Source organism: Actinopolymorpha sp. B9G3 (genome assembly GCF_040120725.1).
Taxonomy (GTDB): Bacteria; Actinomycetota; Actinomycetes; order Propionibacteriales; family Actinopolymorphaceae; genus Thermasporomyces.
Genome location: NZ_JBEEAB010000031.1, coordinates 1 through 57671 on the forward strand (window position 1 = coordinate 1; position 57671 = coordinate 57671).

Consider the following 57671-nt stretch of genomic DNA (forward strand, 5'->3'; position numbering starts at 1 on the left):
TCAGAAGGGTGTCCAGGTCGGCGATCACGAAGACCTCCAAGTCGGCGTGTGTAGACACGCCGATCCTGGACACCCTTCGCCCCATCACCCCAGGTCAGACCCAGCGTGTCGCACACATGTCCCGACCTGGTCAAAATTTCCGATCAACGATCTAGGGGGTGTCTGATCGATCGTGATCCATCAGACACCCCCTAGGGCGGAGACACGCCCTGGGCGCAGGAGACCGGGACCTGCGTCGGCGGCTGCTGGTGAGGGCTCCGGCAGCGAGGTACACGATGGTGTCAGGGATGTTCCTGTTCCACGACCGGGAAGGATCAACACAACCCATGCTGTCCGTTCAGCCGCTCGGAGTCCTGGCCGCTGCGCCACGTGATCCGAGCCAGTGGGTCGGGCCGGGCCTGCTCGGCTTCGTCGTGATCGTGTCGATTGGTGTGGCGACCTTCCTGCTCTGGCGCAACATGAACAAGCAGCTTCGCAGGGTCAAGTTCGAGGAACGCCCAGGTCGGAGCGGTCGAGGTGCGCCGACGTCTTCGGCGCTCCCGGACGGGTCTCCCGCGTCCGGCGCCGACACGTCCGACCAGGGAGGCGGCGGCCACGGCGCAGAGCCCACGGCCGCAGAGGGCACGGCCGAGGATTCGCAGGAGTCCACGGGTACCGCCGATCGCTGACGCCGTCCGAGGGACCTCGCGACGCCACATGACCTTGACGTGACCCCGCTATGACGTCACTATGACGTCATGACGACGCAACGGCGACAGCAATGGTGGGCAGCATCGTTTCGGCCCCTACGGAGGAAGAGCTTCCTGCTGGTCTGGTGCGCCGGACTCATCTCGATGTCTGGTGACTGGGCACTCAAGATCGCGTTGCCGATGCTGGTGCTCGAGAGCACCGGATCGGTGGCCGCGACCAGTGGCGTCGCCATCGCGGGCGTCCTTCCGACACTCTTCTTCGGCGGGGTGGCAGGGGTCTTCGTCGACCGATGGGACCGCCGCAGGGTGATGCTCGTGGCATCGCTCGGGCAGGCCCTCGCGGTACTTCCGCTGGCGGTGATCGACGGGCCAGACACGGTCTGGGTCTGCTACGCCGTCACGTTCGCCGTCGGAACTTTGGCCCAGTTCGTCCAGCCCGCGGAGTCGGCACTTCTCCCGTTGCTCGTCGACGCCAAGGACCTGATCGCGGCCAACTCGCTCAACGCCGTGAACAACAACCTCGCCCGGCTGGTGGGGCCCGCCCTCGGTGGGCTGGTCGCCGCATGGGCTGGACTCACCGCCGTGGCGTACGTCGATGCCGCCACATTCGTGGTGGCGGCCCTCCTGCTGGCCTGCGTCCGCGGCACGTACGCGGCCGCCGGGATGGACCGGCTCGCGGGGGACGTCGCGACGGAGACGCCGAGCGATCGGCGGTTCCTTCGGTCGTACGCCAGGATCGGAACGGAGCTGGTCGATGGCGTGGCGTTCATCGCGCGTTCGCGGGTGCTGGTCGTGCTCATCGCGACGTTCACGGTGACGTCGGTCGGCGAAGGTCTCATGGGTGCCCTCTTCGCTGTGTACGTCAAGGAAGGGTTGCACGGCGGCGTCACCGAGGTGGGCTGGCTGATGTCGGCACAGGCGGTCGGCGGCATCGTCGGGGGAGTGGTGGCCGGCTGGTTCACGCGCTTCTCGCCGATCCGGTTGCTCACCGTCGGCGCGGCCGTGTTCGGTGTCATCGACGTGGTGCTCTTCGCCTATCCACTCGCCTGGTCGGCGTTCTGGCCGGCGATGGTGCTGCTGATCATGGTCGGCGTTCCAGCGGTCCTGGTCAGCTCGACCGTCACCGCGCAGATCCAGGGAGCGGCACCGGACGAGTTCCGCGGACGCGTGTTCGCGGTCATGGGTACCTCGATGGGTCTCGCGATGATGCTCGGTGCCGCGCTCGGTGGCGCGTTCGGTGACGACCTCGGGGCCATGGCGATGCTGATCTGGCAGGGCGCGGGATACCTCGTCGCCGGTCCGGTGGTCGGCCTGTTGCTCGGCGGTCGCGCGTTGGCGAAGGCACGCCGCACAGCTGCGGCGGTGCCTGCCGCGGTAGGCGCTAGCATGGCGGGCCCGATCACCGAGCGTTCGATCACTGAGACCTCGATCGGCGAGCCATCGAACGCCGGGCCATCGATCAACGGGGACTCGATCCGGAGGTAGGCGTGACCAACCGGGCACCATCAGCGACGGCGACGACGTCCACGGACACCGCCTCGGCAACGCCGGCAGCTTCCGCGACGTCGGCGGGCACTGGGTCACCGGCGGGCACTGGGTCACCGGCCGGCACTGGGTCACCGGCGGGCGTGGCGCGTCCCTCGTTGGAGGAGGTGGTCGAAGCCGGCTGGGCCGCTGCCCTCCAGCCGGTCGCGAAGCGGATCAGCGCGATGGGTGACTTCCTACGTGACGAGATCGCTGCCGGTCGGGCGTACCTTCCCGCGGGCGCCAATGTTCTGCGCGCCTTCCAGCAGCCGTTCGCCGACGTTCGCGTCCTCATCGTCGGCCAGGACCCCTATCCGACGCCCGGCCATCCTGTCGGGCTGAGCTTCTCGGTGGCGCCCGACGTCCGGCCGATCCCGCGCAGCCTGCAGAACATCTACCGGGAGTACGCCGCTGACCTCGGCCACGCGTTGCCCGCCAACGGCGACCTCACGCCCTGGTCCGAACGCGGCATCCTGCTGCTCAACCGCTCCCTGACCGTGGAGCCCGGCCGGCCGGCGTCCCATCGTGGCAAGGGCTGGGAAGAGGTCACCGACCAGGCCATCCGCGCGTTGGTCGCGCGCGGTACCCCGCTGGTGGCGATCCTGTGGGGGCGTGACGCCCAGGGCCTCCGGCCGCTGCTCGGGTCGGTGCCACGCATCGAGACCGCCCATCCCAGCCCGATGTCGGCGGACCGGGGGTTCTTCGGGTCGCGCCCGTTCAGCCGGGCCAACACCCTGCTGGCCGACCAGGGCGGGGAGCCGGTCGACTGGTCCCTGTAGGCCCTGGGTTCGGAACGGTTGACCGGCTCCGGCCGGCATTTTGCCCTTTCGTGTGCTGTACTCCTTTGCGGGATCTCGAGTGAGCTCGATCCAGGCAAGTGGGGGGAACCATGCACGTCAAGCGCGTCCCGTACCGGAGCCGTGGCCGCTGGCCGGCAGTCGCTGCCGCCGGCGTCGTGCTCGTTCCCGTCGTCCTGCTCGGTTGCGGCGGTCCCGACATACCGCCGCGCGAGGCACGCGACGCGGTCAGCGGGTTCGCCACCGAGTGGTCGCGCGGGAAGGCGGCGCAGGCGGTCGACCCGCACACCGCGCGCACCGCCGCCACCACGGTCCGCGACCTGAACGAGTCGCTCACCATCACGACGACGGCCGTGACACCCAAGGGGAAGTTGGCCTGCCTCGACGACGACCAGGCGGAGTCGATCAACGCCGGCCGTGGCGTCTGCCGGCAGAACCTCGCCGTGACCCACGAACTCGCCGGCCTGGGCCGGTGGCGCTACACGACCACGGCGGAGGTACGCGAGAACACCGAGGGCGGCTGGGCCGTGTGGTGGACACCAGAGACGTTCCACCCGAAGCTCACCGGTACGACGAGGCTGGAGCGGCATCGGGCTCTGCCACCGCGCGCGTCGATCCTCGACCGCAACGGTGAACCACTGACCGAGGAACGACCGGTCGTCCGGGTCGGCGTGATTCCCGGCAAGGCGAAGCCGGACATGACCTACTACGAACTCGGCCGGAACCTCGGCATCGACGCGGCCGACCTGCGCAAGCGCGCCGATGCCGCCTCACCGAAGCAGTTCGTCGACGTTCTCGCCCTCCGTGAGCAGGCCTACGACGAACTCTCCTACGTGCTCGACGAGATCCCCGGCGTCACGACGAGGAAGGCCACGATGTCGCTGGCGCCCACGTCGTCCTACGCGCGCGGCGTCCTTGGCGTGATGTCACCCGCGACCGACAAGATGCTGAAGGACGCGGGACCGCTGGCGGTGATCGGTGACCCGGTAGGGGTCAGCGGGCTGCAGCGCGCGTTCGAGGAGCAGCTCGCCGGACGGCCCGGTGGTTCGATCGACGTGGTGGACGTACGCAACGGCAAGAAGTTGCACGAGGTCTACACGCTGGAGCCGCGGCCCGGCAAGGCGCTGCTTACCACTCTCGACCCGTTCGCGCAGGAGGCCGCCGAGCACGTCGTCGAGGCGCAGGAGAAGCCGACCTCCATCGTGGCCGTCCGGGCGAGTACCGGTGAGATCCTCGCCGCCGCCAACGGTCCTGGCGTGACGTCGTACAACCGCGCGTTCGTCGGGGAGTATCCGCCGGGCTCGACGTTCAAGGTCGTCTCGGTCGCGGCTCTCCTCGAGAACGGCCTCAGCATGGTCGAGTCGGTGGAGTGCCCGGCGGAGACCAACGTGGGCGGGAAGCGGTTCAAGAACGCGCACAACATGAGCTTGCCGAACGGACCGACGTGGAACGCGTTCGCGTTCTCATGCAACACCACGGTCGTCAACCGGGCGGAGAACCTCGCCGACGGCGACCTCGTAGCGATGGCGCAGCGGTTCGGGATCGGCGCGGAATGGGATCTCGGCCTGCCGGCGTACTCCGGTTCGGTGCCGGAGCCGAAGGACCTGGTTGACCGGGCGGCCACCATGATCGGGCAGGGGCGGGTCCTGATGAGCCCGTTGGGCATGGCGCTCGTGGCGGCGGCGGTCGACTCCGGCCAGCCGCGTGCGCCCGTGCTGGTGCCGAAAGTGAAGCCCGGTGGGCCGGTGGGTGAGAAGCTGCCGACTGGGTTGCGGACGAACCTCCGCGAACTGATGCGGCGAGTGGTCGAGTCCGGGTCGGCTCGGAGTCTGGACCTGATCGGCGAGCCCGTGCATGCGAAGACCGGGACGGCCGAGTACGGCAACGAGAGCCCGCCGCGTACGCACGCGTGGATGATCGGCTTCCGCGGCGACATCGCGTTCGCGGTCGTCGTCGAGGACGGCGGCGGGGGCGGTCGCGATGCGGGGCCGGTGGCGCAGTCGTTCCTTCAGGAGTCCCGCTTCGTCCAGTGAGGCGGGCCTCATGTCCCTGATCATGAAGACTCCTGGGGGAGGACTCCGGGAGGCTTCATGATCAACGCCTCGCCTGTGGTCGTTCATGCGGGAGGCACCGCGCGGTACGCCGCTCAGCTGATCGGTCCGGCGTCGCCAGACAGGCCATAGACTCGAAGGTACTGGCCGGTCGGGGCGTGTGCGCGGACGTTACGCGGTACCTGTGCCGTCACGCCGGACGACGTGATCAACGCGTGGCCGCCGCGACTGTTGTCTGCGTTCCTCCGCCGGATGGGCAGGAGAGGGACCTACGAACATGGCGATCACGGTGGCTCTCGCCGGTGACACGATGCTCGGTCGAGGCGTGGCCGAACGCCTGCGGGAGTTCGGTCCGGCCTCGGTGTTCGCTCCGGAGATCCGTGAGGTTGTCCGGACCGCCGACGTGTGTGTCGCGAACCTCGAGTGCTGCGTCTCGGACCGTGGTGAGCCGTGGCCCGCCCCAGGCAAGCCGTTCTTCTTCCGGGCGCCACCGGTGGCGGCGGAAACGCTCGCCTGGTTGGGTGTCGACTGCGCGACCCTGGCCAACAACCATGCACTGGACTTCGGGAAGCAAGCCCTTCTTGACACCCGGTCGTTGCTGGCTGCGGCTGGCATCGCAAGCGTCGGTGCGGGCGCGACGGAGGACGAGGCGCGTGAACCTGTGGTCCTCGATGCTGCTGGAGCACGCCTCGCGGTGGTCGGCGTCACCGATCATCCCGCCGACTACGCCGCGGGTCCTGGCCGCGCCGGGGTGGCGTTCGCCGACCTGCGCGAGGGTGTTCCCGCGTGGCTGGCGAGGAACGTCGGCGCGCAGCATCGTGCTGCCGGTGTCGACGCGGTACTGGTCTCTCCGCACTGGGGACCGAACATGGCGTCGGAGCCGTTGAGCTATGTGCGCGAGGCGGCCGGGGCGTTGCTGGCGGCCGGTGCCACGTTCGTGGCCGGCCATTCGGCGCATGTCTTCCACGGTGTCGCGGGGCCGGTCGCCTACGACCTGGGCGACTTCGTCGACGACTACCGGGTCGATCCGTACCTCCGAAACGACCTTGGGATCCTGGTACTGCTGACGCTCGACGGGGACGGTCCGCAGCGGATGCGGATCGTGCCGCTCGGCCTGGACTTCTGCTTCACGCGGCTGGCGTCTGAGGAGGAGTACGCCTGGATCGTGCGGCGTTTCGTGGCGGCCTGTGCGGCCCTTGGGAGTGAGTGGGAGATCCGCGACGAGAAGGACCAACTCGTGCTCGACCGCCCTCGGACTTGAGGCAGGGCCGCTCGGGACCCTGGTCGTGTGCCAGTCGGGCTGGCCGGCCAACAACGGCGCCCGTTGCAGGTCTTCCGCACTCGTGGGCGCGCGGCGGGTCTGGGAGGATGCCTCGATGCCCCTCGTCCACGACTTCGACCTGCACCCCGGGCGTCGCGCCGCCGGTGCGGATGAGGGAGGTCCCGCTCGCTGAGATACCGCAGCTGCAGCCTGGAAAGCGATTGACGTGGGCGAGAGGATCGGACGCGTGACCGACGAAGTCCTGGAAGCGTTCCGTGACGAGGCGGAGGCGCTCGACAGCGTGGTCGAGAAGCTGAGCGCCGACGACTTCCGCCGTCCGACCAACTGCCCGCCGTGGGACGTCAAGGAGCTGATCGTCCACATCGCAGTGGTCCTCCCGCCGTATCCGCTCCGGGTGGCGGACTCGTCCACGCCGGACATCACCGAACCCGCCGACTACTACCGGCGTCCCGACCGCACGCGCCCGGACTACCACGGCGGGATCGCCGCCCGGGCCGTCGAGACCGCCGCCGAGATCGCCGACGGTGCCGCCGCCGGCAGGCTGCTGGCCGAGCGCTGGCGTACGGCCTGGCGCGACTGGTCGGAGCGGGACCTGTCCGGACTGGTTACCTTGTCGGTCGGCACCTCACGGCTGGACGACTACATCGTCACGCGGGTGATCTCGCACGCCGCCCACGGTCTCGATCTCGCGCTCAGCCTCGGAGTCGAGCCGTGGACGACCGGTCGCGCGCTCGCGGTCATGCGGCCGGTATTCGTGTCTCTGCTGGGTGCCGAACCGCCGACCCACTGGAGCGACCAGGCACTGTTCGAACGCGCGACCGGCCGCCGGGGGCTCGACCGCGAGGACCGCGCCGCCCTCGGCGCGTGCGCTGATCGGTGGCCGCTGCTCTCATGACGCTCATGACCCAGACGATCCAGGTCCCAGGCCTCGTCCAACCGGCGGAGATCCTCATCGACGAATGGGGGATCCCGCACCTGTACGCCGAATCCGCCGACGACGCGTTCTTCGTCCAGGGGTTCAACGCCGCCCGCGACCGGCTGTTCCAGATCGACCTGTGGCGGCGGCGCGGCCTCGGCCTGCTGGCGGAGGCGTTCGGGCCGGACTATGTCGAACGCGACCGGGCGGCGCGGCTCTTCCTCTACCGCGGCGACATGGCCCGCGAGTGGGCGGCGTACGGTCCCGACGCCGAACGCATTGCGAGACGGTTCACCGCGGGCATCAACGCCTACATCGGCTACGTGGAAGAAAATCCTGACGCGATGCCGCCGGAGTTCGCGATGCTGGGGCATCGCCCCGATCGCTGGCGGCCCGAGGACGTCGTCCGTATCCGCAGCCATGGGATCGCGCACAACCTGCTGCAGGAGGTGGCACGCTCCGACACCGGCAGCAGCCTGGGAATCGCCGCCGATGTCGTGCGCCAGCACCTGAAACCGAGGTGTCAACCGCACCTTGCTGAGGGCCTCGACCTGCACCTCCCCGATGACCTGCTGCGGGTCTTCGAGCTCGCGACCCAGCCCCTGGTGTTCGCCGGCGACCCGCGCGACCCGCTGGGCGAGGGCACGCTCGGGGAGTACGCGCCGGACAGTCGTTCCGCAGGGCGCGGGCACCACGCCTCCGGCGAGGGGAGCAACAACTGGGTCGTGGCGGGCACGCGCACGACGACGGGCCGACCGATCCTGGCGAGTGACCCGCACCGGTCCTACGCGACGCCGTCGCTGCGCTACATCGCCCACGTGTCGGCACCAGGACTGGACGTCATCGGTGCCGGTGAGCCAGCGCTCCCGGGCGTGACGCTCGGCCACAACGGCAAGGTGGCGTTCGGGTTCACGATCTTTCCCATCGACACGCAGGACCTCTACGTCTATGAGCTGGACCCGGCCGACCCGACGCGCTACCGGTACGCCGGCGACTGGGAACGGCTGCGGATCGTGCGGGAAACCCTCGCTGTCAAGGGAGAATCGCCCTGTCAAGCCGACCTTGCGTTCACCCGGCATGGTCCGGTGATCTACGTCGACGCCGAGCAGCGCAAGGCCTATGCCGTTCGTTCGACCTGGTTCGAACCAGGAACGGCGGCCTACGTCGGCAGTCTCGCCTGTCTCCGCGCCGCCGACGCCGAGGAGTTCCGCGCGGCGCTGGCGGGGTGGGGGAGTCCGGGCGAGAACCACGTGTACGCCGACGTCGCGGGCAGCATCGGGTGGACGGCCGCAGGGCTGGTGCCGCGAAGGCGGGGATGGGACGGGCTGTTGCCGGTGCCAGGCGACGGACGGTACGAATGGGACGGGTTCCTTCCCGCCGAAGATCTTCCGCAGATCGTCGATCCGCCAGAAGGGTTCGTGGCGACGGCGAACCAGTTCAACCTGTCTGACGACCAGCCGGCCGATCGCGTACCCAGCTACGAGTGGCCCGACCCGGCCCGGCACCAGCGGATCGTCGAGGTTCTCGCGTCCCAGCCCGCGCACGCGCTCAGCGACTCCATGCAGCTGCAGGTCGACCAGCTTTCGATTGCCGCGCGTGAGGTGACGGATCTGCTCGACAAGATCCGGGTCGACGACGACCCACAGGTCACGGCCGCGGTCCGACTCCTCCGCGACTGGGACGCCGTCGAGTCGGCAGACTCGGCAGCCGCCGCGTTGTACGAGGTGTGGGTCTCCCGGCACCTCATGCCGGGCTTCGTCCGCGCCGTCCTCCCTCCTGGTGCGCAGGACGTGGTGGACGACGTCGATCCGCACGGGCTGCGCGAGGCCCTCCGCGATCCGGCGCGATGGTGGGGAGCTTGGGGAGCCGAGGCGACGGAACGACGCGACCTCCTGTTGACGTCGACGTTGCGCGACGCCTACGCCGAACTCGTGCAGCTGCTGGGACCTGACCCGTCGCGCTGGGCCTGGGGTGATCTGCACGTCAACCGGCAGCGCCACCCGCTCGGTCACCTCGATCCCAGCCTGGACGTCGGTCCGATGCCCGTCGGTGGGTCGGGCACCACCGTCAACGCGGGCCCGTACTACTCGCCCGACCTCGTACAAACGATCGGTGCGTCGTTCCGGATGGTGCTCGACGTCGGCGCCTGGGACAACTCGATGGCCATCAACACACCCGGACAGTCCGGCGATCCACGCAGTCCGCACTACCGCGACCTCGCGGAGACCTGGCGACGCGGCGACTACGTACCCCTCCTCTACAGCCGTGCCGCCATCGAAGCCCGCACGTCCGTACGCCTCCACCTGCAGCCTGCGGCCGACCCCCCGTGATCATGAGAGGGCGGCGCGCCCTTGCCGCATCGGCGGCGCGCTCTTCTGCATCGGCGGCGCGCCCTTGCTGCATCACGAGAGAGCGGGTGCGCCCTACTGCAGGTTGACCAGCATCCCGCCGTCGACGAGGATCTCCGCGCCGTTCATGTACGCCGACTCCGGCTGGGACAGCAGCCAGATCATTCCCGCGATATCGGCCGGCTCGCCGATCCGGCCGACCGGAATGCGGGACCCCAGGTAGTCGACCTTCGCGGTGTTCGTCCAGTCGGCACGGTTGATGTCGGTCGCGATCGCGCCCGGCAATATCGCGTTGCAGGTGATCCCATGCGGCCCGAGCACGATCGCGAGACTCTTCATCAACGAGCTGATCCCCGCCTTCGTCGCGCAGTAGTGCACCTGCCGTGAACCGCCCACCCAGGCAGAGATCGAGGACACCGAGATCACCCGACCGCCGCGTCCGGCCTCGACCATCGCCTTGGTGAAGGCCTGGGTCACCAGGAAAACGCCGCGCAGGTTGACGTGCTGGACCCGGTCCCACAACTCCAGGTCGATGTCGAAGAAGTCTGCGAACGGGCAGATTCCCGCGTTGTTGACCAGGACGTCGAGTGGTCCCCATTCCGCGTGCACCGTCTCGGCCATCGCCCGCACCGCGTCCGGGTCGGCGACGTCAGCTTCCACGAGCAGCGCCGCGCCACCGGCGTTCTCGACGAGTTGGCCCGTTTCCTGCGCGTAGGAAAGCTCTCCGGGGGGATAGTTGACCGCCACCCTGGCACCCTCGGCGCCGAACCGGGCGGCCGTCGCGCGCCCGATCCCGCGCGCGGATCCGGTGACGAGAACCTGGCGCGGACGGGTCGCTTCGCCTGCCGCCACCGACGCCGCGTCCGGAGTGCTCATGCCACCCTCCCGCCCGGGAAGCGTTCGAGATTTCCGAGATCGTAGAGCGGTACGACGAGATCGGCGTTCTCGCGGACCCTGGAATAGGTCGAGATCGCCTCGTACATGTTCTCGTTGATTCCGATTGGAATGTTCTTCTCGACATTCTCGCGGACGAAATAGCTGTCGGAGATCGCGGCGACCCCGGCCGGTGTGTCGACCTCGACGACCACAGATGCGCGGTGGTGGACGCCTGACCACCAGGTACGCAGGCCGGGAGCGAGTTCGTCCTCGTCGGCGAGCAGGCGTACCCGCGGCCACGCCTCGGTCACCAGGTGCACGAGGATGTCGTCCGGCAGGGACGTGGCCCGATTGTCGTGTGGATGCGCGTGTGTGGTGTGGAAATGCACCCAGCCGCGCTCGGCGATGCAGATCTGCGCCCTGCTGAACAATGCCACGTTGCTGACCGTGTAGAGCTGCAGCGGCGTCAGTACGACGTGCGTGACGTCCTCGGGAGTGACGCCATGCTTGGCGAGCTGGTCGACGATGAACTCGTCGGGCTCCCGGCGCATCATCGCCCGCTCGCCCAGCACCGTGGCCCAGTGCGCGTTCATCGGACCGAGGTCCCGGGCGGGGCCGGTGTTGACGAGAGCGGTCACACCGTCACCGCGGATGAGGACCGCCTGGAACAGCAGGGTGTGCCACTGGTCCCAGTCGCTCATCCAGAACAGCTCTGGGCCCGGGATGTCGCCTCGACCCACGGGGAGCACCTGGACGCTGTACGTACTCATCGGACGCTCACCACTCCTCGTTGCGTTCGCCTGCGACCACCGGCTGCTTCTGCGTTCATGATCACGTTCGTGATCACCGTCAGGATCACGATTCCCGTCACGACCATGGTCCCGGCCACCGTCATGATCACGAACCCGATCGCCGTCATGATCACGATCAGGGCGGTCCTCATGATCAGCGACATGATCAGCGACATGATCACGTTCATGATCATGATCGCGGTCACTGCGCGCCGCGAACGTCCACGGCGCGAGCCGGCCGGTAGCCGAGCGCCTCGGACATCCGTTGGGCCGCACCGCTCAGCAGCATGTGGGCGCGCTCGCGATGCGCGGGGGTGAACCGGATCGCCGGCACGGACACGCTCATTGCGGCCACGACCCGCCTGCTGTAGTCGAAGATCGGCACGGCGACGCACCGGATGCCCATCGTGTACTCCTCGTTGTCGATGCAGAACCCCCGCCGCCGCACGTGCTGCAGGTGCTCACGCAGCAGCGCCTTGTCGGTGATGGTGTGGGAGGTGATGGGTTGGAGCGGCGTGCCGGCCAGCCTCGCGTCGAGCTCCTCCTGGCCGAGTCCGGCCAGCAACACCTTGCCGACGCCCGTGGCGTAGGCGGGCAGCCGCCGGCCGACCTCCGACGCGAGCGTCAGGGTTTGCCGCCCGTCGACCTTGGCGACGTAGACGTTGTGAAGCCCGTCGAGCACCGCCAACTGCACCGTCTCGTCGATGCCGTCACGGATCTTCTCCATCAGCGGCACGGCCCGCTCGACCAGGCCGAGCGCGCGGGTGTAGGCGTTGCCGGCCTCGAGCGTACGGATGCCGAGCGTGTACGCCCGCTGGTCCGCATCGAAGTCCGCCCACCCGCGTTCGACGAGGGTCCGGAGCAGGCCGTGGAGGCTCGACCGCGGATACCGCAGCGCCTGGGCGATCTCGGTGAAGGTCAGCGGCTGTTCGTGCCGGGTCATCAGTTCGAGGATCGCAAGCGTTCGTTCGGCCGACTTCACCGCGCCCTTGGTCATGTCGTTCACGGCGGTGCTCCCTGGTCGAGCTCCGGGGCTCCGTCGTGGCCGCCCTGGCAGCTCCTGCGATGGCGATTCGGGTATGTGAACACCTGTTCAGCAAGCTGAAACTGCGCATAACCTACGCCGACAAAGGGCGTGAGGGCCAGTGTGTTTCGTCGAGGAGACAGATTCATCGAGGTGAAGTCGTGCCGCATCGATCAGGTCACCGCGAACTCTTCGAAGGCTTCGCTGCTCCCCAGGCCGCGTTCTCGCCGGCACCGATCTGGTGGTGGAGTGGCGAACGCGTCGAGCTCGACCGGCTCCGCTGGCAGCTCGACCAGTTGGTCGAGGCGGGCGTCCACAACATGGTGGTCCTCAACCTCGCACCCACCGGCCCGACGTACGGCTCGCTCGCCGACGACCCACCCCTGCTGAGCGAGGAGTGGTGGGCGCTGTGGGAGGGCCTGTGTGAGTACGCGGGGAAGCGCGGCGTCCTGCTGTGGTTCTACGACCAGATCGGCTTCTCCGGCGCCAACCTGCAGGGTCGGCTCGTCACCGCGCACCCGGAGTACGCCGGTGCGTCGCTCGAACGGGTGGTGCAGGACGTCGACGGCCCGGTCGAGCTGGTCTGCCCGGCTGCCGGTTCGCCGATCTCGGCCTGCGCACTTCCCCTCTCCGCTGACGGCCCCGAGGCCGCGGGCACCGTTTCGGGACCGCCGATCCCGCTGGAAGTGGTCGACGGCCGCGTCCGCTGGGACGGCGCCGAACCCGGTCGGCACCGCGTCATGCTGGCGTACGCCCTGCGCCAGGGGTTCGACTACACCTCCGCCGACGCCTGCGCGGCGCTGCTCGACATCGTGCACGGGGCGTTCGAACGCCGGCTCGGCCCTTACCTCGGGACCGTCATCGTCGGGTCGTTCCAGGACGAGCTGCCGAACCTGCCGAGCTGGGGTCCGGCGTATGCCGACGAGTTCGCCAGGCGTCGCGGCTACCGCATGGAGGACACGATCGCGGCCCTGTGGGAGGCTGCACCTTCCCTTCCAGGGGGCCTCGACCCGGCACGGGTCAGGGCGGACTACCAGCGGGTCCGGGCGACCCTCGCCGAGGAGGCGTTCTTCCAACCTCTGCACGCCTGGCACGAACGCCACGGCCTGACCGTCGGCGTCGACCAGCAGAGCCCGGCGCGGGCGGGGGAGCCGCTCGGCAGCACCCGGCAGTACGCCGACTACATGCGTACGCACCGGTGGTTCAGTGCGCCCGGCAGTGACCACCACGGCGAGGCGAAGATCCACAGCTCGCTGGCCCAGCACTACGGCCGGCCGCGCACGTGGATCGAGTCGTTCCACTCCAGCGGCTGGGGCGGGACGCTGGAGGAGACGTTCGACTGGCTGGTGCCGTGGCTGCTCGCCGGCGCGAACCTCTACAACCCGCACGCCGTCTACTACTCCACGCGCGGCGGGTGGTGGGAGTGGGCGCCGCCGAGCACCTGCTGGCGTCAGCCGTACTGGCGGCACTACAAGCACTTCGCCGACACGGTGAGCCGGCTGTGCTGGCTGCTGACCCGGGGTGAGCACGTCTGTGACGTCGGGGTGCTGTACCCGTCCGCGACCGTGCAGTCCGCGACGCTGGTGGCTGGTGTGCTGCCGGACGCCACGAGGGCGCAGGAGACCTACAACGCGATCGTGGGACGGATGGTGTGGCACGACCCGGCGCGTGGGGTTCTGCACCGCGACGACCGGGACTTCGTCGTGCTCGACGACGACACCGTTGCGGGGGCGCGGGTCGCGGACCGTGCACTCCACACGCGGGCTGCGTCGTACCGCGCCGTCGTCCTGCCGTCGTGCCGGTTCCTGGAGAGCGCGACCGCGAAGGTGCTCGCCGACTTCTGCGCGGACGGTGGACTGCTGGTGGTCGTCGGCGATCCGCCTGAGCACGCCGACACCGACGACGGTGAAGAGGCGGTACGCCGGCTGCGGCTCATGCTGGCCACGGGTCTGGCCACGGGCGCCGTGGTCCAGGTGGCATCGCCGGAGGCTCTGCCGGCGGCCCTCAACCGGCTCGAGCGACCAGTCGCGCTCGACGGGCCGACGCTGCGCCGCCGGGTGGGCGAGCTCGAGATCCTGCTCGTCCCGGCGGAGCCGACCGGGTGGGCGACCCGGTTCTCGGGCGGCCGCGACTGGATCCGCGGACTGTGGAGGAAGGGCTACGACTTCGACTCTGACCGGCGACGCGACGCGGTGGTCCTACGCCTGGACCCGGCGGCGGACGACATCGAGCAGTGGGATCCGGTGTCGGGCACGAGCCGGCCCGCCGACGCGCGGCGCCTCGGCGACGGCGCGGTCGAGGTCACGGTGCGGTTCGACGAGGCGCCGGCCGCGGTCCTGGTGTGGCGGCGCGTACCAGAGGACACAGTGGTGGCCGGCGACGCGTGCGCGGGCGGAAGGTCGGCGGCAGGCGGCGCCGCTTCCGAGCTGGCGGAGGTACCGCTGGGTGGTGCGTGGTCGGCGTCGCTCGTCCGCACGCTCGACAACCGCTACGGCGACCTGGCGCTGCCGGCGAGCAGCGATCCGTTCCCCCTTCAGCAGTGGCGTCTGCGCCACCAGCCGGAACCACCGGCCGCGGGCACGCCTCCGCTCGCGGCCGCCGCTGCATCCCCCTCCACGCTCGCATCCGCCTCCACCCTTGCCGCTGATGACTGGGCGCGGCCCGACCTCGACGACAGCGGATGGTCCGACGTGCTCGTCGGGCAGGGTACGTTCGCGTGGCGTACCGCGCCGCTGGCCGCCGACGCCGTGCCGCCGCCACTGCCGGCGGGTCATGACGGCCCGCTCGACGCGCCGTTCGACGGTTCGGGTTGGACACCTGTCCGCTACTCCCTCTCCCGCGGCATCGAGAAGGATCCCTTCCAGGCCATGATGCTGGGCCCGAAGGCACGGGTGCCTGACGACTTCTGGCATGTCGCCGGGGTGAAGGCGGGTCAGGTGGTGGCCTTCCGGACCAGCCTGCCGGTGAAGCGGTCCGGCACGGTGACGCTCGCGGTGGAAGCCAATGGCGCCAAGGACGTCTGGTGGAACGGCGAACCGCTCGGGCCTGACCCCGGTGGCTTCCTCCGCCTCGACCAGGTACGCGCACGGGCCGGCAACAACCTGCTGGAGGTCCGTGTCACGGCCGACGTCAAGTGCGACCTGCGCGGCTACTGGGCACTCACGACGGATCCGGATGCCTTCGCCCGCCCGGCCTGGCTGGTGCCGGAGGACGGAACCGTCCGCGGGACCGAGCTCGTGGCGCGCGGAGTCCTCACCCTCCCGGCGACTCGCCTTCAGCGGGCCGTGTTGCAGCTGGGCACCGAGGGTCCGGCACGACTTGTCCTTGCGGGTAAGGAGATCGCGACGCAGGGGGCGTTCGAGCCGTACGGCGGGCAGGACCGCGTGCTGCCGTACGACGTGACGGAGCATCTGGTGCCCGGCGACAACCCGATCGAGGTCCACTTCACCGACATCGGCCGGCCGCTGGCGGTCTTCGCCGACGCGGTGATCGAGTTCGCCGACGCTACGACATCGACGTTCGTCACCGATGCCTCGTCGTGGACCTTCACGCGGGACGGCCTGCCGGTCGGAACGGCCTTGCGACGCTTGCAGCCCTACGATCCGCGGTTCGCGTGGCTGCGCCCCAGGCCACATCCGCTGCCGCGCGCGAGCTGGCTCGAACCCGCGGTCGCGGACGGCAGCGTGCTCGACCTCGTGCCCGAGGCGCGTCCGGGGGCACCCAAGCCGGCCGAGTGGTTCCGGCTCGTCGTACCGCCCGGTGCGACGTCGGCGACCATGCCGGTCGCGTCTGCGCGGGTGCAAGCCTGGCTTGACGGGGTGGAGATCCCTGTGACACAAGGCCGGGTGGCGTTGCCGGGGCCTGACGTGGAGGGCCTGGCTCTCGCCGTACGCATCGAGCCGATCGACGGACGCTCCGGCGGGGCGCTGTGGGACGGTCCGGTGGAGTTCGAGTGCGGGGATGGGCCACTGTCGGCCGGGCCATGGGCCGACGCCGGGCTGGGTTCGTACTCCGGCGGCGTCCGCTATCGACGTCAAGTCCACCTTGACGGTGTTCCGGGATCGGCGGTGCTCGACCTCGGAGCCGTGCGTGGCACCGCCGAGGTGGTCGTCAACGGCCAACCCGCCGGTGTGCGTATCTGGTCGCCGTACCGGTTCGACCTCTCCGGACTCCTGCGCAACGGCGCTAACGAGGTCGAGGTGACGGTCTACAACACCCTCGCGCCGTACCTCGACGACTGCTCGCCGACGATGGGAGTCTTTCCCGGGCAGCGGTTGTCGGGCCTGCTCGGTCCGGTAACACTGCGCGCCGCACAGCCTACGGCGATGCAGCCGGCCGCCAGACCGAGGACGGCCACACCAGGGACAGCCGCACAGCCAGAGGGGAGCTGAGACGTCCATGGCACTGCCGAGGATCCGGGAAGTCCGGGCGTACGTCGTGCGGGGCGGCGGCGCCGACTACCACGACCAGACCACCAAGCACTGGATCGACGACCACGTGGCGACGCCGATGTCCCGATATCCGGAGTACCGCGAGAGCCGGCAGGCGTTCGGTCTCAACGTCCTCGGCACGCTGGTCGTCGAGGTCGAGGCGGACGACGGCACTGTGGGGTTCGCCACCACGACGGCGGGGGAGCCGGGTGCGTACATCGTCGAGAAACACCTCGCGCGCTTCGTCGAGGGCGCACCCGCGACGTCGATCGAGAAGATCTGGGACCAGATGTATGCCTCGACGCTCTTCTATGGCCGCAAGGGAATCGTGGTCAACTGCATCAGCGCGGTCGACCTCGCGCTCTACGACCTGCTCGGCAAGCTCCGTGGCGAACCGGTGTATGCACTGCTGGGCGGGCCGGTGCGCGACGAGTTGGTGTTCTACGCGACTGGCGCGCGGCCCGACCTCGCGGAGAAGCTGGGCTTCATCGGCGGCAAGCTGCCCCTTCAGCACGGACCGGCCGAAGGTCCGGCCGGCATGCAAGCCAACCTTGACAGGCTGCGGTCGATGCGTGAACGGGTGAGCGATGATTTCTTCCTCGCCTGGGACTGCTGGATGTCGCTCGACCTCGACTACGCCACCCGGCTGGCCCACGGGTGCGCCGACCTCGGGCTGAAATGGATCGAAGAGGCGCTGCCGCCCGACGACTACTGGGGCTACGCCGAGCTGCGCCGCCGCATGCCGACCGGCATGTGGGTGACGACCGGTGAGCACGAGTGGACGAGGTACGGATTCCGGCTGCTGCTGGAGATGGGTTGTGCCGACGTCATCCAGCCGGACGTCAACTGGTGCGGGGGAATCACCGAGCTGATCAAGATCGCGGCACTTGCCGACGCCCGCGCCGTACCTGTGATCCCGCATGGCTCGAGCGTGTATTCGTACCACTTCGTGATCACGCGGCAGAACAGTCCGTTCTCGGAGTTCCTGATGATGCATCCCGAGGCGGCGGAGGTTGTGCCGATGTTCCACCCGCTGCTGCTCGACGAGCCGGTGCCGGCGGGTGGCCGGTTGCGGCTGCCGGAGACCCCTGGCTTCGGGGTACGCCTGAACCCCGATGCCCACCTCCACCGCCCCTACACGCACGAGCCGAGCGCCCTTTGACAGCAGGGAAATTCGAAGGTCACCTCACCGGGACCTGAAGCCGCCCACCCCGGGCGGATGGGACGTACAGGGAAGCCGATCAGCGCTTGCGTGCACTGGAACCTGGGTGATCTTGACGTGCTGTCGTCCCCTCTTCACGGTGAAGGCGTCAGTGGATCTTCTGAGCTGTGTCCCGACGACTCCGGACCAGAAGTCGAAGGGACGTGAGGAGGAGCACCGAGAATGCGCCTGCGTAAGGCATGTGTCGCACTGTTGTGTGTGATTGCGTCTCTGTTCGTCGCCCAGGTTGCGAGCGCGCCGGCAAGTCTCGCCGACAGCGGTCGCCACTGCTGCTGATCCAGCCAACCGCACCGATGAAGGTGGATTCCCACGCCTGGACGGGTGGGAATCCACCTGTGTGACAGGCCACGGACGAAGGCCGTCGCCGACAGCTCGGTTGATCGAAACTCCTCGCCACGCAACCTTGCCATCGTCAACGGGGGCGGAGAAGGCGGAGCATCACGAAGGCCGGGCGCAGGGCGAGCTTCGCATGAACCTCGGGAAAGCGGCGGCGAAGCTCCTCCGATGGCTGGGGTTCCACGAGGCGTTCGATGAGGAAGCCGGCGTCCGTCGCTTCAGCACAGGTGGCAGTGAGCGGTTGCCGCCAGTACCGCATGTCCCAGTCGTCCTTCCAGACCTCTTCCACCAGTTCGACGTCGAAGTAGCTGCCGCCGTGATTCAGCCAGTCCTCCATCGGGTGGGCAGTGGAGAGCACCAGTCGCCCGCCCGGGCGCAGGACTCGGAACAGCTCCCGCAGCACCGCCCGCCGGTCGTCCAGGTGGTGGATGACGAGTGCGAGGACCACGGCGTCGAACGTCTGGTCCGCCAGCCAGTCGAGCGGCTGGGAGAGGTCATGGACACGAAGCAGTTCCGCCCGGTCACCGAGCCGGCTCTGGGCGAGTTCGACCATGCCCGCACTTTGGTCGAAGCCGACGACGGACGCGCCGCGGGCGAGAAGCTCGTCTGCGTAGAGGCCGGGACCACAGCCGGCGTCGAGAACCCGCTGGCCGGCGACGTCGCCCAGCAGCGCCAACACCGCCGGCCGGTCGAGCAGGGCGTTGTAGGCGCCGTTCGCGGCATGACGTTCGAAGTCGTCAGGACGCCGTTCGTAGATCGTGCTCACGGCAAGTTCCTCTCTCCCGCGTGTCGGGTCCGGCCAGCGGTCCAGGGCACCCTCTGGCGGGTTGTCCGCGCAACTGCATTGTCCGAACGTAGGAATGAATCCGCGCCGCCAGGTCAGGCGCCGGGGCGCACCGGGTCGAGTCCCTCCGCCTTCGCTGCATCGAACAGTCTCCGGTCATAGGTGACGAACCCGGTCAGCTCCTCGCGGATTGCCAGCGCACTGGCCAGGTGGATGGCGTCGAGGCTTCGCAGCCAAGGGTCTCCCATCTCGGCGGCGTCCTCGATGATGTCGGCGGTGAGTGCCACCACATCCAGACTTCCAAGGTGCGCGCGCGTATGGGGGAGGGCATCTGCGAAGTGGCGTCGGCATGCTCGGATCACTTCGAGGCGGGCCAGCTCCGAGGTGACGTGGCGAGGTCCGTGGTGCGCGACGATCCACTCCTCAAGGGCTGGACTCTCCGCCTCACCATGCACGAGTTTGATGAGTGCCGAGGAGTCGAGGTAGATCACGGCAGCCGTTCCTCGCGCATGTCGTCGAGCATCTCCTCGGCTGTGGGCTCCCCCGCACGTGCCGGGCGTCGGCTGGGCAGGTGGAATGGCCGGGAGGCGGGGATCAACCGCCCCTCGGCGATCAGGCGTTCGCGCGCGGTGATCTCGGCGGGCGGGGGCACGAGAAGCGCGACTAGTTGGCCGCGCTCGGTGACCTCCACGGTCTCTCCGGCCTTCACCTTGTCGAGGTAGCGACTGGCGTGCTGGCGCAGCTCCCGGACTCCGATGCGTTCCATGCGGACCACTGTAGCACCTCTGGTGCTACAGTGGTCGTCCGTTCGGGGGATCGGGGAAGGCAGGGGTGTCGTCGTGCAGGACGACGGTGAGGACTGCGGCGTGACGGCGGCCGAGGTGGCGGTGATGGCACCGGCGCTCGGGCGTACGACCGACGGGTGCGGCGAACTCCAGGTCGAGCTCCTTGCTCGGCCGACGATCGCCGATCTCGCGACGGTCGGCATCTGGTGCGTCCACGGTCCAGAGCGTGACTGGTCCCTCGTGTGCAAGGTCATCCGGCATGCCGGCGGCGCCGGCACGACGTGGCGCTCGCACTCAGATCCGGACCACCCGTTCTACTGGCGGCGGGAGGCGGAGGCGTTCGGGAGCGACCTGCTCGCGGGCCTCCGTGACGGGCTCCGGGCGCCCGCCTGTCACGGCATCGTGGACCGGGCCGATGGCACCACGGCGATCTGGATGGAGGACGTCGCCGGCCTGCCCGCCTCCCACTGGTCACTCGACCGCTATCGCCGTGCGGCAAGGGATCTCGGCCGGATGCAGGGCCGCCTTGCCGACGCCCCGGCACTCGTCGAGCGGTGGCTCAGCCGCGACTGGCTACGGGTCTACGTCGAACGCCGGTCCGCCCACTGCGAGATCCTGGATGACCCGCGCGCCTGGTCCCACCCAGGCGTCGAGGCGGTCGTGCCCGCCGGTCGGGCCGGGGCCTTCCGGCAGCTCTGGGCCGACCGGCACCGCTTCCGGTCGGTCCTCGACAACTACCCCAGAACCCTGTGTCAGTTGGACTTTCACCCAGGCAACCTCTTCGACGTCGACGGCGACACCGTCGTCATCGACTGGGCGTTCGCCGGCGTCGGCGCCCTCGGTGAGGATGCCGGAACCCTGCTCGTCGACACGGTCGCCGACTTCCGGCTGGAGCCAACACTGCTACCGGACCTGTTCGAGAACCTGGTCGACGGCTACGCGGCCGGGCTCGCCGACGGTGGCTGCGTACGTCCGGTTGATGACGTACGCAGGGCGATAGCGGCCGGGGCGACGGCGAAGTACGGCTGGCTCGTTCCGGCCGTTCTGTCGGCGTTCCAGCAGGGGCGTACGACAATGAACGGGCGGCCGATCGAGGAGGGCGCGCGGGCCTGGGTGGCCGTGGCGGAGTTCCTGGTCACGGAGGCGCCTGACGGGCTTTGACCGCAATGTCCAGCCGTCCCTCCAGCCGTCCGGCCCGCTACCCCTGCAGCCGTTGCCGGTAGGTGTGTGGAGCTGCCAAGCTGCCCGACAGGCGCCTCGACGCGGCCTGCGCGAATGCGAGGACCGCCGGCAGCATCCGCTGCGGCACGCCCAGTAGGGAGCACACGGATGTCAACCGATCACCGGGACACAGACCCGATGCGCAACGCCCTGGCCGGGCTGGTGCGCGAGGGCACGTTGTCGGAGGATCAGGCGCGGCGGGTCGGTGACGTTCTGCGCCGTTCGGGCGTCGCCCCCGCGCAGCCTCGCGACGTCGCGCCGGAACGCCGGGAGCGCGTGGTCGAGGTGCTGTCCTACCTCGGCGGCGCGCTGGTCATCGGTGCCCTGATTCTCATCGTCGGGTTGGCCTGGAGCGACCTGAACCGCGCCGGCAAGCTGGCGATCTGCGGCGGCGCCACCGTCCTCCTCCTCGTGGCGGCCATGGCGGTCGGCGGGCTGGTGCGTACGACGATGTGGCCTACCGGGCGAGGCGAACCCGGATCGGCCGACTCCGGCAACCGACAGCGCGACACGCTCGCCGCCACGCTCGGTGCGCTGGGCTCCGGCGGTGCGGCGTTCACCGTCGGTGTCGCCATCGACGTGGACGGGTTCAGAGCATTGGTCCTTCCCGGTGTCGCCATGGTCATCGTGGCGGCCGCCAGCTACGTCATGTGGGGCAGGGCGCCGCTCGTCTGCGCGGCGTTCGGTGGTGGCCTGCTGATCGCCATCGCGCTGATCGACATGCGTCCGCAGTCGTGGTCGGCGCTCGTGCTGACCGGCATCGTGTTGATGGTGTACGGCGCCTTGTGGATCGGCCTCGGCCGGATCCTCGCCGAACGCGACGTCGCCGGAGTCCTCGGCGGCGCCATCGGCCTGATCGGTGCCGAGCTCGCCAGCATCGAGAACGACTACGCCTGGGTGGGCCTGCTGCTGGGTCTGGTGGGCATCGCGGCGATGTTCGCGATGTTCTGGACCAGCCGCCGCTGGTGGTACGCGGTGTTCGGGGCGGCCGGTGCACTCGTCATCCCGCCGACCGCGCTGGGCGTGATGTTCGACAACGCCCTGCTCGTGGGTGTCGTCCTGCTGCTCATCGGCGTGGCGTTGATCGTGGGCGCCGTCGCGACGCTACGCAGGCGGGGACGGCTGTCGTCGCGGCCGCCGGCCGATCCTGGCGAGTCCTCGTGACCGCCGCCTCAGCTCGGGCCGAGGAGGTTGCCGAGCTGGCGGGCCGCGGCGAGGGCGCGAGCGGCGTCGTCGGCGGACCGGCTGCTGACGTTTCGCCGTAGCTCCCGCTCCAGTTGCACCGACACGGCGTCCGGATCGGCCTGGTCGCTGTGCAGGCGCAGGAATCGGTACCAGTCGAGGATCCGGATGCCCAGCACCTCCAGCTCGTGCGAGGCCTGGATGAACTCGTCCATCAGACCGCGCACCCGCGCGACCCGGCCGAAGTTCTTTCCTCCGTCGTACGCCGGCTGGTCGGCGATCTGCTCATCCTTGCCGGGGTAGGGGCGGGCGTCGGCCGGTGCGCGGATGCTGCGGTCAGCGCCCTTGGCGGCATCTCGGGCGTACTGCCAGTAGTGGTTGCGGTACTCGGCCGCCCACCGGGCCGACACGACATAGGGTTCGGCGGCCACCGGCGACCCCGACAGGACGTTGTCGAGGTACCACGGCACGACCACCAGCAGGTCGTGGTCGGCGCAGGCGGCCGGCGTCGTGGTGAACCGGAAACTCGGCTCGCCCTCCTTGGCCAGCAGGAACCAGCCCTTGAGCTCGATGCCGAGCGCGATGTCCGGGCCGCCCGCCGATCCTTTGCGCAGCAGGCGTACGTCGGGAAACCGTTGTGACTGGCGTTCGAACGTGTAACCCAGCCACGCGTCGTCGGGATCCCACAGTGCTCGCTGCTGGTTGAGTGCGGCGACCACCTGGCCCTCGATCGACGTACCCAGCAAGGTGTTGAGACTGTGCAGGTCGGTCGCGTTGACGCCGGCGATGTGATTGTGGAACTCGAAGTACGCCGCAAGGCCGGCCAGCACGACGCGCAGCCGCTGCTGGAGTGTGGTGCGCGGGTCGTCGGGGTCGAGGGCGGGCTCCGCCGGCGTGGGCGGTCCGAAGGGCGCGGCTGGCGACGCGTCGAAGAGTCCGTCAGTGCTGGCGGTCACGTCGCCTCCGCCTCGCCACCCGTGCCGCGTGGTCCCGCGTCCGTGCTACGGGCCGGGTTTCCGCCCTGCCCCCTGGCATTCCCGCCGGCATTCTCGCCCGCCGCCCCGCGGCCGCCTGCCGCCACGTTCACGAGGTCCGATGTCGCCGGCGCGCCCGTCGCGCTTTCTCCCGCCACGGCAAGGTCGGGACGGTCGGAGGGGACGGCAGCCTCCTCCGCCGCCGGATTGGCCGCCGCTCGCGCCGACCGCAGGCGTTCGCGGGCGAGCTTGGTGAACTCCTTGTCGAGTTCGGCGACGTAGGCACGGCGGCCCAACGCGACCGCCGCGACCGAGCCCGACGCCAACCCGCCGAACGGTTCCCACACCACGTCGCCGGGCACCGTCACCGCTTTGACCAGGCGTTCCATGAACTCCAGCGGCTTCTGGTTCAGGTGCGCCGAACTGCCGGCGGTCGGCCGGTAGACCCGCGGTGCAGCGCGGCGAAGGGTGCCCTTGAGGCGTTCGTCGTCGTGCAACGGTCCCCGGTGCCAGACATTGGTGATCCCGTGCTGGTGGTTCCACCGGTGGCGCAGCGAGTCCCACTCCTTGGCCGTGACGACGCCCCGACCGTCGAGGCTGAAGTAGGGCCAACCAGTCTGTTGGCCCCGCTCGTTCGCGTACGTCGCGAGTTTCTCCAGCATCTCCCCGGGCGGCCAGTACCACAGCCAGTCCTGCGTGAGGTACTTCCTGGTCGCCGCATTGCGGACGCCGCACGCCTCGTTGGCGCGATAGAGCGGCAGGCCGCTGCGCACCCACTCGTGACGCAGCCACTGCTGCACCGGGAGCGGGCCGTCGGGCGTGTCGATCGTGAATCGGCGTTGGTAGAGGACGCAGACCTCCGACACCACCGGAAACCGGCGGATCGTCTTGCCGTTGACGTTGCCCGCGACGTGCGCGATGCCCTTGTCCCAGGTGATGGTCTGCACGTAGTCCCACCCGTGCTCCACCAGCAGTGGATGCACGGTCGCCCAGCCCACCTCGGTGTTCCAGAACCACAGTGTCGTGGCCGGGTGCGCGGCTGCGGACCAGGCCTCGACGTGCGGGCGGTACCACTCCACCAGGTCGGCGGTGCCGGTCGTGTCGCCGTGAAATCCGCGGACGCCATAGGCGCCGTCGCTGATGATCGTCACCGGCGTCGGCCAGCGGCGGTAAGCCTTGCTGACGTCGCCGTGACACAGCTCGTACGCCGGAACGCCCGGCCGTCGCCCGCGCGCCTTCCCCTCACCACCCACGCACCGCAGGCTAGCCCCGCCCGCCGACAGAGCCGCACCGGCTCGCCGCCCCGTCGCCTGCCTCCCCGTCGCCTGCCGCCTCGCCGCCTGCCGCCTCGCCGCCGAGACAACCTGCCGAGACAACCTGCCGAGACAACCCGGGCGAGACAACCTGGGCGAGACCGGACCCGGGGAGACCAGACCGGCGGTTCAGGGCGCAAATGACCACGCTGAGCATGCATGTGGTCCCCCACCAGGTGCCGACACCCGTTACGGATGCTGCAGCCATGCTCAGCGTGGTCATTTCCGCCCTGAACCGCCCCGCAAGGTCAGCCGTGTGCGGGAGGCGAGGCGTCGCGCGGTCGCTGTTGGACTGGCCGCGGTGCAGTCACGCTGGACTACGGTGGAAGTGATGAACCGACTTACTGCAGCGACCAGCCCCTACCTCCGGCAGCACGCCGACAACCCGGTCGACTGGTGGCCGTGGTCCGACGAGGCGTTCGCCGAGGCCCGCCGCCGCGAGGTCCCGGTCCTGTTGTCCGTCGGCTACGCGGCCTGCCACTGGTGCCACGTCATGGCCCACGAGTCGTTCGAGGACGAAGGCACCGCCGCCTACATGAACGACCACTTCGTCAACATCAAGGTCGACCGTGAGGAACGCCCTGACGTCGACTCCGTCTACATGGAGGCGACGCAGGCGATGACCGGCCACGGTGGCTGGCCGATGACCTGCTTCCTCACGCCGGCGGCCGAACCCTTCTACTGCGGTACGTACTTTCCCCCGCAGCCACGGCACGGCATGCCGGCGTTCGCCCAGGTGCTGGAGGCCGTGGCCCGGACCTGGGACCAACGCCGCGACGAGGTGACCCAGGCTGCCGGCGAGATCGTCGCCCATCTCGACAGTCCACAGATCCCCGCCGGTGACGCACCCGACCACGCTGCCCTGGACGCCGCGGTCGAGTCGCTCGCGAAGGATTTCGACCCGGTGCACGCCGGTTTCGGTGGTGCGCCGAAGTTCCCGCCGTCGATGGTGCTGGAGTTCCTGCTCCGCCACGCGGCCCGCACGGGATCCGCGCAGGCACTCGCCATGGTCGAGCAGACCGGCGACCACATGGCCCGGGGCGGCATGTACGACCAACTCGGCGGCGGCTTCGCCCGCTACAGCGTCGACCAGGCGTGGGTGGTCCCGCACTTCGAGAAGATGTTGTACGACAACGCCCTGTTGCTCCGCGTCTACCTGCACTGGTGGCGGCAGACGGGCGCTCCGCTCGCCGAGCGGGTGGTACGGGAGACCGCCGACTTCCTGCTCCGCGACCTGCGTACTCCCGAAGGCGGGTTCGCCTCCGCCCTCGACGCCGACAGCGAGGGCGTGGAGGGCAAGTTCTACGCATGGACGCCGGCAGAGCTGCGAGCCGTCCTCGGCGACGCCGACGGTGCCGCCGCGGCGGAGCTGTTCGGCGTGACGGAAGAGGGGACGTTCGAACACGGCGCCTCGACCCTGCAGCTACCCGTCGACCCGCCCGATCCGGCGGCCTTCGCCGACAGCAGGGCGCGCCTCTTCGCGGCGCGCGCGCATCGGGTCCCGCCCGGCCGTGACGACAAGGTGGTCGCCGCCTGGAACGGTCTCGCCATCGCCGCGCTGGCCGAGGCGGGTGCGCTGCTCGAGGAGTCGTCCTATGTCGAGGCCGCACTGGCCGCAGCGGACCTTCTCGTACACCTGCACACCGACGCTGCCGCCCGCCTGGTGCGTACCTCCCGCGACGGCGTGGCGGGCACGAGTCCCGGCGTGCTCGAGGACTATGCCGATGTCGCAGAGGGCTATCTGGCTCTCTTCACGGTGACGGGTCATCAGGTCTGGCTGGAACGCGCGGGGGAGTTGCTCCACGTCGTACTCACCCGGTTCTCCGACGGCGAGGGTGGCTTCTTCGACACCGCCGACGACGCCGAACGCCTGGTCCGCCGTCCCCGCGACCCCACCGACGGCGCTACGCCGTCCGGTCGTTCAGCGGCGGCGGGTGCGCTGCTCACGTACGCCGCCCTGACCGGTTCGTCACGCCACCGCGAAGCCGTGGAGCCGGCACTCGGCATCGCCGGTGCATTGGCGGATCGCGCCCCCCGCGCCGCGGGTTGGGGCCTTGCGGTCGCCGAGGCGCTGGCGGCCGGACCGGTGGAGGTCGCGGTCGTCGGACCCGACGACCCCGACCGGTCGGCCCTCCGCCGGACGGCGCTGTTCTCGCCCAGCCCTGGCGCCGTCGTCGCGGTGGGTACGCCGTCGACGGCAGGCGCATCGTCCTCCGGCGGCGATGGGCGGGTTCCCCTGCTTGCCGGCCGTGGCCTGGTCGACGGTCGATCCGCTGCGTACATCTGCCGGAACTTCGTCTGCGAGCGCCCGGTGACAGACCCCCGCGAGCTTGGTGCGAGGATCGGCGTACGTAACATTCAGTGAGTCCTTGTACGCGGAACGGAGTGATGCAGCATGGCGAGGCAGAAGAAGGGTCGCTTCAGCCGGCTCGACGCACTGCTCATGGGCGCGGTCGGCGCTCTCGTCGCGACGTCGGTGGTCAGGGAGCTTCGTCGTCCGGCGCCCGAACGCACGTGGCGCGGGAAGGTCGCCGGAGTTCCTTACGACTACCGGCCGCCGACCATCGACCGGTTGCGTTCGACCTGGTGGGCGCCGGAGGACGACCGGCTCGTGCAGCCGACGGCGTACGGTCTCGGCTGGGACCTCAACATCGGCCGCGTCGTGAAGCTCGCCTCGTCCGCGGTGGCGCAGGAAGAGTCCGCGTCGAACGGCAGGACGCCCGCACACCACTGACGTACGCCCGCATCGCGCTGACGTACGCCGCACACCCTGACGGGCTCGCCGGGGTCGATGGGCAACACCGGACGCGTCATTGGCGTCCAGCCCGCTGACTCGTTCACTGACACCACCCTTCGCCCAGCTGCCGGGCGAAGGGTGGTGTCTTCGCGTGCTGCCACCGGGCGGTCGCGGTGGCGGTGATCTGCTCGTCCGTGCGTAGGTGGCCGGTACGAAACGTGGCCCCGATCTGCTCTCGGCCGGCGACGATCGCCTGTACGCCGGCATCTTCGGGCGCGGACACCGTGACACCGCTGGCCTCTGCCAGCCTGCCGATACTCCACCTGCGCTGGACGTCGTCGTTCACGCACCAGGCGGTAGAACCTCCCGCTACGGGCGGTTCAAGCCCGTGCCGGCTGGAACGTGGAGAGCTGAGACGTTGACACGATCCGCTGTAACGATGTAATCGTAGTTACATGACACGTCAGGAACGTGAGGAACGCATCCGTGGTTGGCTCGTCGGCCGGCTGCCCGAAGAGTGGTTCACCACGCCAGTCGATCTGACCACCGACCGGGACGAGATCACCGTCATCGGGACCCTTGCGGCGCCGAAGGTGGCGCAGGAGGCGTCCGCGGTCGAGCGCTCGGCGGCCGAGTCCGGGCGGATCAAGGAGTTCCGGGAACGTACGCGCGAACATCGGATCCGGATCGCCCGTGAACTCGAACACGCCACCGGCCAGAAAGTGGCGTGGGGAGCGGCCTGTGGGGAGAGTCGGGAGACGTTCACCACCCAGTCGGTGCCGGTCATGACGAGGCTCCGCCAGTCCGAACGCCAGGTGCTCGACACGTTGGTCGAGTCGGGTGTCGCGCGGACTCGCTCGGAGGCGCTGGCCTGGTGCGTGAAGCTCGTCGGCCGGAACGTCGAACCGTGGCTGGCCGACCTTCGCGCCGCCATGGCACACGTCGAGCAGGTCCGTTCCCAGGGCCCGGACGCGGCCGACCGCACCGACGGCCTCGACGACCCCGCCCCAGGGACCGACCCCGCGAAAACCCAGAGCGACCCGCCGCCCGAGAAATAGCCCAAGCGTTCCGGGCGGAGCGCGCAGGTCGAGGACGACGCGACCGTTTCGGGGCCGCGCGCGGGCCGAGGGCGAGGTGAACTCTTCGGAGTGGCCCGCAAGTCGAGGACGAGGCGAAGCCTGGACGCGACTCCCGACCTTCCGTGATCATGATCGTGATCATGAAAGTTTGTCGGCACATATGCCGCTTTCCACTTCATGATCATGGAAGCACCGCGGCACGCACAGCGCCACCGCAGCACAGCGCCACCGAGCATTGTCATTGGGCACCCCGACGACGAGGTGGGGGTCAGGGCTTCTGTGCGACCAGGATGTCCCGGATGATCGCCTGGTCGACCCGGTGCTGGAATCCTTCGTACGCAGCGCCCTCGCAGACGTCGAGCCCCGCGTCCCTAAGCACCTGGGCGGCGTCGTCTCGGCTGGCGCCGTGAATGTTCCACGAGATCCCAACCGCGCCTCCGGGCCTCAACAACTCCACCCACGCCGGTACGGCAGCCCTCAGCAGGTCGAGCGGCCGTCGCGACAGGCTCCCTCCACCGCCGTCACCACCACGGCCGCCGCGTCTCCCGTCACTGCCGCGCGCACCCTCAGACCCGCGCCCGCTGTCCCCGCCGCCGCGCCCGCTGTCCCCGCCGCCGCGCATGCGGCTTCCGTGCTGCACGCCATACGGCGCGTCCGCCACGACCACGTCGAACGACCGTGGCCGGAAGAAGTCGCGCGCCCGCGTCGTATCCCCGTTGACCACCGTGAGCGACAACGCGTCCCCTGCCTTGTACGCCTCCTTGTCCGCCGCCAGCATGACGTGCAGCCGCCGCCCGATCACCTTGCGGTCCCTGCGTACCGGCGTGAACTCCGCCTGGTGCTTCAGCCGCTTGCGCTTGAGCCAGGTACGAATGAAGGCGGAGTACGCCTCGACGTCCTTGCTGTCGTGCTCGAGTCCGGTCGCGTCGTATCCGTACATCAGCGCCTGGTTCAGCGTCGTGCCACGCCCGCAGAGCGGATCGAAGACGTGCAACCGCCGGTCGAGCATCGCGTCCGCGAAGTCCGACGACAACACGGTGACGTTGAGCAGCAGCTTGGTGAAGTACTCGTTGGTCTTCCCGGCGTACTTCTGGATCGTCAGCAGGTCGTCGTCGAACACCGCGAGCGGCGTCAGCTCGACGGGCCGCAGCAGCAGGTCGGTCCCATCACCCGCGCCGCGACTTGGGTCTCCATCCGCGCCTGAGACCTCGAAGAGTGCGTAGAGCGACGACAGCTGGGAGAGGTACGCGATGTCGCGGCCGCTCAGCTCCTCGGCCGTGAAGAGGAGGTACGGCACACCGCCCAGCCTTGCCTCCTCCACCTCACCCAGCCGCCCGGCTAGCGCCCGCTCGGCGAACACCGCCAGTTCGGCACGCAGGAGATCGACCGACGCTTCCGCGTAGACACGGTTCGTCGCTGGAAGGATCAGCAGGGCGTAGCGCGGCATGAGGGCAACGATTCCAGGCCTGTCGAGAGCCCACGCGAGCGGGCGCCGAACGGGCGGCTGAACCGCGACTGGGCGGGTACGCCGGCGGGCGCCGGATCAGACGTCGAGCGCCTCGCCGACGGCGAGCCGGCGGAATCGAGATCCGGACTTCTCGGCCATCGATCCGACCAGTCCGTCGACGACCTGCAGGCCGATGTCGTTGAGCATTCCGTCGTGCGCCGACAACGCCAGAGTCGGCTTGACCGCACGGATGTAGTCGATCGAGTCCGCACCACGCAGCCAGGGCGCGCTGGTCGGCACCATCAACGTACGCACGGGAGCCTCAGGCACGGTGAACGCGTCACCGGGGTGGAAGAACGACGCATCCACGAAGAACCCGACGTTCGGCACCTGCGGCAGGTCGGGATGGATGACCTCGTGCAGTTCGCCGTGCACGCCGATCTCGAATCCCGCCGCCGTGAAGGAGTCCCCGCCGGCCACCACGTGCACCCGCGCCGGATCAACATCGTCCAGCAGTGCGGCCGTGGCGGCGTTGGTCCAGATCTGGACGTCGGGATGGCGGCGGAGCTTGCCGGCATCGAGGTGGTCGACATGCTCGTGGGTGATGAGCACCGCCTCTGCGCCGTCCAGCGGCTCCTCCTCGCTGAACGACCCCGGATCGATGACGAGCGCGTGGTCACCCTTCTCCAGGCGTACGCACGAATGGGTGTACTTGATGATGCGCATGGACGCTCCTCCCTTGTCCCTTCGACCCTCGCGGCCTCTCGACCCGGCCTCTCGACCCGGCCTTCGACCGGGCATTTCGACCGCCCTCTCCACCCGGCCTTCGACCCAGCCCTGGGGCCGGGTGCGGCAGCACCACCCCCGGGCGGGTGGCTCCCGCTCTCCCTAGCGACGCCTCGCCGCGAGCCGTCACCCTGGCGTACGTACGCACGTAACGCCGCATGAGAGGCGCCCCATCCAATAGGTTCGCAACAGGGTGCCCCTCATCCAAGGGCACGTCGGGCCGCCGGGCGGTTCCCATCGGTTCGTCCGTACGACGTCACCAGGACGGCACCTCACGAGTCTATGAAGGTGAGAGGGGCGCCCGTGACACGTCGTACCGGCTTGCCGACTCGGCGCGCGTGCGCCGTGCCCGCGGCGGTAGCCTCGGGCAGCAGGACACCCTGAGGAGGTGACGGGTTCCATGGGCCGTCCGGGCCTGCTGTACCGCATCTACCAGCGACGCCTGATGGCGTCGATTGCCGCCGACCGGGTGCCGAGGCACATCGCGGTGATGATCGACGGCAACCGCCGGTGGGCCCGCGCGTCCGGCAGCCATGTCTCGAGCGGTCACCAGGCCGGTGCCGACAAGATCCCGGAGTTCCTCGGCTGGTGTGAGGAACTCGGCGTCGACGTCGTGACGATCTACATGCTCTCGACCGACAACCTGTCCCGGCCGCCGGAGGAGCTCGAACCCCTCCTCACGATCATCGAACGCATCGTCGAGGAACTGGCCGCAACCGGCCGGTGGCGGCTGCACCCGGTGGGAGCGTCCGACCTGTTGCCGACTTCGGTCGCGAGCCGGCTCAAACGCGCCGTTGAACGCACGGCAAATGTTTCGGGAATGCTCGTCAACGTCGCCGTCGGTTACGGCGGCCGGCAGGAACTCGCCGATGCCGTGCGTTCGTTGTTGCACGAGCAGGCGAGCCGGGGCACGACACTGGAGGAGTTGGCGGAGCTGCTCGATGTCGAGCACATCTCCGAACACCTTTACACCAAAGGGCAACCGGATCCCGACCTGATTATTCGTACGTCCGGCGAACAACGCCTGTCCGGCTTTTTGTTGTGGCAGAGTGCGCACAGCGAGTTCTATTTCTGTGAAGCACTCTGGCCGGATTTCCGCAAGGTCGACTTTCTCCGGGCGATTCGTGCCTACGCAGCGCGTAACCGTCGTTACGGGCTCTGAACTCCCAGTTAACCTGCCTGTTTGCGTGTCCCTCTGTTCGCGGGGGCCAACCCCACGTATTTTCGATCCTGACGGTCGGAGAGACCCCGGCTGTTCGGGAGGCCCATCGATGCGTGCGCAGTCGTCCTCCTCCCGCCGCGAGGCGGGGAAGGGTACGCATGGTGAACGTGGCCACGGGTTGGGTTCTGCCAACTCTCGGCCGCGTCGCGAGAGGGCCGGCACCCGGCCCTGCGGCTTGGTCCCGGTCCACCATCTCGACAGGCGAGGGCCGGGCGCTGGTGCGCGCCGCTGGCCCGAAGGGGACGCACGTGGCTGCATCGAAGCCGAACGCGACCGTGGGTGCGAGCAAGTCGAGCGCCCGCTCAGCTGCCGGACACAAGCCCGCGACCGCGACCGCAGGGGCGACCCGGGACGGCGGTGTCGGAAAGGGTCCGACCGGCGCGCGTACCTACGTCGTCGACACCAGCGTTCTCCTCGCCGATCCCCATGCGCTCAAGCGGTTCGACGAACACGATGTGGTCATACCGGTCGTCGTCGTCAGCGAACTGGAGGGCAAACGGCATCACCCTGAGCTCGGCTACTTCGCTCGCACCGCGCTGCGCCTGCTGGACGAGCTGCGCGTCCTGCACGGCCGGCTCGACGAGCCGGTGCCGGTCGGCGCGGCGGGGGGCACGCTGCGGGTCGAGCTGAACCACACCGATCCGGAGTTGCTGCCGCCCGACCTGCGGGGTGGAGGCGTGCCCGGTGGTAGGTACGGCCGCGTCCCTGACAACGACACCCGGATCCTGGCCGTGGCGCGCAACCTTGCCGCTGAGGGATGCGATGTCGTCCTCGTCTCCAAGGACCTTCCGCTGCGGGTCAAGGCGTCCGCGCTGGGCCTGACGGCCGAGGAGTACCGCGCCGAGATTCCGGCCGTCACCGGCTGGACCGGGATGATGGAGGCGGATCTCACCGCCGCCGACGTCGACCGGCTGTACGCAGACGGCACGATCGACCTCGAGGTCGCGCGTGACCTGCCATGTCACACCGGCCTTGTCCTGCTCTCCGAACGTGGCAGCGCCCTGGGCAGGGTGACGCCCGACAAGCAGGTACGCCTGGTCCGCGGTGACCGCGAGGCGTTCGGCCTGCATGGTCGTTCGGCCGAACAACGCGTCGCGCTGGAGCTGTTACTCGACACCGACATCGGCATCGTGAGCCTCGGCGGCCGGGCCGGAACCGGCAAGTCCGCGCTCGCTCTGTGCGCAGGGCTCGAGGCCGTGATGGAACGCCGGCAACACCGCAAGGTCGTCGTCTTCCGGCCGTTGTACGCCGTCGGAGGACAGGACCTCGGGTACCTCCCCGGCAGCGAGGCGGAGAAGATGCAGCCGTGGGCGCAGGCGGTGTTCGACACCCTCGGCGCTGTGGCCAGCGCGGATGTGGTCGAGGAGGTCATCGACCGGGGAATGCTCGAGGTGCTCCCGTTGACCCACATCCGGGGACGGTCGCTGCACGACTCGTTCGTCGTGGTTGATGAGGCGCAGTCACTGGAACGCAACGTGCTCCTCACGGTATTGTCGCGCATTGGTTCCGGCTCGCGGGTCGTCCTTACCCACGACGTGGGTCAGCGCGACAACCTGCGGGTCGGTCGCCATGACGGTGTCGTTGCAGTTGTCGAGAAGCTCAAGGGGCACCCGTTGTTCGCGCACGTGACGTTGAACCGTTCGGAGCGGTCGCCGATCGCCGCACTTGTCACCGAGATGCTCGAGGACATCTCGCTGTGACCGCGGCCAGGTGTGTCACGATGACGCGCCGGGCATCCCCAACTAGTAACACAAAGTTGCAGCACTGCTACGTTGTGCGTGCAGCAGGGGCAAGTCGGGCTCACGTCGCGCGACCGAACGGTCCGCGAATGGCGTCTGGAGGCAGCTGTGGCTAGCTATTCGGCTAGGCATAAGGCACCGCCCAAACACAAGGCACGAGGGCGACTGTTCGCTTCGGCGTCCCGTGGCTCGTCAGCCACGCCGACGCCACCACCCAGCCGGGGCGGCAAGCGCATCGCCGCCCCGTCGCCGGGTCCCTCCTCCTCGCCGTCGTCCCTGGCGTCCCAGCCGTCCTCGCCGGTGCCGCGGTCGTCTTCGCCGGTGCCGCGGTCGTCCTCCCCGGTGTCCCGGTCGTCCTCCCCGGTGTCCCGGTCGTCCTCCTCGGTGTCCCGGTCGTCCTCCTCGGTCTCGCGGTCGTCCTCCTCGGTCTCGCGGTCGTCTTCGTCGGTGTCCCGGTCGCCTTCCCCGGTCTCGCCGCCGCCCTCCCGGGTCTCCGGCTTCGCGGTCACCCGACCCGGCACCACCGCGCAGGCTCGTCCAGGTGGTCCCCGCACGGTGCAGTCGGTCGCCTGGCCAGGGGGGCTTCCCGGTTCGCGTACACCACGTGCGGGCGCTCCGACGCCCTCTCCTGCCGCACCCTCTGCTGTCGCGCCAGCAACCGGCGCACCCGCACCTGTCGCGCCACCCGCGGCCGCGCCATCTCCCGCCGTGGCCGTACCGCGGTGGCAGGTGGCCGCCCGACCGCCGGTGGCTCGCCCTATGGCCGCCCCCGTGCCCGCCCGGGCCGGGGCGCAGGTGGCGACCAAATCGGCGACCAGGTCGGGCGGGATCAAGGCAGGCCTGGCCAAGGCGGCCTCCGGACCGGCGGCCCGGGCCGTGTCCCGTTCGCCGGCGAAGCCCAAGGCCAGGTCGGCGAGCAAGCTCGCCACCAAAGCTGCGAGCAGGCGCCCGTCGCGCCTGAGCCCGACCTTCGCGGCGATGACGGCGGCCAGCATCGGAGTGACCGGCGCGGTCGGTGGCGGCGTACTCATCAGCAGCGACCAGTTCGGGCCCCGCAACACGCTGGTCCTGTCCGACGTCGGCAACTCGGGCATCCTCGGGGCCAAGAAGGCTCCGAAGCGGACCGCCTCACCCACGGCGACCCCGCGCGCCTCCAGGACAGTCACACCGACACCCACGGCCACCGAGGCGGCGACACCGGCCACCGGGCAGGCGGTCCTCGACCGCACCGCGATCGAGCGCATCCGGGCCGAGGAACGTGCCTCCCGCGCCCGTGAACGCCTGGCACTCAGCGACCCGAAGGCGATCGCCTCGGGGATGATGGGCGACTTCGGCTGGGACTCGTCGCAGTTCTCCTGTCTCGAGACGCTGTGGGAGCACGAGAGCGGGTGGAACCCCAGCGCCACCAATCCGAGCTCTGGCGCCTACGGCATCCCGCAGGCGTTGCCAGGCGAGAAGATGGCCGCCTATGGCGACGACTGGCGGACGAATCCGGCCACCCAGATCAAATGGGGCATGAACTACATCGCCGACCGCTACTCGACTCCGTGTGGTGCGTGGTCGTTCTGGCAGGCCAACAACTGGTACTGACCAGGCTTCGACAGCACGAGTTCTGACGGAGTACACCGACAGGGTGCCCATGGTGTTCGCCGCCTGGGCATTCTCTTTTTCCTCCTCGACGCCGCCGCAAGATCTCTCGCGAGACGCCACCAGACGTGGTTTACTTGCGGCTCCGAAAGATCGACCACCCAGCCGAGGTGGCGCAGCGTGTGGTTCCGCGGTCCCTCTGGGCCGTCCGCACGGGCCGGAAGAGACGAGGCAAACGGGGAGGCGTAGTGCACGACGCAGCCGACCGTGGACGACGGCAAGCGGGTCCGAGCGCGAGGCGTTCCACCAGGCGTCGTGCCGGCGCGGTTCTCGCCTCGGCGGCGCTGATCGCCAGTGCGGCGTTGGCCGGGTGTGGCAGCGAGTCCGATGTGCCGGCGCTGACGTGGTACATCAACCCGGACAACGGTACGCAGCAGAAGCTCGCCGCCGAGTGCACACAGGCCGCCGATGGACGTTACGAGATCAGGACGGCCCTGCTGCCGCGGGAGTCCACCGGACAGCGTGAGCAACTCGTCCGCCGGCTCGCCGCGAGCGACTCGGGCATCGACCTGATGAGCCTTGACGTTCCCTACCTCGCGGAGTTCGCCAACGCGGGATTCGTCCGCAAGTTCACGGGCGAGGAGCGCGAGCGGCTGACCCGAGGGATGTTGCAGGGGCCGTTGGAGTCCGCGCAGTGGCAGGGTGATCTCTTCGCCGTTCCGTTCAACACCAACACCCAGCTGCTCTGGTACCACAAATCCGTTGCCCGCAAGGCCGGGCTCGACGTTGGCCCGAATTCCGCCGTCACCTGGGATCAGGTGATCAGTGCCGCCGAGGACACCGGCACGACCGTCCAGGTGCAGGCGTCGCGGTACGAGGGCTACACCGTGCTGATCAACTCGCTGGTGGCCTCGGCCGGTGGCGAGATCCTGAGGAATCCCGAAGCGGGCAAGGACGTCACGCCGGCGTTGAACTCCGCCGCGGGTCGGGAGGCGGCCCAGGTCGTCCGGACTCTCGCGAGGTCGAAGGCCGCGCCGGCCGACATCAGCAACTCCAACGAGGGGACCGCGCAGGCGGGTTTCCTTGCCGCGAACGGTGGCTTCATGACCAACTGGCCGTTCGTCTACACCGCTGAGACCAGCATGCTCACCGACCTCGAAGGTCAGCTCGAGTCGGCGAAGTCCGAAGCGGACAAGGAAAAACTCCGTCAGGCGGTCGAGGACCAGGAAGCCCGGATCGACGACATCGGGTGGGCCCGGTGGCCGGCGGTCGTCGAGGGTGAGCCCAGCGCACCGCCGTTGGGTGGCATCGATCTCGCCGTGGGTGCGTTCTCCGAGCACCCGGAGCTCGCGGTCGACGCGGTGGAGTGCCTGACCTCGCCCGAGAGCCAGCAGACCTACATGCTGGGCGAGGGACTGCTCGCCACAGTCGAGTCGGTGTACACCGATCCCGCGATCAGGAAGGCGTTCCCGATGGCCGAACTCCTGCGTGAGTCGGTGGACGAGGCGGCGCCCCGGCCCGTCACTCCGTACTACCCGGACATCACCGCCACCATCCAGCGCACGTGGCATCCGCCGGCGGGATTGAACGCACAGACGCCCGCCCGGTCGGCCGACCTGATCGTCGCCGTCCTCCAAGACAACGAGTTGAGCTAGGGGGTCCGAGGTCTGATGACAACGGTCGAGTCCACGGCCGCTCCGACCGTCCAGCGGCCCAAGGTGACCGAGCGAGCTCGCCACGAGCAGCGGTTGGGTTGGTACCTCTGCCTGCCGGCGTTCGTCGTGATGCTCGCGGTGACCGCCTATCCGATGCTGCAGGCGGTCTGGTTGTCCTTGCAGAGTTACCGGATCACCGACCCGCAGTCGCGGCGGTTCGTGTGGTTCGACAACTACGCGGTGATCCTGACCGACGGTCTGTGGTGGCGCGATGTCGGTGTCACGGTGTTGATCACCGTGATCACGGTCGCGGTCGAGTTGGTGATCGGGTTCGCGTTCGCGATGGTGATGCACCGGATCATCTTCGGACGCGGCATCGTGCGTACGTCGATTCTCGTTCCGTACGGCATCATCACCGTGGTGTCGGCCTTCGCGTGGAAGTTCGCGTTCGCGCCGGACTCGGGATTCATCAACGGCTGGTTCGGCCTGGAGAACTACGACTTCTTCGCGCAGTTCTGGTCCTCGATCGCGGCCATCTCGCTGTCGGAGATCTGGAAGACCACACCGTTCATGTCGCTTCTACTGCTGGCCGGTCTGGCGCAGGTGCCGGAGGAGTTGCAGGAGGCCGCGAAGGTCGACGGCGCCACCTGGTGGCAGCGGCTGTGGAAGGTGACGATCCCGAACATGAAGGCGGCCATCATGGTCGCACTGCTGTTCCGGACCCTTGATGCGTACCGGATCTTCGACAACGTGTTCGTGATGACCAATGGCGCACAGGGCACCGAAACGGTGTCCTTCCTGGCCTATCGGGAGATGATCACCCGTACCGCGGTGGGCCTCGGCTCGGCGGTGTCGGTGTTGCTGTTCCTGTCCGTGGTCCTGATCGCCGTTGTCTTCATCAAGGTGTTCCGGACCGACCTGTCCCAGGTGAGGGGTGATCGGTGATGAAGGGGCGGCTCACCGCCGGATGGGTTGTCGCCGGGCTGGGTGTCATCGTCTACACCCTCTTTCCGGTGGGCTGGATCCTCTCCCTGTCGATGAAGAAGGGGGAGGATGTCCAGAACCAGCAGTTCTTCCCGAGCGCCTGGTCGCTGGACAACTACCGGACCGTCTTCGAGTCAGGACTGTTCACTTCTGCCCTGCGTAACTCGATCGGGATCTCGTTGATCTCCACGGTGTTGTCGGTGACATTCGCGACGCTGGCGGCCTACGCGATCGCGCGGCTGGACTTTTCCGGCAAGAAGCTCATCCTGTCGATGGCGCTGGCGATCGCGATGTTCCCCACGATCTCGCTGGTGCCGCCGCTGTTCGACATGTGGCGCAGCATCGGTCTCTACGACACGTGGATCGGGTTGATCATCCCGTACATGTCGTTCACGTTGCCGTTGTCGATCTGGGTGCTGACGGCGTTCTTCCGGGAGATTCCCTGGGAGCTCGAGCAGGCCGCCCAGGTCGACGGCGCGACCCAGTGGCAGGCGTTCCGCAAGGTGATCGTGCCGCTGGCCGCGCCGGGTGTGTTCACGGCGGCGATCCTGACCTTCTTCTTCGCGTGGAACGACTTCGTCTTCGGCATCTCGCTCACGGCGTCCGACGCGGCGAGACCGGTGCCGGCGGCGCTGGCCTTCTTCACCGGTGAGTCGTTCTTCGAACAACCCACGGCCGCCATCGCCGCGGCGGCCGTTGTCGTCACGATCCCGGTGATCGTGCTCGTCCTTCTCTTCCAGCGCAAGATCGTTGCCGGGTTGACCTCCGGCGCGGTGAAGGGCTGATACGTTCCATCCCCCGGAGGGTCTCACACCATGGCAGCCATCGAGTTGAAGAACCTCGTCAAGCGCTACGGCGACGGCTTCCCCGCCGTCAATGACGTCAGCCTCGACATCGCCGACGGCGAGTTCATGATCCTCGTCGGCCCGTCCGGCTGCGGGAAGTCCACCCTGCTCCGGATGATCGTCGGCCTCGAGGACATCACCTCCGGTGACCTCACCATCGGCGGTCAGCGAGTGAACGAGAAGGCACCCCGCGACCGCAATCTCGCGATGGTGTTCCAGAACTACGCGCTCTACCCGCACCTCACCGTCTTCGAGAACATCGCGTTCCCCCTGCGGCTGGCGAAGCTGCCCGAGACCGAGATCACGGCGAAGGTCGAACACGCCGCGGAACTGCTGGAGCTGAAGGAACACCTGCAGCGCAAGCCGAGCCAGCTCTCCGGTGGCCAGCGGCAGCGGGTGGCGATGGGCCGGGCGATCGTGCGTGAGGCCGAGGCGTTCCTGTTCGACGAGCCGCTTTCCAACCTCGACGCGAAACTGCGTGGCCAGATGCGCACGGAGATCTCCCGGCTGCAACGCCGGCTCGGCATCACGACGGTCTACGTCACCCATGACCAGACCGAGGCGATGACCCTCGGCGACCGGGTTTCGGTGCTGCGCAAGGGGATCCTGCAGCAGTGTGCGACTCCGCGCGAGCTCTATGAGCACCCGGTCAACCTTTTCGTCGCCGGCTTCATCGGCGCGCCGCCGATGAACCTCCTGCCCGCCACCGTCGAGAACGGCCAGGTGTCGCTGCCGTTCTGCACGGTCCCCGTGCCGGCGGGGGTCAGTGCCGCCGACATCGACGGCAAGCTTCTGGTCGCCGGCGTCCGGCCCGAGTTCTTCGAGGACGCGGCCTACGTCGATGCGGCCAAGCGCGACCGTGGCCAGACCTTCTCCGCGACCGTCGACGTCACCGAGTGGCTCGGCAACGAGCAGTACGCCTATGTGCCGTACGAATCGCCGGCCGAGATCCGTTCCCAGATCGACGCGCTCGCCGAAGAGCTCGACATGGAAGCGATGCGGCCCCAACTCATCGTCTCGCTCGACCCGGCCAGCCAGGTCGCGGAAGGTGAGGAGGCCGAGTTCTGGGTCGACGTGTCGCGCATGCACCTCTTCGACCCCCACACCGGCGCCAACCTTTCCACCACGTCGGCGACCGCCCCCAGCGCGTCCTAGGCGCGTTCGATGCGGCCGGGGTGGGACCGTTCCCGGCCGCATCTCGGGCTCAGATGACCTCGAAGTTGGCCATCATCGCCATGTCCTCGTGTTCGAGGTTGTGGCAGTGGAAGGTGTACCGGCCGCGGTAACCTCCGAAGCGCACCGCGATCTCCGCCGTCTGGACGGCGCCCAGATCGAGGGTGTCCTTCCACGCCACCGGGTCCTCGGCTCGCTCACCGTCGATCGAGAGCACCTGGAAATGCGCGAGGTGCAGGTGGATCGGGTGGGCGGCGTCGGTGGTGAGACGCCAGATCTCGGTGGCACCGAGCCGGGGTCTCGCGTCCATCCGTGCCGGGTCGAACGGCTTGCCGTTGATGCGCCACCCGGTGTGCCCGTGGACCTCGCCCGATTCGAACCTGAAGTCGCGGGTGACGCGCGCCCGCGCCGGATCCAGGCGTTCGACCTGGGACAGCCGCGAAGGGACAGCGGTGTCGTCCGCCTCCTCGCCGGTGACCCGGAACCGCATCACCTGGCCGGCAGGACCGTCGCCGGCGACGTTGGCCAGGACGACCGTCGCGCCGACCGGGTACGCCGAGAAGTCGATGATGACGTCGGCGCGTTCACCTGAGGCGAGGGCGATCTCGGTGCGCGGCCATGGGCGCTCCAGAAGCCCGCCGTCGGTGCCGATCTGGACGATCCGTGCTTCGCCGCGTAACTCGTCGCTGCTCAGCTCCGCACCGTCGCGCGAGCGAGGAACGAGGCGCAGCACGTAGCGCCGGGCGTTCGACGCGTTGAGGGCCCGGAATCGGTACCGGCTGCGGGAGACCTCGAGTTCGGGCCACGGTGCACCATTGACGAGGACGACGTCGCCGAGGACACCTCCGCCGTAGGCCTTCATGACGCCGGGCTGTTCGCGGAACTCCGCGTCCAGTGCCGGATACAGCAGCGTCCCGTCCTCCGCGAACGATCGGTCACTGATCAACAGCGGCACGTCCTTGTCGCCGCGCGGCAGGGGCAGTGCGTCCTCCTCGTCATCGCGGACCACGCAGAAGCCCGCGAGACCTCGCCACACTGCAGGGCCGGTGAAGTCCATCCGATGGTCGTGGTACCACAACGTGGCGGCTCGCTGGTCGAGCGGATACTCATATGTACGTACGCCACGAACGACGTCGGCACGCTCGTCGGTCATGTGCGAGGCGGGTGACGCGAAGCCACCCCGTGCCGGCAGGAGGAGGTCGGTGGGATAACCGTCACTGGCCGGCGGGGTCCGTCCGCCGTGCAGGTGGGTGACAGCGGGGACGGGCAGGTCGTTGCGCTGTCGTACGACGATCCTCCGGCCACTGCGGGCCTCGATCGTCGGCCCGGGAAACTGCCCGGCGTACCCCCAGATCGGCGTTCGCAGCCCGGGAATGATCTCCTGCTCCGCGACCCGCAGCGGCAGGTCGTAGTAGTCGGTCGTCGCGTCCGTGCGGACCGGCTTGAGTGTCGCCACCCTCGGGAGCGGGGTGGCGAAGGGCCGCGGCAGTGGCGCGGCGCTGGGGAGTAACCGGGGGTCAGGCGTGTTCGTCGGCAGCGCGGAGCAGCCAGCGGCCGCGGTGAGCCCGGCCGTGGCGCCGGCCGCCGCGAGCGCGCCACCGCCGAGCAGTCGGAGCGCCTGCCGTCTACTCAGTCCGGGCGCGGTCACGGCTGCCCACCGCTCGCCGGAGTTGAGGTCCTCGCGGGGCCGGACTGCTGGTTGGATGCTGCATCCGGTGCTCGGCCAGGCGCCGCATCCGGTGCCCGGTCTGGCGCTCGACCCTGTGCTTGGTCGGGCGCTCGATCCGCCGGCGCGGACCACAGCTGGCGGGTGAGCATGAGGAGACCGCCGAACATCAGGACGCCGAACGGCACATGCAGGGCCTTGTTGTGCGTCTCACCCAGCATGGCCTGGACGAGTACGCCGACGAGAATGCCGATGCTCGGCCCGAGGAGTCGGGCGGTCCCGCGGCCGGGGCGCCAGTGGAGGATCGCGACGACCACCTGCACCAGGCCGATCAGTACGAGAAGAATCGCGCCCAGGCCGTGCACTCCGCGAACGTTCGGCGTACCCGACAGAAGCAGCCCTGCGGTGATGGCCTGCGCCAGGATGATCGCGGCCTGGACGGTGACGAGGATCCGGAGGGTCCGGAAGGTCGTGAGCCGCCAGGCGGCTGCCCGACCTGTGGACGCGGGAGTCGTGGTGGGAGGACCGACAGTTGGTACCGGTTGCGCTGGTTCCATGCCGCTCAGCCTTCCGGCTCCTGGGCAGGGGTCGCGTCGGTCGGCCGACGGCTTTCTGCGTACGTCCTGGGACGTAGGTCAGAGCGCGGCGAGGTCGTCCGGGAGCGTAGCCGCGTGGGCGTCGAGCCACCGGCCGATGTGGACGCCGGTAGCGAGCCGGAGTCGCACCTCGTCGAGGTGGGACTGCCCCAGCCGCCAGCGCCCGGCACGCCAGACGATGGTTCCGAGCACCCGCAGGCGCACCAGGTCGGGAAAGGCCGCGCGTTCTCCCGAGGTGAGGGGAATGTGGCGGACGAATCCACGGTAGAAGGCGCTCGCCCGCTGCCCTTCGTCGGCGCTCCACCATCCGCCGGCAGCCTGGGCGACACCCGTGACGACCTCGTTGACGGCGACGTCGAGTCCGGCGATCTCGAAGTCGAGGATGGCGGCCGGTCGACCGTCGTCATCGACCACCAGGTTGGACATCGCGAAGTCGCCGTGGACGATCCGGACGGGAAGCGTACGACACAACTCCGCGTACCTGCCGGCGGTCGGGCCGGCATGCCTGCGAAGCCACTCAACGCCGTCGGTCTCCGGCACCGCACGGGCGAGTTCGTCGGCCAGGTCGTCCAGGTCGGTGACCGCGGGATGCATCCGGTCGAGTGGATGCATCCGCCAGTCGATGGGCGCGAGCGCCGCCGGCAACTCGGCGAGGGCAAGGCCCAGGAGCGCGAGTGCCTCGCCGGCGTACTCGAGTTCGGCCAGATTGTCGCCGTCTGCGGTGCGTCCGGGGAGGTAGCGAAACAGGGCCGCGAAGCCGTCCGGCGTCTCGACGTAGGTCCGTCCCTCGGGCGTCGGGATCGGTTGTGGAACGGCGAACGGCAGTCCGGCGCCGGAGAGAGCGTCGAGCAGTCGGTGCTCGGCGGCGATCCGCTTCTGGCTGAGGTTCTGGTAGATCCGCAGGACGTACGACGAAGCGCCGACATCGACGATCAGGACGACGTTGTTGGTGCCGCCGTCGGCTCGTCGTACATCCGTGGGGGACGGGAGGCGCCAGGCGTCGAGGAGACGAGCGCCAGTGAGGAGGCGACCGTCCGTGAGGAGACGCCTGGCGATTGCCGCCGTGCCCAGGTCGGCGGGATCAGGACCCGTCGTGGCGGGGGGCCGGTCACGTGGTTCCATGATCATGAAGGCTTCCGGGCGGATATGACGACAGATCCTTCATGATCACGATCATGATCACGGGAGGTCGGGTGATCACGGGGAGTGGGGGGTGAGGGTGGGCGGTGGGAGGCTGGGGAGCGGCCAGTTCGGATCAGGGCGCCAGCGTTCCCAGCCGTCGCAGAAGGGCGGCTCCCATGCGGCGACACTGCGCTCGACCTCGTCCGCGGCCTCCTCGATCTGAGCGGCGACCTCGGCGTCGAACCGCCCGCCTTCGACAGCGGCGGCGAACTCGTCCTCGTCCTTGCGTACGACCCGGCGGTCCGGGTGGACGACGAGATCGAGGACGTGATCGCGGGTGTAGACGTTCTCCTTGTCACGGACGTGGACCTGCTCGAGGTTGACGTACCACTCGCGGTGCCCGCCCTCGTCGTCCCAGAACACCCAGACCGACCACGGGACGCCGGTAGGCGCGATCTTGAGGATGCCGGTGCCGTGCCAGACGTCGCGCTTGCTCGCGCGTGGGGTGGTGAACCGGGCGGGACCGATCGGCACGGAGCGGATGTCATCCCCGTTGGCCAGGACGGACTTGAGGACGGGCGTCCGCGGGGCCAGCCAGGCGACCAGCCCGGCGGCGTCATCGAGCACCACCCGCATCGGTCGAACCGCCCGCCCGTATCGCCAGCAGATGACCGTGCCCGGCTCCCAGTACGGCGGTTCACCCGACGGCCGGACGTCGGCGGGAGGGATGGGTACGTCGGACGGATGCCTGTGCGTGCTCATCGTCGGACAACTTACCGGTCCGCCCGGCCCGCTCGACTTCAGCGGCTCACCAGGTCGAGCGGGCTCAGGGCGATGGCGTACGGCACGGCCGTGGTGAAGGTCTCCCGCCCGGTCACGACGGCGAGGTCGTGGTAGGTCCCGCCGCGCAGTTCCATGGCAGTGAGGGAGGGCTTGTCCGGGTCGATCACCCAGTACGCCGGGCAGCCGGCACGTTGGAGGCGTTCCCGCTTGAGGAGCAGGTCGATGCCCCGCGTGCTGTCGGAGAGCACCTCCACGGCGAGGGCAGGAGCCGCCGGCAGGTTTCTGTCCGTGAGGTCGGCGGTTCGGGCGACGAGGACGTCGGGCTGCAGCAGTGTGTCGTCGGCAAGGATGACATCCAACGGGGCGACGAACACCTCGTAGGTGTCGTCGGGGCAGGCATCATCGAGCAGTCGGAAGACCTTGCCGACGACCCGCTGGTGGAGGGGCCGGGGTGCGGGGCTCACGATGAGCGTCCCGTCGATGAGTTCGTAGCGGTGCCCGTCATCGGGCACCGCCTCGAGATCGGCGCAGGTCAGTGCCCGGCCCCACGGCAGCGTGGTCATGGCTCCCATTGTGCCTCCACGAGGGCCTACGGGCCGGGCCGTGGACTTAGGTGCGCCGTTGTTGGAGGTTCGTCGGCATAGAAGGCGACGAACCTCCAACAAGCCGGGGCCGGTGCGGCCGCCGGCACCCTCAGGGGTGGGTCATGGACAAGACGTCGAGCGCGGCGTCAAGCTGGTCCTCGGTGAGGTCGCCCCGCTCCACATAACCCTGCTCCAGCACGACCTGCTTGATGGTCTTGCGTTCCGTCAAGGCGGTCTTGACAACGCGCGCGGCGTTCTCGTAACCGATGTAGCGGTTGAGCGGCGTCACGATGGACGGCGAGGACTCGGCGTACTCACGGCAGCGGTCGATGTTCGCCGTGATGCCGGCAACGAGGCGATCGGCGAAGAGCACGCTGATGTTGGAGAGCAGCCGGATCGACTCCAGCAGGTTGCGGGCGATCACCGGCAGCATGACGTTGAGCTCGAAGTCACCCTGCGAGCCACCGAACGCCACCGCCGCGTCGTTGCCGATCACCTGCGCGACGACCTGGCGCGCGGCCTCGCAGATCACCGGGTTCACCTTGCCCGGCATGATGCTCGACCCAGGCTGAAGGTCCGGCAGCGCGATCTCGCCGAGGCCGGCGCGAGGCCCGGATCCCATCCATCGGATGTCGTTGGCGGCTTTGTAGAGCCCGAGCGCGACGGTACGCAGTTGGCCGGACAGCTCGACGAGCGAGTCCTGGGCACCCTGCGCCTCGAAGTGGTTGCGGGCTTCGGTGAGCGGCAGCCCGGTGGCGGCGACGAGTTCCTCGATCACCTTCGCCGCAAAGCCTGGCGGGGTGTTGATGCCCGTGCCCACCGCGGTGCCGCCGAGCGCCAGCTCAGCCACCCTGGGCAGACACGCCTGCACGCGCTCGATGCCGTAACGGATCTGCGCGGCGTAGCCGCCGAACTCCTGGCCGAGGGTGACCGGCGTCGCGTCCATCAGATGCGTACGCCCGGACTTCACCACGGAAGCGAACTCCGCCGCCTTCGCCTCGAACGCCTCCGCCAGATGAGCGAGGGCGGGCAGCAGGTCCTCGACGACGGCGTACGTCGCGGCGATGTGGATGGACGACGGGAAGACGTCGTTGCTCGACTGCGAGGCGTTGACATGGTCGTTCGGGTGCACCGGCTGGCCGAGCGCCTCGGTGGCGAGCGAGGCGAGAACCTCGTTGGTGTTCATGTTGCTCGACGTGCCCGAGCCGGTCTGGAACACGTCGATCGGGAAGTGGTCGTCGTGGACGCCGGAGGCGACCAGCGCGGCGGCCCCCTGGATCGCCTTCGCGATGTCGGGGTCGAGCACCCCCAGCTCGGCGTTGACCTTGGCCGCGGAACCCTTGATGAGCGCGAGCGCGCGGATGTGGTGGCTTTCCAGCGTGGCGCCGGAGATGGGAAAGTTCTCGACCGCACGCTGGGTCTGCGCGCGCCACTTGGCGTGGACGGGCACGCGGACCTCGCCCATCGTGTCGTGTTCGATGCGGTAATCCTGCTGCTCGACCATGGACCCGACTCTATTCCGCGTCCGACCGTCGGGATGTGGTGAGGTTACCGGTGTGACGAAAGCCTCGCGGTGGCTCACGACCCGGCAGGCGGCCGACCTGCTCGGCGTGAAGCCGGAGACGGTGTACGCCTACGTGAGCCGGGGCGCGCTGACCCGGCAGCGGGGCGAGGACCGGCGTTCGTCCCGGTTCGACCGGATCGAGGTCGAACGCCTGGCGGCCCGCCACCGCCGCGGTGGCCGGGCGGGAGCGCTCGAGGTGGTGATCGACACCGAGCTGACGATGCTCGACCCCGTGGGTGCGCTGTACTACCGGGGCCACGACGCGATCGAGTTGGCGCGTACGACGCACTTCGAGGACGTCGCCGAGCTGCTCTGGGATGTCGCGCCGGCAAAGGCTGGACGGCGGCGGCGCGAGGGCGACTGGCAGGCGCGGGCGCCGGCGGTCCGGGTGGCCCGGCAGGCACAGAACGCCCTTCCGGCGTCGGCCCGTCCCATCGACCGGATGCGGGTCATCGTCGCGGCGCTCGCGGCGTGTGATCCACTGCGGGACGACCGCAGACCCGAGGCCGTGGTGGCGGCGACGCGGGGGCTGATCGCCGCGACGGTCGACGCGCTGCCGGAACGTACGCCGCCGCAGGGGTCGTCGATCGCCTCCCGGCTGTGGTCGCGGCTGTCCGACCGCCCGGCGAGACGCGGCGAGATCCGGGCGCTCGACGCCGCGCTGGTCCTGCTGGCCGACCACGAACTCCCCGCCTCGACGCTCGCCGCCCGGGTCGCGGCTTCGGTGTGGGCCGATCCGTACCTCGTCGTGCTGACCGGACTTGCGACGGGGGGAGGGGTTCTGCATGCGGCGAGCGTGACCACGGTGGAGACGCTGGTGCGCGAGGCCGCCGAGGGTGGTCCGTCGGGCGTCGCCCAGCTCGTCGGTGACCGGCTCCGGGGTGGCGAGCGACTGCCGGGGTTCGGCCACGCCGTCTACACCGGACGCGATCCGCGCGCCGACGCGCTGCTCGACCTGGTGCGACGTGCGGGCCCGAAGGGCGCGGTCGACGCATCCGTCGCGGAGCTCCTGGCCCTCGCCGGCCGGTACGACGGACCGGCGCCGAACGTCGACTTCGGCCTGGGCACCTACGTTGTCAAGGCTGGATTGACACCGGGTTCCGGTGAGGCGATCTTCCTGTTGGCGCGCGTCGCGGGGATGATCGCCCATGCGCTGGAGGAGTACCCGCACCGCCTGCGATTCCGGCCGCGTGCGCTGTATACCGGGCCAGCACCGAAGTGATCGGGCTTGCGTGATCATGCCGCAGGCCCGCGAACTCGCGGGCCAGGCCGGCTCCGCCGCCCGCCCCGACTGCCGCGAACCATGGCAGGGACAACGCCGTACTTGGGGTGCGGCCAACCAGCCGCCATGTCATTCGCACAGCCACGACGAAAGGACCTCCGATGCTTCGGCGTACGACGTTGGTCATGGCGCTCGCTGTTGGCGCGCTCGCGACCGGGCTCGCCGTCACCGTTCCTGACAAGGGCACCCCCCTCAACCTGGTCGCCGCACGGGACGGTCAGCTGACGCCCGTCAAGCCCACCACGTTCACTGTTGTCACACCCGGTAAGGCGATATCCCCCAGGACGAGCCCGGTGGCTCCGGTCAAGGTTGGCAGGTTCGTCACCACCCCGCCACGGCCCGCGACGCCTGTCAAGGTCGGTCAGTTCAAGACGATCCAGCTGAGGGAGATCACTCCGACGCAGGCGAGAAGGGCCCGAGTCGTCCCGAACCTGCTCGGTCAGCTCAAGCAGATCCCCATCACCCGTCAGGTTCCCACGGGCACCTGTGCCATCAGCGGTGGTGGCGGACTCTTCAACCATCCTTATGACTTCGACGTCTCTGGCACCGCGTGGTACCGGACCGTGCCCGGGTCACCCGGCTTCTACGAGTGGTTCCAGTTCGCGTACAAACTCGACGGACTGGGGGTCGGCACCGGCGACCACAGCAATGCGAGCATCCGTATGCACGAAGCGGGAACGCCGAAGTTCGAGAACGTCTCGCCCAATGACCGGCGACTGGGAATGTGGTACTACGTCACACCCACCTCTCCGGTCTACACCAGGACGACCAGTTCGGTGAACCTCGAGTTCACCGGCACGTTCGACCGGTCCAGGCGGGACGACCCCAGCTGCACCGCACGCACCGGCAGGCTGTGAGCGACACCAGAAGAAACCAGTAGACCGAACCGGAGGCGGGCAGCGCTCGCCTCCGGTTCGCGTGCGTGGGAAGGGACAATCGTCGGCGGCCGCATCCACTGGAGCGGCCCAGCTGGCAGCCGGCCAGGGAACCAAGGCCGGATGCATCCTGCTCAGGCGGAGGCGGGGACGGGCTGTGGGGGCGGCGGGCCCACGTAACGCGCGCCAGGGCGGATGATCTTGCGCTCCCGGGCCTGTTCGAGGATGTGGGCGCACCAGCCGATCACCCGGCTGGACGCGAACGTCGGAGTGAACATCTCCCGCGGAAGCCCACAGTCTTCCATCACGACGCCTGCGTAGAACTCGACATTGGTGTACAGCCCGCGTTCGGGCTTGAGCTCTGCCAGGAGATCGAGCACGCGCGCTTCGACCTCGACCGCGAAATCCACGCGCTGCCCGCCCAGCTGGTGTGCGGTCTCACGCAGCAGCCGTGACCGCGGATCCTCCGTGCGATAGACCGCGTGTCCGAATCCCATGATGCGTTCGCCACTTGTGATCTGCTCGCGGAGGTAGGAGTCGATGCGTTCCGGCGTACCGATCGCGTCGAGCAGGTCCAGCGCGCGGCTCGGCGCACCTCCATGCAGCGGACCGGACAGCGCGCCGACGGCACCGACCACACACGCCGCAACGTCGGCGCCGGTGGAGGCGATCACCCGGGCAGTGAACGTCGATGCGTTGAACCCGTGGTCGATGGTCGAGATGAGGTAGCGCTCGATCGCCCAGGCGTGCTGTTCGGAGGGCTCCTCGCCGGTGAGCATGAACAGGTAGTTCGCGGCGTACGACAGATCATCGCGTGGTGGGACCGGTTCCAGGTCCTTGCCGAGGCGGTGCTGGGCGGCGAGGAGGGTCGGCACCTGGGCGCAGATGCGCAACGCGTCGGCACGACGGGCGGGTTCGTCCAGGTCCCACAGCGGGCGGAGCCCGTCCGCGGCACCGGACAGCGACAGTGCGGTGCGCAACCCGTCGAGTAGTGCCGGGCGGGTGCGTGCGATGGCCGGCAATGCCGTACGCACGCCGCGAGAGAGGTGCCGCATCGGACGGACCTGGCGGACGAACTCCGCGCGTTGCTGGGCGTCCGGCAACTCTCCCTCGAACAACAGGTGCCACACATCTTCGACGGTGCGCTGCTCGGCCAACTCGACGGCGGAGTACTGCCGGTAGTGGTAGAAGCCCTCCTGTCCGCGGACGTCGCCAATCGTCGTGTCGGTGACCGCAACCCCGGAAAGGCCAGGTGGTACGACGATCGGTTCGCCGGGCTGGCGCGGCGGACTTCCCGTGGACGGCATCGCGGACCTCCCTCGTGGATACGACAGAGCGTCCGCCCGCGCTCAATACCTTGTCAATGTTGATCGCATCAACGTAATGACGGTCGTGCGCCTGGAGAGCCGGGTCCACGTGACGAGGCTCACGGCCAGGCGTCCGTCGCGTGAGTGTCGCTGGCGACGTAGAGGAAGTAGTCGAACCCGCGGCCTTCCCGGACGACCGGCCGGCGGATCTCCTCGCAGTAGCCGAAGGTCTGCTTCAGCCGGTTGCGGAGCACGGGCGAGCGCGTCGCCGACCAGGTGGCGAGCACCCCGCCCGGTCGCAAGGTGCGCTTGACGGTGGCGAGGAACCCGGACTCGTACACCTCTTCGTTGTCCAGGTGGACGAGGATGTCCGGCCCGTTGTCGATGTCGAGGGCGAGGATGTCGATGCTCGCCTCAGCGCGTTGCGGCAGCCAGCGCCGGATGTCCTCGACGTGCGTACGAACCCGAGGGTCGGCGAGGATGCCGTCCGTTGGCGGTATGAGGCCCGTGCGGATCCAGGAGACGACGGCCGGCTCGATCTCGACGACGTCGACGCGACCGACCTGGTCATGGGAGAGCAGTTCACGCACCGTGAAGCCGAGCCCGAGCCCCGCGGCGACGACGCTCAGGGAGTCTCTCGCGGGGTGCCGACCGGGCGCTGTGGGGGTTACCACAGCGCGGAGAGCCGCGCTGGCGAGGAGACGTTCGGTCGTGGTCTCCAGGCTGTCCATGATGAAGATGCCGTTGGTGATCAGCTCCCACACCTCGCCGGCGTGGTCATCATGGCGCCGGCGCAGCACCACCGACCCGCGCGAACTCTCCTCCCGCGCGATCGTCACCGGCCGGTCGTCGGCACTGTCTGGCAGGGGTCCACTGCCGTGCGTTGTTGCTGCCACGAACGCCACCCTAGGAGAGCCGTGGCCGGAGCACCGCGGGCCAGCCTCAGAGGACCCGCGGCGTTCGGCCACATGTGGCCGGACTCTGTCCGGTCCGATGGTGACGATCTCGACCGGGCAGGATTTTGCGTTAGCCTCGCTGGCTCGGAGCGACATGCTCAACTCCTCGGGGGCCGGGAGGCGATCATCATTTCCGAGGGCCGTGGCAGGCCGATCTTCATTCTGGGGTGCCCGCGGTCGGGGACCACGCTGCTCAGCCTGATGCTGCACCAGCATCCGCGGATCGCCATCCCCCCGGAGAACCGGTTCCTGATGCCCGTCTACCTCAAACGGGAGCGCTTCGGCGATCTGGCCGTCGAGGCGAACCGGCGGGCGCTCGCCGAGATGATTGTCACTTCGAAGTGGTTCGGCGATCTGGGCCTCGACCCGAGCACGATCACGGACCGGATCGTCGACGAGGCGTGGACCGTCGGATCCGCTGTCGGGCTGGTGCTCCGCGCCTACTCCGATCGCTTCGGCAAGCTCCGTTGGGGAGACAAGCGACCCTATTACCGGACGGCGATCTGGCTCATCCGGCGGATGTTCCCCAACGCCCAGTTCGTGCACATCATCCGGGACGGGCGCGACTGCGTTGCCTCGATGAAGCCTGTGCCCCCGTGGGACGAGCTCGGATTCAGCGCCCGGGTCCGCGCGTGGACGGAGGCGATCGACCGCGGCCATCGGGCGCGCGACGACCTACCCGCCGACACCTACCACGAGATCCAGTACGAAATGCTGGTCGCCGATCCGGAGAAACACCTGAGCACGCTGTCCGAGTTTCTCGGCGAACCGTACGACGAGGCGATGCTCAGCCCGGAGCGGCTCGCGGACACGTTCGTACCAGAGCACCAGACCTGGCACGTCCGGACCCGACAGGAGGTCTCGACGCGTTCAGTCGGGAGTTTCCGGGACCGGCTGGAGCCATGGCAGCTTCGCGTCTGCGAGGCCGTGATGGGCGAGCGCTTGAGGGAGTACGGCTACGAGCTGACCGGGGCAGGGCCACCGGCGCCGGAAGAACTCGAGGACTTCTTCACGTACACGCGGAAGCAGGCTCGCCGGGTGCGTCGGCGGAGACGGCGGGACCGTACGGTCAGCTACCCCTGGCCGGTGGCGGACATGTCGGTGCGCGAGGCCCAGCTGCACCGCCAGGCATCGGCGTTGAGGAACGAGGTCGCGAGCCTTGTCAGCCAGCGTGACGATCTGCAGAAGCGGCTCACGAAGGTCACCGAGTCGCGATCGTGGCAGTTGACCGCCCCACTCCGCGCAGCGCACCCCAAGCGGCTCACGTCGGCTGCACGGAACCGACGCCCCTGGGGCAGTGGAGGCAGCACCGGACCGCGGTAGCCCATCCAGCCGGGTGGTGATCGGCGACTTCGTGGCACGGGACTCGGCGGAGGTTGCTCCAGGTCGGTCGGCCCCGTCGCGCGCATGGCCTAACCTCGACCTTGGCGGTGGCCCTTCGGCGAGGCCGTTGGGTCCACCACGGCGACAGGAGCGGCTTGCGATGGCACCTACGGGCGATGCGCGCCAGTGGTTGGCGGGTGGGGTGGGAGACCTCCGCGCGTCCGACGCCGACCGCGAACGTACGGCCGACATGCTGCGCCACGCCGTTGCCGAAGGGCGCCTCGACATCATCGAGCTCGAAGAGCGGCTCGAACGGACATTCGCGGCAAAGACGTACGGCGAACTGGCGCTGGTGACGACCGACCTCCCGATCGGTGAGCCCGGCGTCGCCGCGGACACCAGGCGCGCCGGGCGTGGGCGGCAGCGTCCCGCTGTGGCTGGCGTCCCGGGCCCGCTGACCGTGCCCGGTCCACCCGAGATCACCGCCATCCTGAAGGACGAGAAACTCGGCGGACGTTGGCTGGTCCCACCGCGGGTCACCATCCGCGCCCTGCTCGGCAAGGTCACCCTCGACTTCACCGACGCGGTGATCCCGCACGAGGTGGTGCTGGACGTGGCGATGGGTCTCGCCCAGCTCACGCTCATCGTGCCGGACGACATCGCGGTGGAGTTCGAACGAGGTACGCAGGTCATGGTGAGCCGCAAGGACCGGAGTCGCGGACAACCCGCGCCCGGGACCCCGCGCATCCGCGTGCGCGGGCTCGTCGTTGCCGCTGAGCTGCTCGCACGCCCGCCGAAGCGCCGCTGGTTCCGGCGTTGACGGGGCGCCCGCGCGAACCGACCGACGCGTGAGGTGCCGCCCGACCGCGGGAAATGCCCGCCGACCGGGTGAGGTGCCGCCCGAGCGCGGGGCGATCGGCGCCCTGCCGCCGTTGGCTCAGGTGGCGCGTTCGAAGTCGATCGAGGCGTACGCCCGGAGCTTGCCCAGCGCGTGTTCGGAGATGATCGAGCGGATCGTGCCGCTGCGGGACCGCATCACCAGCGAGTGCGTGGCCGCACCGTCGCCTCGGTACCGGACACCCCGGAGCAGTTCGCCGTCGGTGATCCCCGTCGCCACGAAGAACACATCGTCGCCCTGGACCAGATCATCGGTCGTGAGTACCCGTCCGATGTCGTGACCCGCGTCGATGGCCCTCTGTCGTTCGGCGTCGTCGCGTGGCCACAGCCGACCCTGGATCATGCCGCCGACGCACTTCATCGCGCACGCGGCGATGATCCCTTCTGGCGTTCCACCGATCCCGACCAGGAGGTCGACGCCGGTGTCCGGCCGGGCCGCGGTGATCGCCCCCGCCACGTCGCCGTCGGTGATGAACTTGATCCGCGCCCCGGTCTCCCGGATCTCGCGTACCAGCTGCTCGTGCCGGGGCCGGTCGAGGATCACGACCGTCACGTCGTCCGGTTCGGCACGTTTGGCCCGCGCGACCCGCCGGATGTTCTCGGCCACCGGCGCGGTGATGTCGATGGCGTCGGCGGCTTCGGGCCCGGTGACGAGCTTCTCCATGTAGAAGACGGCGGACGGGTCGTACATCGCGCCGCGGGGAGCGACGGCGAGCACCGACACGGCGTTGCTCATGCCCTTGGCGGTGAGTGTCGTGCCGTCGATCGGGTCCACCGCGACGTCGCAGTCGGGGCCGTCGCCGGAACCGACCTGCTCGCCGTTGTAGAGCATCGGCGCGTTGTCCTTCTCACCTTCGCCGATGACGACCGTGCCGTTCATGCTCACCGAGGCGATGAGGGTACGCATGGCATTGACGGCTGCCTGGTCGGCGCCGTTCTTCTCGCCCCGCCCCACCCAGCGTCCGGCGGCCATTGCAGCGGCCTCGGTCACCCGGACCAGTTCGAGGGCGAGGTTGCGGTCCGGTGCGTCGGCTTCGGTCCGCAGCGGGGGTGGAACGACGTCTTCCAGAGTCGGGTCCGACATCTCACATGCCCCCTGCGTGTTGTCCTGCTCAGTCGTTGCTGACCGGTCGTTGCTGCCCGGTCCAGGCTGCCCGGTCGTCGTGCTCAGTCGTCGTGCTCAGTCGTCGTGCTCAGTCGTCGTGCTCAGTTGTCGCTGTCGAGGTCCTCGGCCTCGTCAGCCGGTGTGCCCGTCTGGGCAGCCGCCAGCCGGGCGCGCGCACCGTCAAGCCAGCCTTGACAACTGGTCGCGAGCTCTTCGCCCCGCTCCCACAGCCGGAGGGACTCCTCCAGGGTGGTCCCGCCTGTCTCGAGTTGGCGTACGACCTCGATGAGTTCGTCGCGCGCCTGTTCGTAGGACAGGGCCGTGGGGGGTTGGGTCGACTCGCTCACGACTCGAACCCTATCCTCTGCGTCCTTCACCTGAGGGTTTCCCACGATCGCGTACTTCCACGCCGAACCGGCCGGCCGCGACCCTGGCGTCGAGCGGCTCGCCGACGGAGACCTGGTCCGGGTCTCGCACCACCGCGCCGTCAGACTTCTGCAGGACGGCGTAGCCGCGTTCCAGGGTCGCCTTGGGGGAGAGTGCGCGAACCCGGGCAAGCTGGTGGCTGAGGTTGTCCTGTGCCCGGTCGAGCAACTGGACCGTGCACCGCCGGGAGCGGTCGCGAAGCGCCCGGATCTCGTCCTCCCGGCGGCCGATGTCGTGGCCTGGATCACGCAACGCCGAGCGGGTACGCAGGCTGTGCAGGAACGCCTGCTCCCGGTCCAGGCGGTGCTCGACAATCTGCCGTGCCCGCGCCAGCAGGTCCCGGATCCGGGCGGCCTCCTCGCTCACCGCGGGCACGATCCGGCGGGCGGCATCGGTCGGCGTCGACGCGCGGACGTCGGCCACGAGGTCGGACAGCGGCGTGTCCTGCTCGTGCCCGATCGCGCTCACCACCGGCGTACGACACAGGGCGACCGCCCGGATCAGACCCTCGTCGGAGAACGGCAGCAGGTCCTCGACGGACCCGCCGCCGCGGGCCAGGACGATCACGTCGACCTGGGGGTCGGTGTCGAGCCGGCGCAACGCCTCGATCACCTGGCCGGCCGCCTGGTTGCCCTGGACGGCGACGTTCTCGATCCGGAACTCCGCGGCTGGCCACCGGCGCCGGGTGTTCTCCAGGACGTCGTGTTCGGCGGCGGAGCCCCGCCCGCAGACCAGGCCGATCCGCCCCGGCAGGAAGGGCAGCCGGCGCTTGCGCTCCGGTGCGAACAGGCCTTCGGCGGCGAGCAGGCGCTTCAGGCGTTCGAGCCGGGCGAGCAGCTCGCCCAACCCCACCGGCCGGATGTCGGACGCGGCGAGGGAGAGGGTGCCGCGCGGGATGTAGTAGGCCGGCCTGGCGTGGACGACCACCCGCGCCCCCTCGGTCACCGGCGGGTCGACCACATCGAACACCACCCGGGGACAGGTCACCTGGACGGAGATGTCGGCCGCCGGGTCGCGGAGAGTGAGGAAGACCGTCGATGTGCCCGGCCGGCGGGACAGCTGCGCGACCTGGCCTTCGACCCACACCGCACCGAGCCGCCCGATCCACTGGCCGATGAGGTTGGCGATCTGGCGGACCGGAGCGGGTTGCTCAGCTGAGGTCTGGAGGGCCATGTCCGCTCAGCGTAGTGTCGCGGCCCATGACCGCTCTGTCCCTCCTGCCACAGCCGCGACCCGTGACTTCGTGACGATCGCCACACGTCGGCGGCCACTCGTCGTACGGCCGGTCGCCGAGCCAGGTCCGGCACCTACGATGAAGGGCATGACGTCGACCGAGCGCCGTGTCCTGCTCGCCGCCCCCCGTGGCTACTGCGCCGGGGTCGACCGGGCGGTGATCACGGTCGAGAAGGCCCTCGAGCACTATGGCCCGCCGATCTACGTACGCAAGCAGATCGTCCACAACAAGCATGTCGTCGACACCCTGGAGGCGCGCGGCGCGATCTTCGTCGAGGAGCTCGACGAGGTCCCCGAAGGCGCGACCGTGGTCTTCTCCGCACACGGCGTCGCGCCATCCGTCCACACCGAGGCGCGGGACCGGTCCCTCAAGAGCATCGACGCCACCTGCCCGCTCGTCACGAAGGTGCACCAGGAGGCCAAGCGCTTCGCCGGCGACGGCCGCGACATCCTGCTGATCGGCCACGCCGGGCACGAGGAGGTCGAGGGAACCGCCGGTGAGGCGCCCGACCACATCCAACTGGTCGAAGGACCGGACGATGTCGACCGGATCGAGGTTCGCGACCCGTCGCGGGTCTCCTGGCTGTCGCAGACCACGCTGTCGGTCGACGAGACGATGCAGACGGTCGAACGGCTCCGTGAGAAGTTCCCGCAGCTGATGGATCCGCCGAGCGACGACATCTGCTACGCCACGCAGAACCGCCAACAGGCGGTGAAGGAGATCGCGCACGCCGCCGACCTGATGATCGTCGTGGGCTCGGCCAATTCCTCGAACTCCGTACGCCTGGTCGAGGTGGCTCTCGAAGCCGGAGCGCGCGCGGCCTACCGCGTCGACAATTCGTCCGAGGTCGACGAAGCCTGGCTCGACGGGGTCGCCGTCGTCGGCGTGACCAGCGGTGCGTCCGTGCCGGACTCGCTCGTGAAGGGCGTCCTCGACCTGCTGCGGGAGCGCGGCTTCCCGGCGGCCGAAGAGGTCAGAACGGCGGACGAGAGTCTGATCTTCGCGCTGCCACCTGAGCTGCGGAGGGACCTCCGAAACTCTCGTCCACGCTGAGGTCGGAGGACCTGGAGCGCCCGACCGCCACCCGCAGCGCGATGGTGCCGAGGGTGAGCGACGACGCCGCGACCAGCGTCCACGACTCGGTAGCCAGCCCGGAGAGTACCGCGACGACCGGCGATGACGTGCCGCCAAGCCGCTCCGGTGACGTGACACCGATCCCTGCGAATGTGGCAAGTGCGGCCAACGGGGGCAGGACGCCGGCGGTGAAGATGTCGGACCGCCGGATCCCAGCGGCCACCCCGAACGACGTGAGGACGAAGCCCAGGCTGAACAGCACGCCGAGGTGGCCGGTGAGGTACAGGTCCAGGAACGCTGCTCCGAGCCCGCCGAGCATGGCGACCGGCACCGCGAGGAAGGCCGGGAGACCTACCGGCCGGGTACGGCGTACCCGGTGACCGGACCGCTTGGCGCGTCCCGAGCGGGCCGAGCGGGCCGTGCCGGGGGTGCTCGAGCCGGCCGAACGCGCCGCCTCTCCGCCGGTGAAGCGGACGCCGAGACCACGGGCGGCGGACTCCCGCTCGTCACCGAGGTCGGTGAGCGCGATGGGTTCGCTCGGACCGGTGGACAGGTCCGCCCTGAGTTCGACCATCGGGCTGGACATCGGCCGGCCGAGTGCGGTGGCGGTCAGGTCCCTGCCCGCGGCCCGTCGACGCGGCCGGAGGTCATCGGGATAGTCGTCGAGGTCCGGCGTGGCTGCGGCGTGCCTGTCGGCGCCGGGCTCCGCGGTCAGGTGGACCGCAGGCAGCATCACCATGGGTTCGGTGACAGGGCCCACGAGGTCGTCACTTCCCAGGTCGGTGTCCGGATCCTCGCGGCGGTGGCTGCGTCGCCGCCCGCCGCTGTCGGTGCGGGGATCACCGAGGAGTTCGGGATCGTGGTGGTGGCCGGTCGAACGGCCTGTGCCATCGCCACCCCACTGCGACCGACCGTCGTCAGCGGGACGCCGGCCGGTGTCGCGAAGTGCGTGGAAGCCGGTGGTGACCTCGCTGGCGGCGGTGGACTCCGGCAGGACGTCGGAGACGTGACCGCTGCCGGAGCCGGTACGACCCCAGCCGTGGTCGGGAAGCGGGCCGGTGAGCGGCTGACTCTCCAG

At 69.3% G+C, this 57671-nt stretch carries 51 protein-coding genes (1 of these 51 running past the window's edge); 26 read left to right on the forward strand and 25 right to left on the reverse strand.

Annotated elements, in window-relative coordinates; translation table 11 throughout:
* Positions 1-326: 326 nt before the first annotated feature.
* The 7 genes from ABNF93_RS31550 to ABNF93_RS31580 all read left to right on the forward strand — a co-directional run bounded on the left by ABNF93_RS31550 (position 327) and on the right by ABNF93_RS31580 (position 9589).
* Entirely contained in the window at positions 327-668 is a 342-nt protein-coding gene (locus ABNF93_RS31550) for a hypothetical protein (RefSeq protein WP_349331907.1), read from the forward strand.
* Between the two features lie 69 nt (positions 669-737).
* The gene (locus ABNF93_RS31555) at positions 738-2174 is read left to right on the forward strand and encodes an MFS transporter (protein ID WP_349331908.1); all 1437 of its coding nucleotides are present in this window, start codon (positions 738-740) and stop codon (positions 2172-2174) included.
* Between the two features lie 143 nt (positions 2175-2317).
* On the forward strand, positions 2318-2992 hold the full coding sequence (locus tag ABNF93_RS31560) for a uracil-DNA glycosylase (protein WP_349331909.1): 675 nt from the start codon (positions 2318-2320) through the stop codon (positions 2990-2992).
* 110 nt (positions 2993-3102) lie between these two features.
* Positions 3103-5043 carry a penicillin-binding transpeptidase domain-containing protein gene (locus ABNF93_RS31565; RefSeq protein WP_349331910.1) on the forward strand — a complete coding sequence of 647 codons (1941 nt, stop codon included), beginning with the start codon at positions 3103-3105 and terminating at the stop codon, positions 5041-5043.
* A 295-nt stretch (positions 5044-5338) separates the two neighbouring features.
* Entirely contained in the window at positions 5339-6322 is a 984-nt protein-coding gene (locus ABNF93_RS31570) for a CapA family protein (RefSeq protein WP_349331911.1), read from the forward strand.
* A gap of 247 nt (positions 6323-6569) precedes the next feature.
* A complete protein-coding gene (locus ABNF93_RS31575; protein WP_349331912.1) occupies positions 6570-7238 on the forward strand; it encodes a maleylpyruvate isomerase N-terminal domain-containing protein in 669 nt (222 codons plus the stop codon).
* 5 nt (positions 7239-7243) lie between these two features.
* Positions 7244-9589, forward strand: a complete 2346-nt coding sequence (locus tag ABNF93_RS31580; protein ID WP_349331913.1) for a penicillin acylase family protein — start codon at positions 7244-7246, stop codon at positions 9587-9589.
* A gap of 93 nt (positions 9590-9682) precedes the next feature.
* Here ABNF93_RS31580 and ABNF93_RS31585 read toward each other — a convergent pair whose 3' ends face one another.
* From ABNF93_RS31585 to ABNF93_RS31600, 4 genes are read right to left on the reverse strand one after another with little or no spacing between them, the layout of a single operon-like run.
* Complete coding sequence (locus ABNF93_RS31585) at positions 9683-10483, reverse strand: SDR family NAD(P)-dependent oxidoreductase (protein WP_349331914.1); 801 nt, start codon at positions 10481-10483, stop codon at positions 9683-9685.
* Complete coding sequence (locus ABNF93_RS31590) at positions 10480-11253, reverse strand: MBL fold metallo-hydrolase (protein ID WP_349331915.1); 774 nt, start codon at positions 11251-11253, stop codon at positions 10480-10482. The genes ABNF93_RS31585 and ABNF93_RS31590 overlap by 4 nt, the downstream gene beginning before the upstream one ends.
* Positions 11250-11462 carry a hypothetical protein gene (locus ABNF93_RS31595; protein WP_349331917.1) on the reverse strand — a complete coding sequence of 71 codons (213 nt, stop codon included), beginning with the start codon at positions 11460-11462 and terminating at the stop codon, positions 11250-11252. Before ABNF93_RS31595 ends, ABNF93_RS31590 begins: the two co-directional genes overlap by 4 nt.
* Positions 11463-11476: 14 nt before the next feature.
* Positions 11477-12271 (reverse strand): IclR family transcriptional regulator, encoded by a 795-nt coding sequence (locus ABNF93_RS31600; RefSeq protein ID WP_349331957.1) that lies wholly within the window; start codon positions 12269-12271, stop codon positions 11477-11479.
* 188 nt (positions 12272-12459) lie between these two features.
* Between ABNF93_RS31600 and ABNF93_RS31605 the strand changes: the two genes are divergently transcribed.
* Together ABNF93_RS31605 and rhmD are read left to right on the forward strand one after the other, a co-directional pair.
* On the forward strand, positions 12460-16689 hold the full coding sequence (locus ABNF93_RS31605; protein ID WP_349331918.1) for a hypothetical protein: 4230 nt from the start codon (positions 12460-12462) through the stop codon (positions 16687-16689).
* 7 nt (positions 16690-16696) lie between these two features.
* A complete protein-coding gene (rhmD, locus tag ABNF93_RS31610; protein ID WP_349331919.1) occupies positions 16697-17890 on the forward strand; it encodes an L-rhamnonate dehydratase in 1194 nt (397 codons plus the stop codon).
* A 472-nt stretch (positions 17891-18362) separates the two neighbouring features.
* Here rhmD and ABNF93_RS31615 read toward each other — a convergent pair whose 3' ends face one another.
* From ABNF93_RS31615 to ABNF93_RS31625, 3 genes are all read right to left on the reverse strand, one after another.
* Entirely contained in the window at positions 18363-19052 is a 690-nt protein-coding gene (locus tag ABNF93_RS31615; protein ID WP_349331920.1) for a class I SAM-dependent methyltransferase, read from the reverse strand.
* 113 nt (positions 19053-19165) lie between these two features.
* Positions 19166-19561, reverse strand: coding sequence for a type II toxin-antitoxin system VapC family toxin (locus ABNF93_RS31620; RefSeq protein ID WP_349331921.1), 396 nt, complete (start codon positions 19559-19561; stop codon positions 19166-19168).
* Positions 19558-19836, reverse strand: coding sequence for a type II toxin-antitoxin system Phd/YefM family antitoxin (locus ABNF93_RS31625; protein WP_349331922.1), 279 nt, complete (start codon positions 19834-19836; stop codon positions 19558-19560). Before ABNF93_RS31625 ends, ABNF93_RS31620 begins: the two co-directional genes overlap by 4 nt.
* On the opposite strand from ABNF93_RS31625, the gene ABNF93_RS31630 reads away from it, so the two are divergent.
* Together ABNF93_RS31630 and ABNF93_RS31635 are read left to right on the forward strand one after the other, a co-directional pair.
* Entirely contained in the window at positions 19835-21016 is a 1182-nt protein-coding gene (locus ABNF93_RS31630; protein ID WP_349331923.1) for a phosphotransferase, read from the forward strand. The genes ABNF93_RS31625 and ABNF93_RS31630 overlap by 2 nt on opposite strands.
* Before the next feature lie 168 nt (positions 21017-21184).
* Positions 21185-22240: a DUF2157 domain-containing protein gene (locus tag ABNF93_RS31635; protein ID WP_349331924.1), complete on the forward strand. Its 1056-nt coding sequence runs from the start codon at positions 21185-21187 to the stop codon at positions 22238-22240.
* Between the two features lie 8 nt (positions 22241-22248).
* On the opposite strand, the gene ABNF93_RS31640 is transcribed toward ABNF93_RS31635, so the two are convergent.
* Positions 22249-23214: a hypothetical protein gene (locus ABNF93_RS31640; RefSeq protein ID WP_349331925.1), complete on the reverse strand. Its 966-nt coding sequence runs from the start codon at positions 23212-23214 to the stop codon at positions 22249-22251.
* Positions 23211-24485 (reverse strand): DNA methyltransferase, encoded by a 1275-nt coding sequence (locus ABNF93_RS31645; protein WP_349331926.1) that lies wholly within the window; start codon positions 24483-24485, stop codon positions 23211-23213. The genes ABNF93_RS31640 and ABNF93_RS31645 overlap by 4 nt, the downstream gene beginning before the upstream one ends.
* Before the next feature lie 391 nt (positions 24486-24876).
* Here ABNF93_RS31645 and ABNF93_RS31650 point away from each other — a divergent pair, with 391 nt between their 5' ends.
* Positions 24877-26910, forward strand: a complete 2034-nt coding sequence (locus ABNF93_RS31650; RefSeq protein ID WP_349331927.1) for a thioredoxin domain-containing protein — start codon at positions 24877-24879, stop codon at positions 26908-26910.
* Between the two features lie 30 nt (positions 26911-26940).
* Positions 26941-27279: a DUF5808 domain-containing protein gene (locus ABNF93_RS31655; protein WP_349331928.1), complete on the forward strand. Its 339-nt coding sequence runs from the start codon at positions 26941-26943 to the stop codon at positions 27277-27279.
* Positions 27280-27382: 103 nt separating this feature from the next.
* Here ABNF93_RS31655 and ABNF93_RS31660 read toward each other — a convergent pair whose 3' ends face one another.
* The gene (locus tag ABNF93_RS31660) at positions 27383-27628 is read right to left on the reverse strand and encodes a hypothetical protein (RefSeq protein WP_349331929.1); all 246 of its coding nucleotides are present in this window, start codon (positions 27626-27628) and stop codon (positions 27383-27385) included.
* A gap of 109 nt (positions 27629-27737) precedes the next feature.
* Here ABNF93_RS31660 and abmR point away from each other — a divergent pair, with 109 nt between their 5' ends.
* Positions 27738-28340, forward strand: coding sequence for an ATP-binding transcription factor AbmR (abmR, locus tag ABNF93_RS31665; RefSeq protein ID WP_349331930.1), 603 nt, complete (start codon positions 27738-27740; stop codon positions 28338-28340).
* Positions 28341-28629: 289 nt separating this feature from the next.
* Here the strand turns inward: abmR and ABNF93_RS31670 are convergent, their stop codons facing one another.
* Both ABNF93_RS31670 and ABNF93_RS31675 read right to left on the reverse strand, forming a co-directional pair.
* A complete protein-coding gene (locus ABNF93_RS31670) occupies positions 28630-29808 on the reverse strand; it encodes a TRM11 family SAM-dependent methyltransferase (protein WP_349331931.1) in 1179 nt (392 codons plus the stop codon).
* 96 nt (positions 29809-29904) lie between these two features.
* Positions 29905-30534, reverse strand: a complete 630-nt coding sequence (locus tag ABNF93_RS31675; protein WP_349331932.1) for an MBL fold metallo-hydrolase — start codon at positions 30532-30534, stop codon at positions 29905-29907.
* 460 nt (positions 30535-30994) lie between these two features.
* Here ABNF93_RS31675 and ABNF93_RS31680 point away from each other — a divergent pair, with 460 nt between their 5' ends.
* On the forward strand, positions 30995-31756 hold the full coding sequence (locus ABNF93_RS31680; RefSeq protein WP_349331958.1) for an isoprenyl transferase: 762 nt from the start codon (positions 30995-30997) through the stop codon (positions 31754-31756).
* A gap of 308 nt (positions 31757-32064) precedes the next feature.
* Positions 32065-33516 (forward strand): RNA 5'-3' helicase PhoH2, encoded by a 1452-nt coding sequence (gene phoH2 / locus ABNF93_RS31685; protein WP_349331933.1) that lies wholly within the window; start codon positions 32065-32067, stop codon positions 33514-33516.
* 155 nt (positions 33517-33671) lie between these two features.
* On the opposite strand, the gene ABNF93_RS31690 is transcribed toward phoH2, so the two are convergent.
* The gene (locus tag ABNF93_RS31690; RefSeq protein ID WP_349331934.1) at positions 33672-34064 is read right to left on the reverse strand and encodes a hypothetical protein; all 393 of its coding nucleotides are present in this window, start codon (positions 34062-34064) and stop codon (positions 33672-33674) included.
* Positions 34065-34314: 250 nt separating this feature from the next.
* Between ABNF93_RS31690 and ABNF93_RS31695 the strand changes: the two genes are divergently transcribed.
* The 5 genes from ABNF93_RS31695 (at position 34315) to ABNF93_RS31715 (ending at position 39781) form a co-directional block, all read left to right on the forward strand.
* Positions 34315-35145, forward strand: a complete 831-nt coding sequence (locus tag ABNF93_RS31695; RefSeq protein WP_349331935.1) for an aggregation-promoting factor C-terminal-like domain-containing protein — start codon at positions 34315-34317, stop codon at positions 35143-35145.
* 245 nt (positions 35146-35390) lie between these two features.
* A complete protein-coding gene (locus ABNF93_RS31700; protein ID WP_349331936.1) occupies positions 35391-36797 on the forward strand; it encodes an extracellular solute-binding protein in 1407 nt (468 codons plus the stop codon).
* Positions 36798-36812: 15 nt separating this feature from the next.
* Positions 36813-37742, forward strand: coding sequence for a carbohydrate ABC transporter permease (locus ABNF93_RS31705; protein ID WP_349331937.1), 930 nt, complete (start codon positions 36813-36815; stop codon positions 37740-37742).
* The gene (locus tag ABNF93_RS31710; RefSeq protein ID WP_349331938.1) at positions 37742-38566 is read left to right on the forward strand and encodes a carbohydrate ABC transporter permease; all 825 of its coding nucleotides are present in this window, start codon (positions 37742-37744) and stop codon (positions 38564-38566) included. The genes ABNF93_RS31705 and ABNF93_RS31710 overlap by 1 nt, the downstream gene beginning before the upstream one ends.
* 30 nt (positions 38567-38596) lie before the next feature.
* On the forward strand, positions 38597-39781 hold the full coding sequence (locus tag ABNF93_RS31715; RefSeq protein WP_349331939.1) for an ABC transporter ATP-binding protein: 1185 nt from the start codon (positions 38597-38599) through the stop codon (positions 39779-39781).
* Between the two features lie 49 nt (positions 39782-39830).
* On the opposite strand, the gene ABNF93_RS31720 is transcribed toward ABNF93_RS31715, so the two are convergent.
* The 6 genes from ABNF93_RS31720 to ABNF93_RS31745 all read right to left on the reverse strand — a co-directional run bounded on the left by ABNF93_RS31720 (position 39831) and on the right by ABNF93_RS31745 (position 46054).
* Positions 39831-41447, reverse strand: coding sequence for a multicopper oxidase family protein (locus tag ABNF93_RS31720; RefSeq protein WP_349331940.1), 1617 nt, complete (start codon positions 41445-41447; stop codon positions 39831-39833).
* Positions 41444-42022 (reverse strand): hypothetical protein, encoded by a 579-nt coding sequence (locus tag ABNF93_RS31725; RefSeq protein ID WP_349331941.1) that lies wholly within the window; start codon positions 42020-42022, stop codon positions 41444-41446. Before ABNF93_RS31725 ends, ABNF93_RS31720 begins: the two co-directional genes overlap by 4 nt.
* Positions 42023-42100: 78 nt before the next feature.
* Positions 42101-43183 (reverse strand): phosphotransferase enzyme family protein, encoded by a 1083-nt coding sequence (locus ABNF93_RS31730; protein WP_349331942.1) that lies wholly within the window; start codon positions 43181-43183, stop codon positions 42101-42103.
* A 75-nt stretch (positions 43184-43258) separates the two neighbouring features.
* A complete protein-coding gene (locus ABNF93_RS31735; protein WP_349331943.1) occupies positions 43259-43945 on the reverse strand; it encodes a DUF402 domain-containing protein in 687 nt (228 codons plus the stop codon).
* A gap of 38 nt (positions 43946-43983) precedes the next feature.
* The gene (locus ABNF93_RS31740) at positions 43984-44529 is read right to left on the reverse strand and encodes a Uma2 family endonuclease (RefSeq protein WP_349331944.1); all 546 of its coding nucleotides are present in this window, start codon (positions 44527-44529) and stop codon (positions 43984-43986) included.
* 130 nt (positions 44530-44659) lie between these two features.
* Positions 44660-46054 carry a class II fumarate hydratase gene (locus tag ABNF93_RS31745; RefSeq protein WP_349331959.1) on the reverse strand — a complete coding sequence of 465 codons (1395 nt, stop codon included), beginning with the start codon at positions 46052-46054 and terminating at the stop codon, positions 44660-44662.
* A 52-nt stretch (positions 46055-46106) separates the two neighbouring features.
* Here ABNF93_RS31745 and ABNF93_RS31750 point away from each other — a divergent pair, with 52 nt between their 5' ends.
* Both ABNF93_RS31750 and ABNF93_RS31755 read left to right on the forward strand, forming a co-directional pair.
* A complete protein-coding gene (locus ABNF93_RS31750) occupies positions 46107-47336 on the forward strand; it encodes a citrate/2-methylcitrate synthase (protein WP_349331945.1) in 1230 nt (409 codons plus the stop codon).
* 161 nt (positions 47337-47497) lie between these two features.
* Positions 47498-48253 carry a hypothetical protein gene (locus tag ABNF93_RS31755; protein ID WP_349331946.1) on the forward strand — a complete coding sequence of 252 codons (756 nt, stop codon included), beginning with the start codon at positions 47498-47500 and terminating at the stop codon, positions 48251-48253.
* 152 nt (positions 48254-48405) lie between these two features.
* Here ABNF93_RS31755 and ABNF93_RS31760 read toward each other — a convergent pair whose 3' ends face one another.
* Together ABNF93_RS31760 and ABNF93_RS31765 are read right to left on the reverse strand one after the other, a co-directional pair.
* Entirely contained in the window at positions 48406-49578 is a 1173-nt protein-coding gene (locus ABNF93_RS31760) for a citrate synthase (protein WP_349331947.1), read from the reverse strand.
* A gap of 119 nt (positions 49579-49697) precedes the next feature.
* Positions 49698-50474 carry a spermidine synthase gene (locus ABNF93_RS31765; RefSeq protein WP_349331948.1) on the reverse strand — a complete coding sequence of 259 codons (777 nt, stop codon included), beginning with the start codon at positions 50472-50474 and terminating at the stop codon, positions 49698-49700.
* A gap of 72 nt (positions 50475-50546) precedes the next feature.
* Here ABNF93_RS31765 and ABNF93_RS31770 point away from each other — a divergent pair, with 72 nt between their 5' ends.
* Positions 50547-51857 (forward strand): sulfotransferase family protein, encoded by a 1311-nt coding sequence (locus ABNF93_RS31770; RefSeq protein ID WP_349331960.1) that lies wholly within the window; start codon positions 50547-50549, stop codon positions 51855-51857.
* A 160-nt stretch (positions 51858-52017) separates the two neighbouring features.
* Positions 52018-52677: a DUF1707 SHOCT-like domain-containing protein gene (locus ABNF93_RS31775; RefSeq protein ID WP_349331949.1), complete on the forward strand. Its 660-nt coding sequence runs from the start codon at positions 52018-52020 to the stop codon at positions 52675-52677.
* 117 nt (positions 52678-52794) lie between these two features.
* Here the strand turns inward: ABNF93_RS31775 and glpX are convergent, their stop codons facing one another.
* The 3 genes from glpX to xseA all read right to left on the reverse strand — a co-directional run bounded on the left by glpX (position 52795) and on the right by xseA (position 55458).
* Positions 52795-53838 carry a class II fructose-bisphosphatase gene (glpX, locus tag ABNF93_RS31780; RefSeq protein WP_349331950.1) on the reverse strand — a complete coding sequence of 348 codons (1044 nt, stop codon included), beginning with the start codon at positions 53836-53838 and terminating at the stop codon, positions 52795-52797.
* A gap of 122 nt (positions 53839-53960) precedes the next feature.
* Complete coding sequence (locus ABNF93_RS31785) at positions 53961-54206, reverse strand: exodeoxyribonuclease VII small subunit (RefSeq protein ID WP_349331951.1); 246 nt, start codon at positions 54204-54206, stop codon at positions 53961-53963.
* Positions 54207-54216: 10 nt separating this feature from the next.
* Positions 54217-55458: an exodeoxyribonuclease VII large subunit gene (gene xseA / locus ABNF93_RS31790; RefSeq protein WP_349331952.1), complete on the reverse strand. Its 1242-nt coding sequence runs from the start codon at positions 55456-55458 to the stop codon at positions 54217-54219.
* Positions 55459-55597: 139 nt separating this feature from the next.
* Here xseA and ABNF93_RS31795 point away from each other — a divergent pair, with 139 nt between their 5' ends.
* Positions 55598-56572, forward strand: coding sequence for a 4-hydroxy-3-methylbut-2-enyl diphosphate reductase (locus tag ABNF93_RS31795; RefSeq protein WP_349331961.1), 975 nt, complete (start codon positions 55598-55600; stop codon positions 56570-56572).
* Here ABNF93_RS31795 and ABNF93_RS31800 read toward each other — a convergent pair.
* Positions 56493-57671 carry the 3' portion of a DUF6542 domain-containing protein gene (locus tag ABNF93_RS31800; RefSeq protein WP_349331953.1) on the reverse strand. It continues 1167 nt past the right edge of the window, so the window shows 1179 of its 2346 coding nt (coding positions 1168-2346); the start codon falls outside the window, past its right edge — the gene reads right to left on this strand; its stop codon occupies positions 56493-56495. The two genes, ABNF93_RS31795 and ABNF93_RS31800, sit on opposite strands and share 80 nt — an antisense overlap.

Coding starts and splice junctions, on each gene's coding strand:
- rhmD (WP_349331919.1), top strand. CDS start 16,697: ATGGCACTGCCGAGGATCCGGGAAGTCCGGGCGTACGTCGTGCGGGGC.
- ABNF93_RS31770 (WP_349331960.1), top strand. CDS start 50,547: ATGTGGCCGGACTCTGTCCGGTCCGATGGTGACGATCTCGACCGGGCA.
- ABNF93_RS31670 (WP_349331931.1), bottom strand. CDS start 29,808: ATGCCGCGCTACGCCCTGCTGATCCTTCCAGCGACGAACCGTGTCTAC.
- ABNF93_RS31775 (WP_349331949.1), top strand. CDS start 52,018: ATGGCACCTACGGGCGATGCGCGCCAGTGGTTGGCGGGTGGGGTGGGA.
- ABNF93_RS31755 (WP_349331946.1), top strand. CDS start 47,498: ATGCTTCGGCGTACGACGTTGGTCATGGCGCTCGCTGTTGGCGCGCTC.
- ABNF93_RS31725 (WP_349331941.1), bottom strand. CDS start 42,022: ATGGAACCAGCGCAACCGGTACCAACTGTCGGTCCTCCCACCACGACT.
- ABNF93_RS31565 (WP_349331910.1), top strand. CDS start 3,103: ATGCACGTCAAGCGCGTCCCGTACCGGAGCCGTGGCCGCTGGCCGGCA.
- ABNF93_RS31735 (WP_349331943.1), bottom strand. CDS start 43,945: ATGAGCACGCACAGGCATCCGTCCGACGTACCCATCCCTCCCGCCGAC.
- ABNF93_RS31675 (WP_349331932.1), bottom strand. CDS start 30,534: ATGCGCATCATCAAGTACACCCATTCGTGCGTACGCCTGGAGAAGGGT.
- ABNF93_RS31680 (WP_349331958.1), top strand. CDS start 30,995: ATGGGCCGTCCGGGCCTGCTGTACCGCATCTACCAGCGACGCCTGATG.
- ABNF93_RS31590 (WP_349331915.1), bottom strand. CDS start 11,253: ATGAGTACGTACAGCGTCCAGGTGCTCCCCGTGGGTCGAGGCGACATC.
- ABNF93_RS31580 (WP_349331913.1), top strand. CDS start 7,244: ATGACCCAGACGATCCAGGTCCCAGGCCTCGTCCAACCGGCGGAGATC.
- ABNF93_RS31715 (WP_349331939.1), top strand. CDS start 38,597: ATGGCAGCCATCGAGTTGAAGAACCTCGTCAAGCGCTACGGCGACGGC.
- xseA (WP_349331952.1), bottom strand. CDS start 55,458: ATGGCCCTCCAGACCTCAGCTGAGCAACCCGCTCCGGTCCGCCAGATC.
- ABNF93_RS31600 (WP_349331957.1), bottom strand. CDS start 12,271: ATGACCAAGGGCGCGGTGAAGTCGGCCGAACGAACGCTTGCGATCCTC.
- abmR (WP_349331930.1), top strand. CDS start 27,738: ATGACACGTCAGGAACGTGAGGAACGCATCCGTGGTTGGCTCGTCGGC.
- ABNF93_RS31705 (WP_349331937.1), top strand. CDS start 36,813: ATGACAACGGTCGAGTCCACGGCCGCTCCGACCGTCCAGCGGCCCAAG.
- ABNF93_RS31585 (WP_349331914.1), bottom strand. CDS start 10,483: ATGAGCACTCCGGACGCGGCGTCGGTGGCGGCAGGCGAAGCGACCCGT.
- ABNF93_RS31730 (WP_349331942.1), bottom strand. CDS start 43,183: ATGGAACCACGTGACCGGCCCCCCGCCACGACGGGTCCTGATCCCGCC.
- ABNF93_RS31655 (WP_349331928.1), top strand. CDS start 26,941: ATGGCGAGGCAGAAGAAGGGTCGCTTCAGCCGGCTCGACGCACTGCTC.
- ABNF93_RS31650 (WP_349331927.1), top strand. CDS start 24,877: ATGAACCGACTTACTGCAGCGACCAGCCCCTACCTCCGGCAGCACGCC.
- ABNF93_RS31630 (WP_349331923.1), top strand. CDS start 19,835: ATGCGGACCACTGTAGCACCTCTGGTGCTACAGTGGTCGTCCGTTCGG.
- ABNF93_RS31745 (WP_349331959.1), bottom strand. CDS start 46,054: ATGGTCGAGCAGCAGGATTACCGCATCGAACACGACACGATGGGCGAG.
- ABNF93_RS31795 (WP_349331961.1), top strand. CDS start 55,598: ATGAAGGGCATGACGTCGACCGAGCGCCGTGTCCTGCTCGCCGCCCCC.
- glpX (WP_349331950.1), bottom strand. CDS start 53,838: ATGTCGGACCCGACTCTGGAAGACGTCGTTCCACCCCCGCTGCGGACC.
- ABNF93_RS31695 (WP_349331935.1), top strand. CDS start 34,315: ATGGCCGCCCCCGTGCCCGCCCGGGCCGGGGCGCAGGTGGCGACCAAA.
- ABNF93_RS31595 (WP_349331917.1), bottom strand. CDS start 11,462: ATGAACGTGATCATGTCGCTGATCATGTCGCTGATCATGAGGACCGCC.
- ABNF93_RS31710 (WP_349331938.1), top strand. CDS start 37,742: ATGAAGGGGCGGCTCACCGCCGGATGGGTTGTCGCCGGGCTGGGTGTC.
- ABNF93_RS31625 (WP_349331922.1), bottom strand. CDS start 19,836: ATGGAACGCATCGGAGTCCGGGAGCTGCGCCAGCACGCCAGTCGCTAC.
- ABNF93_RS31555 (WP_349331908.1), top strand. CDS start 738: ATGACGACGCAACGGCGACAGCAATGGTGGGCAGCATCGTTTCGGCCC.
- ABNF93_RS31740 (WP_349331944.1), bottom strand. CDS start 44,529: ATGACCACGCTGCCGTGGGGCCGGGCACTGACCTGCGCCGATCTCGAG.
- ABNF93_RS31550 (WP_349331907.1), top strand. CDS start 327: ATGCTGTCCGTTCAGCCGCTCGGAGTCCTGGCCGCTGCGCCACGTGAT.
- ABNF93_RS31760 (WP_349331947.1), bottom strand. CDS start 49,578: ATGCCGTCCACGGGAAGTCCGCCGCGCCAGCCCGGCGAACCGATCGTC.
- ABNF93_RS31570 (WP_349331911.1), top strand. CDS start 5,339: ATGGCGATCACGGTGGCTCTCGCCGGTGACACGATGCTCGGTCGAGGC.
- ABNF93_RS31635 (WP_349331924.1), top strand. CDS start 21,185: ATGTCAACCGATCACCGGGACACAGACCCGATGCGCAACGCCCTGGCC.